General features: G+C 66.7%; 46 protein-coding genes, 1 tRNA gene and 1 rRNA gene (1 of these 48 only partly in view). 25 read left to right on the top strand and 23 right to left on the bottom strand.

What is annotated here, in order from left to right; all coding sequences use genetic code 11:
• A 16S ribosomal RNA gene (locus ACLQ3C_RS12750) occupies positions 1-74 on the bottom strand; the annotation flags it as partial.
• A 789-nt stretch (positions 75-863) separates the two neighbouring features.
• Between ACLQ3C_RS12750 and ACLQ3C_RS12745 the strand changes: the two genes are divergently transcribed.
• Both ACLQ3C_RS12745 and ACLQ3C_RS12740 read left to right on the top strand, forming a co-directional pair.
• Positions 864-1136 carry a GlsB/YeaQ/YmgE family stress response membrane protein gene (locus ACLQ3C_RS12745; protein ID WP_425705429.1) on the top strand — a complete coding sequence of 91 codons (273 nt, stop codon included), beginning with the start codon at positions 864-866 and terminating at the stop codon, positions 1134-1136.
• Between the two features lie 141 nt (positions 1137-1277).
• Entirely contained in the window at positions 1278-2033 is a 756-nt protein-coding gene (locus tag ACLQ3C_RS12740) for a DUF72 domain-containing protein (protein WP_425705428.1), read from the top strand.
• Positions 2034-2043: 10 nt separating this feature from the next.
• Here the strand turns inward: ACLQ3C_RS12740 and ACLQ3C_RS12735 are convergent, their stop codons facing one another.
• Complete coding sequence (locus ACLQ3C_RS12735; protein ID WP_425705427.1) at positions 2044-3420, bottom strand: NAD-dependent succinate-semialdehyde dehydrogenase; 1377 nt, start codon at positions 3418-3420, stop codon at positions 2044-2046.
• A gap of 135 nt (positions 3421-3555) precedes the next feature.
• Between ACLQ3C_RS12735 and ACLQ3C_RS12730 the strand changes: the two genes are divergently transcribed.
• The 8 genes from ACLQ3C_RS12730 (at position 3556) to ACLQ3C_RS12695 (ending at position 11621) form a co-directional block, all read left to right on the top strand.
• The gene (locus ACLQ3C_RS12730; protein WP_425705426.1) at positions 3556-4527 is read left to right on the top strand and encodes a ketopantoate reductase family protein; all 972 of its coding nucleotides are present in this window, start codon (positions 3556-3558) and stop codon (positions 4525-4527) included.
• A 58-nt stretch (positions 4528-4585) separates the two neighbouring features.
• Positions 4586-5701: a protein kinase domain-containing protein gene (locus ACLQ3C_RS12725; protein WP_425705425.1), complete on the top strand. Its 1116-nt coding sequence runs from the start codon at positions 4586-4588 to the stop codon at positions 5699-5701.
• A gap of 108 nt (positions 5702-5809) precedes the next feature.
• Positions 5810-6973, top strand: a complete 1164-nt coding sequence (locus ACLQ3C_RS12720) for a TY-Chap domain-containing protein (protein WP_425705424.1) — start codon at positions 5810-5812, stop codon at positions 6971-6973.
• A 92-nt stretch (positions 6974-7065) separates the two neighbouring features.
• Entirely contained in the window at positions 7066-8076 is a 1011-nt protein-coding gene (locus ACLQ3C_RS12715) for an ERCC4 domain-containing protein (RefSeq protein ID WP_425705423.1), read from the top strand.
• A 123-nt stretch (positions 8077-8199) separates the two neighbouring features.
• Positions 8200-8880, top strand: coding sequence for a hypothetical protein (locus tag ACLQ3C_RS12710; protein WP_425705422.1), 681 nt, complete (start codon positions 8200-8202; stop codon positions 8878-8880).
• A 113-nt stretch (positions 8881-8993) separates the two neighbouring features.
• Complete coding sequence (locus ACLQ3C_RS12705; RefSeq protein WP_425705421.1) at positions 8994-9482, top strand: hypothetical protein; 489 nt, start codon at positions 8994-8996, stop codon at positions 9480-9482.
• A gap of 187 nt (positions 9483-9669) precedes the next feature.
• On the top strand, positions 9670-10542 hold the full coding sequence (locus ACLQ3C_RS12700; RefSeq protein ID WP_425705420.1) for a phosphatase PAP2 family protein: 873 nt from the start codon (positions 9670-9672) through the stop codon (positions 10540-10542).
• A 170-nt stretch (positions 10543-10712) separates the two neighbouring features.
• Positions 10713-11621 (top strand): AurF N-oxygenase family protein, encoded by a 909-nt coding sequence (locus tag ACLQ3C_RS12695; protein WP_425705419.1) that lies wholly within the window; start codon positions 10713-10715, stop codon positions 11619-11621.
• A gap of 25 nt (positions 11622-11646) precedes the next feature.
• Here ACLQ3C_RS12695 and ACLQ3C_RS12690 read toward each other — a convergent pair whose 3' ends face one another.
• The 3 genes from ACLQ3C_RS12690 to ACLQ3C_RS12680 all read right to left on the bottom strand — a co-directional run bounded on the left by ACLQ3C_RS12690 (position 11647) and on the right by ACLQ3C_RS12680 (position 15606).
• On the bottom strand, positions 11647-12888 hold the full coding sequence (locus ACLQ3C_RS12690; protein ID WP_425705418.1) for a fatty acid desaturase family protein: 1242 nt from the start codon (positions 12886-12888) through the stop codon (positions 11647-11649).
• Between the two features lie 93 nt (positions 12889-12981).
• On the bottom strand, positions 12982-14094 hold the full coding sequence (locus ACLQ3C_RS12685) for a ferredoxin reductase (protein ID WP_425705417.1): 1113 nt from the start codon (positions 14092-14094) through the stop codon (positions 12982-12984).
• A 54-nt stretch (positions 14095-14148) separates the two neighbouring features.
• Positions 14149-15606, bottom strand: a complete 1458-nt coding sequence (locus tag ACLQ3C_RS12680; RefSeq protein ID WP_425705416.1) for an alpha-amylase family glycosyl hydrolase — start codon at positions 15604-15606, stop codon at positions 14149-14151.
• Between the two features lie 207 nt (positions 15607-15813).
• Here ACLQ3C_RS12680 and ACLQ3C_RS12675 point away from each other — a divergent pair, with 207 nt between their 5' ends.
• Positions 15814-17085: a DUF222 domain-containing protein gene (locus tag ACLQ3C_RS12675; protein ID WP_425705415.1), complete on the top strand. Its 1272-nt coding sequence runs from the start codon at positions 15814-15816 to the stop codon at positions 17083-17085.
• 136 nt (positions 17086-17221) lie between these two features.
• Here the strand turns inward: ACLQ3C_RS12675 and ACLQ3C_RS12670 are convergent, their stop codons facing one another.
• The 3 genes from ACLQ3C_RS12670 to ACLQ3C_RS12660 all read right to left on the bottom strand — a co-directional run bounded on the left by ACLQ3C_RS12670 (position 17222) and on the right by ACLQ3C_RS12660 (position 22405).
• A complete protein-coding gene (locus ACLQ3C_RS12670) occupies positions 17222-18967 on the bottom strand; it encodes an ABC transporter ATP-binding protein (RefSeq protein ID WP_425705414.1) in 1746 nt (581 codons plus the stop codon).
• The gene (locus tag ACLQ3C_RS12665; protein ID WP_425705413.1) at positions 18964-21633 is read right to left on the bottom strand and encodes an ABC transporter ATP-binding protein/permease; all 2670 of its coding nucleotides are present in this window, start codon (positions 21631-21633) and stop codon (positions 18964-18966) included. The genes ACLQ3C_RS12670 and ACLQ3C_RS12665 overlap by 4 nt, the downstream gene beginning before the upstream one ends.
• 163 nt (positions 21634-21796) lie before the next feature.
• Positions 21797-22405 carry a hypothetical protein gene (locus ACLQ3C_RS12660; RefSeq protein WP_425705412.1) on the bottom strand — a complete coding sequence of 203 codons (609 nt, stop codon included), beginning with the start codon at positions 22403-22405 and terminating at the stop codon, positions 21797-21799.
• A gap of 309 nt (positions 22406-22714) precedes the next feature.
• Here ACLQ3C_RS12660 and ACLQ3C_RS12655 point away from each other — a divergent pair, with 309 nt between their 5' ends.
• A complete protein-coding gene (locus ACLQ3C_RS12655; RefSeq protein WP_425705411.1) occupies positions 22715-24295 on the top strand; it encodes an FMN-binding glutamate synthase family protein in 1581 nt (526 codons plus the stop codon).
• Between the two features lie 35 nt (positions 24296-24330).
• On the opposite strand, the gene ACLQ3C_RS12650 is transcribed toward ACLQ3C_RS12655, so the two are convergent.
• The 6 genes from ACLQ3C_RS12650 to ACLQ3C_RS12625 form a co-directional block, all read right to left on the bottom strand.
• A complete protein-coding gene (locus ACLQ3C_RS12650; protein WP_425705410.1) occupies positions 24331-25629 on the bottom strand; it encodes an amidase family protein in 1299 nt (432 codons plus the stop codon).
• 4 nt (positions 25630-25633) lie between these two features.
• Complete coding sequence (locus ACLQ3C_RS12645; RefSeq protein ID WP_425705409.1) at positions 25634-26437, bottom strand: ABC transporter permease; 804 nt, start codon at positions 26435-26437, stop codon at positions 25634-25636.
• The gene (locus tag ACLQ3C_RS12640) at positions 26434-27267 is read right to left on the bottom strand and encodes an ABC transporter permease (protein ID WP_425705408.1); all 834 of its coding nucleotides are present in this window, start codon (positions 27265-27267) and stop codon (positions 26434-26436) included. The genes ACLQ3C_RS12645 and ACLQ3C_RS12640 overlap by 4 nt, the downstream gene beginning before the upstream one ends.
• Complete coding sequence (locus ACLQ3C_RS12635; RefSeq protein WP_425705407.1) at positions 27260-28099, bottom strand: ABC transporter ATP-binding protein; 840 nt, start codon at positions 28097-28099, stop codon at positions 27260-27262. The genes ACLQ3C_RS12640 and ACLQ3C_RS12635 overlap by 8 nt, the downstream gene beginning before the upstream one ends.
• A gap of 1 nt (position 28100) precedes the next feature.
• On the bottom strand, positions 28101-29198 hold the full coding sequence (locus ACLQ3C_RS12630) for an ABC transporter substrate-binding protein (RefSeq protein ID WP_425705406.1): 1098 nt from the start codon (positions 29196-29198) through the stop codon (positions 28101-28103).
• Positions 29199-29276: 78 nt separating this feature from the next.
• Positions 29277-29900: a hypothetical protein gene (locus ACLQ3C_RS12625; protein WP_425705405.1), complete on the bottom strand. Its 624-nt coding sequence runs from the start codon at positions 29898-29900 to the stop codon at positions 29277-29279.
• A gap of 247 nt (positions 29901-30147) precedes the next feature.
• Between ACLQ3C_RS12625 and ACLQ3C_RS12620 the strand changes: the two genes are divergently transcribed.
• The 3 genes from ACLQ3C_RS12620 (at position 30148) to ACLQ3C_RS12610 (ending at position 34268) form a co-directional block, all read left to right on the top strand.
• The gene (locus ACLQ3C_RS12620) at positions 30148-31152 is read left to right on the top strand and encodes a LacI family DNA-binding transcriptional regulator (protein ID WP_425705404.1); all 1005 of its coding nucleotides are present in this window, start codon (positions 30148-30150) and stop codon (positions 31150-31152) included.
• Positions 31153-31381: 229 nt separating this feature from the next.
• Positions 31382-32752 (top strand): amidohydrolase family protein, encoded by a 1371-nt coding sequence (locus tag ACLQ3C_RS12615; RefSeq protein ID WP_425705403.1) that lies wholly within the window; start codon positions 31382-31384, stop codon positions 32750-32752.
• Positions 32753-32867: 115 nt separating this feature from the next.
• Positions 32868-34268, top strand: coding sequence for an NAD(P)/FAD-dependent oxidoreductase (locus tag ACLQ3C_RS12610; protein ID WP_425705402.1), 1401 nt, complete (start codon positions 32868-32870; stop codon positions 34266-34268).
• Here the strand turns inward: ACLQ3C_RS12610 and ACLQ3C_RS12605 are convergent, their stop codons facing one another.
• A complete protein-coding gene (locus ACLQ3C_RS12605; protein ID WP_425705401.1) occupies positions 34269-35561 on the bottom strand; it encodes a PucR family transcriptional regulator in 1293 nt (430 codons plus the stop codon).
• Positions 35562-35842: 281 nt separating this feature from the next.
• On the opposite strand from ACLQ3C_RS12605, the gene ACLQ3C_RS12600 reads away from it, so the two are divergent.
• Genes ACLQ3C_RS12600 through ACLQ3C_RS12590 form a run of 3 tightly spaced genes read left to right on the top strand, consistent with a single transcriptional unit; the run spans position 35843 to position 40627 of the window.
• Positions 35843-37327: a class I adenylate-forming enzyme family protein gene (locus ACLQ3C_RS12600; RefSeq protein WP_425705400.1), complete on the top strand. Its 1485-nt coding sequence runs from the start codon at positions 35843-35845 to the stop codon at positions 37325-37327.
• A gap of 1 nt (position 37328) precedes the next feature.
• Complete coding sequence (locus ACLQ3C_RS12595) at positions 37329-39197, top strand: DUF3556 domain-containing protein (RefSeq protein ID WP_425705399.1); 1869 nt, start codon at positions 37329-37331, stop codon at positions 39195-39197.
• The gene (locus ACLQ3C_RS12590; protein WP_425705398.1) at positions 39194-40627 is read left to right on the top strand and encodes a phytoene desaturase family protein; all 1434 of its coding nucleotides are present in this window, start codon (positions 39194-39196) and stop codon (positions 40625-40627) included. Before ACLQ3C_RS12595 ends, ACLQ3C_RS12590 begins: the two co-directional genes overlap by 4 nt.
• Positions 40628-40642: 15 nt before the next feature.
• On the opposite strand, the gene ACLQ3C_RS12585 is transcribed toward ACLQ3C_RS12590, so the two are convergent.
• Positions 40643-41992, bottom strand: coding sequence for an MFS transporter (locus ACLQ3C_RS12585; protein ID WP_425705397.1), 1350 nt, complete (start codon positions 41990-41992; stop codon positions 40643-40645).
• A gap of 94 nt (positions 41993-42086) precedes the next feature.
• On the opposite strand from ACLQ3C_RS12585, the gene ACLQ3C_RS12580 reads away from it, so the two are divergent.
• Positions 42087-42743, top strand: coding sequence for a dihydrofolate reductase family protein (locus ACLQ3C_RS12580; RefSeq protein WP_425705396.1), 657 nt, complete (start codon positions 42087-42089; stop codon positions 42741-42743).
• Positions 42744-42779: 36 nt separating this feature from the next.
• Here the strand turns inward: ACLQ3C_RS12580 and ACLQ3C_RS12575 are convergent, their stop codons facing one another.
• The 5 genes from ACLQ3C_RS12575 to ACLQ3C_RS12555 all read right to left on the bottom strand — a co-directional run bounded on the left by ACLQ3C_RS12575 (position 42780) and on the right by ACLQ3C_RS12555 (position 47027).
• Complete coding sequence (locus ACLQ3C_RS12575) at positions 42780-44849, bottom strand: MDR family MFS transporter (protein WP_425705395.1); 2070 nt, start codon at positions 44847-44849, stop codon at positions 42780-42782.
• A 164-nt stretch (positions 44850-45013) separates the two neighbouring features.
• The gene (locus ACLQ3C_RS12570) at positions 45014-45505 is read right to left on the bottom strand and encodes a pyridoxamine 5'-phosphate oxidase family protein (protein ID WP_425705394.1); all 492 of its coding nucleotides are present in this window, start codon (positions 45503-45505) and stop codon (positions 45014-45016) included.
• A gap of 64 nt (positions 45506-45569) precedes the next feature.
• Complete coding sequence (locus tag ACLQ3C_RS12565; protein WP_425705393.1) at positions 45570-46031, bottom strand: SRPBCC domain-containing protein; 462 nt, start codon at positions 46029-46031, stop codon at positions 45570-45572.
• An 8-nt stretch (positions 46032-46039) separates the two neighbouring features.
• A complete protein-coding gene (locus tag ACLQ3C_RS12560; RefSeq protein WP_425705392.1) occupies positions 46040-46687 on the bottom strand; it encodes a dihydrofolate reductase family protein in 648 nt (215 codons plus the stop codon).
• A 1-nt stretch (position 46688) separates the two neighbouring features.
• Entirely contained in the window at positions 46689-47027 is a 339-nt protein-coding gene (locus ACLQ3C_RS12555; RefSeq protein WP_425705391.1) for an ArsR/SmtB family transcription factor, read from the bottom strand.
• Between the two features lie 193 nt (positions 47028-47220).
• Between ACLQ3C_RS12555 and ACLQ3C_RS12550 the strand changes: the two genes are divergently transcribed.
• Positions 47221-47811, top strand: coding sequence for a pentapeptide repeat-containing protein (locus ACLQ3C_RS12550; RefSeq protein ID WP_425705390.1), 591 nt, complete (start codon positions 47221-47223; stop codon positions 47809-47811).
• Between the two features lie 414 nt (positions 47812-48225).
• Positions 48226-48456: a hypothetical protein gene (locus ACLQ3C_RS12545; RefSeq protein WP_425705389.1), complete on the top strand. Its 231-nt coding sequence runs from the start codon at positions 48226-48228 to the stop codon at positions 48454-48456.
• A 27-nt stretch (positions 48457-48483) separates the two neighbouring features.
• On the opposite strand, the gene ACLQ3C_RS12540 is transcribed toward ACLQ3C_RS12545, so the two are convergent.
• Both ACLQ3C_RS12540 and ACLQ3C_RS12535 read right to left on the bottom strand, forming a co-directional pair.
• Positions 48484-49770, bottom strand: a complete 1287-nt coding sequence (locus ACLQ3C_RS12540) for a Swt1 family HEPN domain-containing protein (protein ID WP_425705388.1) — start codon at positions 49768-49770, stop codon at positions 48484-48486.
• Between the two features lie 184 nt (positions 49771-49954).
• Positions 49955-50040 (bottom strand) — tRNA-Leu (locus ACLQ3C_RS12535).
• 338 nt (positions 50041-50378) lie between these two features.
• Between ACLQ3C_RS12535 and ACLQ3C_RS12530 the strand changes: the two genes are divergently transcribed.
• The 4 genes from ACLQ3C_RS12530 to ACLQ3C_RS12515 form a co-directional block, all read left to right on the top strand.
• Positions 50379-51692: a DUF3662 and FHA domain-containing protein gene (locus ACLQ3C_RS12530; protein WP_425705387.1), complete on the top strand. Its 1314-nt coding sequence runs from the start codon at positions 50379-50381 to the stop codon at positions 51690-51692.
• Positions 51693-51917: 225 nt separating this feature from the next.
• Complete coding sequence (locus tag ACLQ3C_RS12525; protein ID WP_425705386.1) at positions 51918-52382, top strand: FHA domain-containing protein FhaB/FipA; 465 nt, start codon at positions 51918-51920, stop codon at positions 52380-52382.
• Entirely contained in the window at positions 52379-53941 is a 1563-nt protein-coding gene (locus tag ACLQ3C_RS12520) for a PP2C family protein-serine/threonine phosphatase (RefSeq protein ID WP_425705385.1), read from the top strand. The genes ACLQ3C_RS12525 and ACLQ3C_RS12520 overlap by 4 nt, the downstream gene beginning before the upstream one ends.
• On the top strand, positions 53942-55311 hold the 5' portion of the coding sequence (locus tag ACLQ3C_RS12515) for an FtsW/RodA/SpoVE family cell cycle protein (RefSeq protein WP_425705384.1). 61 nt of this gene lie beyond the right edge of the window; only the first 1370 of its 1431 coding nucleotides appear in the window; the start codon lies at positions 53942-53944; its stop codon lies beyond the right edge, outside the window. It begins immediately after the preceding gene.

The following is a 55311-nucleotide window of genomic DNA, read 5'->3' as shown; positions in this document are numbered from 1 at the left end:
CCTTTCCGTTCGACTTGCATGTGTTAAGCACGCCGCCAGCGTTCGTCCTGAGCCAGGATCAAACTCTCCATGAAAAAACATCGAAACCCAAAAGTTTCAACACAACCAGGAAAGCAAAACCTGACCAAAAAACAATCCAAAAAACTGGCAAAAAATAACTCCGAACACCACCACCAAAAGTAGCGGCATCCAAAAATCAATGCCATCAAAAAATGGCATCAAACAATCCACCAACACACTATCGAGTTCTCAACGAACACACACCCACCAACACCACCCCACACAGGAGCGAACTTCGGCGAGCTTGTTCTGTTTCGGAATTGTTAACCCCTTGCGGAGCAACTCTTCCAGAGTACCAGCCGCATTTCGCGTCCGCAACCTGGGGTTGTGGTCCCGATTTGGCGTATGGCGTCCGATCCATCTGTGCGAGCACATCACTGTGCCCGGTCGATTTCTCGGGGTCGGTCTGCGTCTGCCCGGTTTCCTCTCCCCGCCGAACTTCTTTCGAAGCCCTCCGGGGCGGCGCCGCGGCGCGCTGACTCGGATTAAGTTACGCACCGAAGGAGTGAACTTCCAAATCGCCTGGTCAACTGGTGCGCAGGGTGGTCGGACATGGCTGCGGGCTCGCCGGTGGGTGGTCACCGAGGTGCTTCCGGACGCATCGGCCGGCCGGGTATTGCGATTGGGTCGCGTTCGGCCCGCGGGCCGCACCGTGCACGCTAGCGTGGAGAGACCAGCGTCCGGTTCAACCGAATGCGCTGGCCGGCCGAGAGCATCGACGCCCCGAGACCGCCGGGCCGCTCTGGGTCCCTACACCGGTCGTGCGTATGCACGGTCGGCCATCCACACGGGAGGTGGAGTTCATGCTCTGGACAATCATCAGCGCAATCATCGTTGGTTTGATCGTGGGTGCTCTGGCACGACTGCTGATGCCGGGCAAGCAGGACATCGGCGTCATCATGACCATCGTGCTCGGCGTGGTCGGGTCCCTGGTCGGATCCTGGTTGACCTACCAGTTCGGCTACAACAACGACAACGGCGGCTGGGAGGTCATCCCGTTCATCGTCGGAATCGTCGTGGCGATCGTGTTGATCGCCGCCTACCTGGCCATCCGAGGCCGCACCGTGCGGCAGTAGCAGCCGAGGCGATGAGTTGACCGCAGGTGACCGCACCGGCCCACAGCCGGCCGGGCGGTCACCTGCGGTGTCCGCCCACCTGTCTGCCCACTTTCTTTGGGCTGCCCACTTCAGTGCGCTGCCCGGCTAGCATCGGCGGTGATGCTTCACATCGGGACGTCGGGCTGGCAGTACCAGGACTGGCGCGGCCAGTTCTATCCGGCGGGGCTCCCACAACGGAAGTGGCTGGGCTACTACGCCACCCACTTCACTACCGTCGAGGTCAACAACACCTTCTACCGGCTCCCGCAACGCTCCACGTTCGAGTCGTGGCGTGACGGCCTCCCACCAGGATTCCGGATGTCGGTGAAGATGAGCCGCTATCTCACCCACGTCAAGCGCCTGAACGAACCCGAAGAACCCGTCGAGCGATTCCTCGGTCGTGCCGACGGTCTGGGCGAGCGCCTCGGTCCGGTACTACTGCAACTGCCACCGAATCTGCAGGCGAAGCCCGAGGCGCTCGATCACGTCCTGGGGCTGATCCCGGCCGGCGTGCGCGTCGTCGTCGAGCCCCGTCACACGTCGTGGTGGTGCGACGAGGTGCGAGAAGTCCTCGAGCGCCGGGAGGCGGCGCTGTGCTGGGCCGACCGTCGCAGTCGTATCCTCACACCACTTTGGACGACAACGGATTTCGGATACCTGCGGCTCCACGAGGGCCGATCGGCGCGGGCCACCGCGTATGGCCGGGGCGCCATCGACGGATGGCTACAACGCATCGCAGGCGCCTTCGATGATCGCCACGACGTGTACGTCTACTTCAACAACGACACCGGCGGGGCCGCGGTCGACAACGCACTGACCATGATCGCCCGGGCGCAGGCCGCGGGATTGTCGGTGGCCGCGCCCGAACCGGCGTGACCGCCGCGCCTCACCTACTCGAGGTCCGGCGCAGCCGGGTGTTGACGAATTCACCCATACCCCAGCGCCCCAACTCGCGTCCGAAGCCGGACCGCTTGACACCACCGAACGGCAGACCGGGCAGCGTCGTGCCGTGCTCGTTGACGTAGGCCATGCCGACGTCGAGTCGGTCGGCGACCTCTTTGGCCTTGTCGAGGTCCGTGCCCCAGACCGATCCGCTCAACCCGAATTGCACGTCGTTGGCCACCTGCACGGCCTCGTCCACCGACCCGTACCGGTACACCATGGCGACCGGGCCGAAGATCTCCTCGGAATAGGCGTCCATCTCGGGCGTGATGTCGGTGAGCACGGCCGGCTGCAGGAATGCGCCGTCGCGATCGAGAGCGGTCCCGCCGGTCCGCAGCGTCGCCCCTTGCTTCACCGCGGTCTGCACCTGCTGGGCCACGGTGTCGCGGGCAGTGACCGACGACAGTGGTCCGACCTTCGTGTCGGCGTCGGTCGGGTCGCCGACGACCGCGTCGTCGAAAGCCTGCACCAGTCCGTCGACGAACTCGTCATACAGCTCGTCGGGCACGATGAAGCGCTTCGGCGAGTTGCAGGCCTGACCCGTATTCGACAGTCGCGCCCGCGAAGCCACCTTGATGAGACGTGACATGTCGGCGGTGTCGAGGACGACGAAGGGATCCGAACCGCCGAGTTCGAGGACCGCCTTCTTGAGGTTCTTCGCCGCGACCTCGGCGACCGCCGCGCCGGCTTTCTCACTACCGGTGAGGGAGACACCGCGGATCGCGTCGTTCTCCAGCAGCGTCGCGATCTGGTCGCTGTTGGCGTAGGCGTTGATATAGGCGTCCTCGGGCACTCCCGCCTCGTGGACGACCTCTGCCATCAGTGCCGAGGACCCTGCGCAGATCGATGCGTGTTTGAGGATGATGCTGTTGCCGAGCATCAGGTTGGGGGCGACGAATCGCGCCACCTGGTAGTAGGGATAATTCCACGGCATCACCCCGACGAGTGGTCCGATCGGCCGGTGCTGCACCAGCGATTCGTCGGCACCCTGTGGATCCAGCGGCTCGTCGACGAGCAGGTCGGGGCCGTGCTCGGCGTACCAGCGGTAGATGCCGGCGGCCAGCTGGACCTCGCCGGCGGCCTCTTTGGTCACCTTGCCCATCTCGGTGGTGATGGCGGCGGCGAGTTCGTCGGCGCGTTTCTCGTAGAGGTCGGCGATGCGCGCGAGCGTGTCTGCGCGTTCGGTGGCCGGCACGGCCCGCCATCGCTCGTATCCGGTGGCCGACCGCTGGGCGAGTCGGTCGATCTCGTCGTCGGAGAGCAAGGCGAACTCGCGTTCGGTGACTCCCGTCGTCGGGTTGGTGGTCACATATGCGCTCATGTCCCGAAACTACGCTCGCCACCGCCCATCCGGTGGGCGCTATGCCGGGTTTGTGGTTCGTGTGACCAAGGTGCCGGATGGGTCGCGCCGTCGGCGTACCGCACCAAGCCCGAGCATTGGCCATAGGGTTGACGAATGCATTTCGTCATCTACGGTGCCGGCGCGATCGGCGGAGTCGTCGGCGCCCACCTGCATGCCTCCGGAATCCCCACCACCCTGGTGGCGCGTGGTGCCCATCTGGCGGCCATGCGCGAGCACGGCCTTGTCCTCGACACGGCCGGCGGCCGGCACGCCCACCGAATTCCGCTGGCGGCCAACGCAAGCGAGGTCGAGTGGACCGAGGACACGGTGGTGTTGCTGACGGTGAAGAGCCAACAGACCGCGGCTGCGCTCGATGACCTGCGCACGTCCGCGCCGCCGAGCACGCCGATCGTGTCGGCGCAGAACGGCGTCGCGAACGAACCGGCCATCCTGCGCCGGTTCGCCCGCACCTATTCGGTGTGCGTGATGCTGCCTGCGCTGCATCTCGAGCCCGGTGTGGTGGTGCAGGGGTCCTCCGCACACCCGGGCATCCTCGACGTCGGACGGTTTCCCGACGGGGTGGACGCCCTGAGCACGTCCCTTGCGTCGTGCTTTGCGGCGGCCGGATTCCCGTCCGAGGCGCGCCCGCAGATCATGGCGTGGAAGTACCGCAAACTGATCATGAACCTGGCCAATGGGATCGACGCCTGCTTCCGCGATGACAGCGCCGCCCACCGGGAGCTCGTGTCCAGGGCGCGCGCCGAAGGCGAGGCCGTGCTGGCCGCGGCCGGTATCGAGGCGGTGAGCAGCGAGACCGATCGGCAACGGCGCGGCGATCTCATCGTGCGACGCCCCACCGGTGAGGACGGCAGCGGCAGCTCCACCTGGCAGAGCGTGGAACGCGGCACCGGTAGCGTCGAAATCGATTATCTGACAGGTGAAATCGTGTTGCTGGGACGGCTACATGGAGTCGGGACACCGGTCAACGAGCTGGTACAGGCCGAGACGATGCGGCTGGTCCGTGACCGGCTCCCGGCCGGCAGCCTGGATCCGGCGGCGGCAGTGACCCGGCTGGCGCAGGCCTGAGCACGACGGTCGCGTCGACGCCGAAACATCGTTGGGGCCCATGCCTTATCGTGGATGCGTGGCATCCGCACGACAGTCGCTGCGCGCCGGACAGCTGATCACCGGCGACACCGGACATCGTTACCGCATCGACAGTCTCCTCGACGGCGGTGGTTTCGGCGTCGTCTACCGGGCGTCCCGGCTGGCCGCGACGAGTGATCGGGTGCTCCGCAAGGTCTGCGTCAAGGTGTGTGCGAGTGCCGCGGACTGGCACGGTGAGGCGCACATGGGCCATCTGCTGGCCGGGCGACGCGAGGTGGTGCAGGTCCTCGACGCCTTCGCGTTCGGCGGGGGCTCGCGCAGGGCCACCCGGTATGTGATCGTCTCGGAGCTGATGCGCGAGGGCACCGTCGGTGACCTGATTCTCGACGGCACCTGGCACGGATGGCGGCCGACGCGGGTTCGGCGGGAGATCCGTGAGTTGTTGGCGGTGCTCAAGTTGATGCATGCCGCCGGTGTCACCCATCGCGACATCAAGCCCGACAACGTCTTTCTTCGCGATGGTCATCTCACGCTCGGGGATTTCGGGATCGCCAAGCACTCGCTGACGCCCTGGCACTCACCGTCGGACCCGTACACACCTGCCTACATGCCGGTCGACGTCGACGACTACCGGCACTGGGCGACCTGGCTCGACATCTACCAAGTCGGGTTGCTTGCCTGCACGTTGCTGACCGGCCGGGACTGGACCAACGATGCGGTGCCACGGATCCGCGACGTGGAGGCACCCGAGGATCTCAAGTGCTGGATCTGGCATGCGATCGCAGGCAAGGGGATGCGGTACGTCGACGGCAATCAGGCACTCGACGCACTCGTCGGTCTGCACAAGATCGACATGTGCCCGGCGCGCGGCCCGTCGACCCTGGCCGGACACCGGGTGGTGATCACCGGCCGGTTCAGTACCGGCACCCAACCGGAGCTTGCACAACTGATCGAGGACGCCGGCGCGGTGGTGCAGTCGACGGTCGGTGACGACACCACGATTCTGGTGCGCGCCCATGACATCGAGGGCGCGGTCGGCGTTCACGAGGGCCGCAAGTTGTTCGGCGCACGTGAGCGCAAGCGACGCGGACAGCCGATCCATGTGATCGACGAGGACCGGCTGTGCCGGCTGATGGGATTGGCTGTGGTGTAGCCGGGGAGTCATATGAATGGGGGGATCTTTCTGCGCAATCGCGCAATCACCGGTATGGGACCGTAACGTCGCAGTCACATGATGTTCCGGCAGATCGGGGAGCTTGGCATGGATGCAGACGACATGCGAGGAGACGTCGACTTCGACACCGCCGTCAACGAAGCGTGGGCACAGTATCGACATCGGCTCGCCGCACTGCTGTCCGATCTCGACGAGGGGCAGGCGCTCGTCGTCGAACAGAACCTCGACATTCCCGAGGGCGCGCACGGCGCTCTCACCTTCACCGCCGGGTCCGACGACCGGATCATGTGCACCATCGTCGAGGCCGACCTGCATCCTCATCCCGACTGGCTCGATGAGAACGGCACCGCACTCGAGAACCTCGGCTGGTTGCGCGACGACGGCGACGGCTCATTCAGCGCCGCGGTGCCCCGCACGCGGGTCGACGAGCTCGCCGCCCTCGCCACCACGACCCTGATCGAGATCTGGAGCGCCGGACATCCGGCGTTTCTCACCGGCACCGACCTGGTCCGTCACGAACCGGCGCTCGACGTGGTCGCACTGCCCGCCCGGCACAGCGATCTGCGGGCGATGGTGCTCGAGGCACTCGAGACGATGGCGGGTCCGGTGATCGTCGACGGCGACGGCGACATCCCGCTGCCGACCGGGGAGGTGAAGTCCTGGCTGCGGGTGATGCCGCACCGTGCGACGCTGGAATTCTTCGGCACCGTCGTCGAAAACGTCTCCGACCTGCCGGCCGCCTACGAGTTCGTGGCCACCCGGACGATGCCGTACACGGGGATCAAACTGGTCGTCCACGGCACCTGCGTCGTGGCGGTACTGACCGTCGAGGCGACCGCCTTCTCGCGGCACAACGTGGCGGCCGGGATCGGGCAGTGGCTGCAGTTCTTCGCGGAGGAGCGCCCGGAGATCGTCGACGCGCTCGACGCGGCCACCGACCCCGCACTTCCCGAAATATTGCAGACCCTGATCGAACTCGATTGTGACGGTGAGTCTCTCGGCGCCGAAGACGTCGCGAAGATCTGCGGATACGACCACGAGACGATCCTCGACTACATCCGGACCGCCGAGGAGCAGCACGTCACGTGGGCCACGTCGGCCGATCAGGCCACCGTCGAGCAGAACGACGCCGAGGCGAGCGCCTGCCGGCACGAGAGCGATGCGTGGGCCGAGACCACCCGGCAGTTGCGCGCGGCGTTGCGCGTCGTCGCCCTCTCTGGGCAGGCCCGGCACCGGCCCACCGCCACCTGAGCGCATTCTCGGCGGCCGGGTGCCGCGGCGACCGAGAAGCCACGTCGTGTCTTGGGTGAACCGTCGCCCGCGATGGGGCACCCTGGACATCGATGCCGGACGACCTGCTCATCGCACACAACCCCGAAGAGGGCACCTCACTGCCCTACCTGCTGCGGCTGCCGCTGGGTCCCGGCGGAATCGTGCTCAAGACGCGCGAGACGTGGCCACGCACGACCAAGGTCTATTGCCAGCGGGTGGCCGAGTGGCCCGACGACGCCGAGATCGTCGAGCGCCTGCCCATCCGCTCGATCAGCCGGCGGGGGGCGGCGATCGACCTGGTGTTGCAGCGGGGCCGGGAGAACCGCTCGCAATTCGTGCTCACCCGCGCCCGCGGGCGCGAGATGGTGTTCTGGCAGTCACGCCGCACCGCCAAGCAGGCCCGCCCCAACGTGACGGTGCCCAGGGCACGCGCCCACGGAAGGGTCGTCGACATCGTCGTCGACACCCGCGAACGCTACGGTTACAAGTTCTCCGCACAGCAGGCCGACGTGATCAAGCGGGGCTTGCCGGTCGGCGACTACGCGGTCTTCGATGGCGACGACCTCGTCGCGACCGCCGAACGCAAGAGCATCGACGACCTCGCGTCGAGCCTCCTGTCGGGCAAACTCACCTACCTTCTCGCCGATCTGGCTGCGCAGCCCCGCGGCGCGGTGATCGTCGACTCCGGCTATGCGGCACTGTTCAAGCTCGAACACGCGCCCGCTGCACGGGTCGCCGACGCGGTGGCCGAGGCGCAGGCCCGCTTCCCGTCGGTGCCCATCGTGTTCTGCGAAACGCGGGCGCTGGCCCAGGAGTGGCTGTATCGGTGGTTCGGCGCCTGCCTGGCCGAACGAGAGCTGCACCGCGCGGGGGAACTGGCCAGAACGCAGCTGAGTGCCGACGACTCGACGACAGCAGACTCTGCCGAGCCGGATCGCGAACCGCCCGCTCCGCGCCCGGCCGGTCCGGCGGAGATCCGTGCGTGGGCGCGGTCGGCGGGGTGGTCGATATCCGATCGCGGCCGGATTCCCGCGGAGGTCGTGGCCGCATTTGCGGCCCGCGCCACTACTTCGGGCGAATGACGTGCCAACCCGGACATTCGAGCCGAAGCGGTCGAGAACATCGCCGTGTGGCGGCAGGCACGCTACATTGACTCCCGCAATAGGGTCGGCCCGATCCCGGCCGTGTCACCAGAACGAGGGGGAATGATGAACGCTCCGAACCCGCCCTATGGGCAACCGCAACCGTATCCGGGCCAGTCGCCGTACGGGCAGCCCCATCCCGGACAGCCGCAGCAGCCGTATCCGCCGCAGCCCGGGCAGGCGTACGGTCAGCCGCCCCAGGGTCCGTCCCCCTACGGGGCACCCGCACCGGGACAGCAGCCGCCCGCACCGGCCTACGGACAACAGCCGCAGCCGGCGCCATACCCGGCGGCCCAGGCGCCGGGCGCTTTTCATCCGGGTGGCGGGCAGGGCGCGCCGCCCGTGCAGGCCGGTCAGCAGCAGGGCGTCGTCATCGATACCAAGTTCTTCCCGCTGGCCTGGATGCTGACCTTTTTCAAGCCGACGATCACCGTCGACGGGTACGACCTGCCCGCCACGACGTGGGGACGAAACCAGATCCCGCTGCCGCCAGGACAACACCACGTGCATGTGCATGTCCCGTATTTCCTGCCGCCGCGCATCGGGCCCGCCGATCTGCCGGTGACGGTTGCCCCGGGACAGTCCGTCGAACTCGAGTACCGCGCGCCCGTGTGGACGTTCAGCCGCGGTTCACTGGGGCCGGGGCCGCAGAGCTACAACGGGGTGGGCGCGTCGATCGCGATTTTCGCCGTCGCGATCCTCCTCATCCTGCTCATCATCTTGCTTCCGGCTCTGGCCGCGTAAGGGGATTCCTCGGCGTCACCCCGTCACGGTGACGCCGGGGCAGACAAGATTTTGACGAAGTCTTGGCGCCACACGGTCTTTCGCGGCGGTCGGCGGGTCGGTAGACCAAGGGAGTGAGTTTGTTCGACTTGCTGCCCTCCCTGAAAGGCGTTCTGGTGTCCCGATCTTTCGATCCCGCTCTCTGGCCGGTTCCCATCCACGCATCCGGTTCGGACATCATCATCGGCACGACCGATGTGTGTGCTGAGGTCCTTCGTCACACATGTGGCTACTACGTCGATTCCGCCGGCGAGCCGGTGTGCCCGGCGGCCGACGACGACGCGCGGCACCCGGTGCTCGTCACGCGGATCGCGGCCGCGCAGGTCGCCGGCGGCCGTGCCGTCGTGCACATCGACGCTGCGCTGCCCCTCAACAGCGCGATCGCCGACCTGGCCTTCGCGGGGCAATGCCTGGCCGGTGCGACCCTCGCCGACATCACCGTCGTCGACGCCGCCGGGCATCGGCGCACGGTCCACGCCGAGCTGCCGGCGAGCATCGTCGCCACCGAGACGATCGTCATCGCGCTGCGGCCGGTCGCCGACCGCGCGCGGATCGCCGTCTGAGCGGTCTTCAGACCGCCGAGTCCGGGAACGCGATCACGATTGTGGGTCGACTCGGAGATTGGGTGTCCTGCGGCACGCACATTCCCGAAGTCGGCCCACAACAGCCGGTCCGATCGAGGCGACCGCTCGCGACGCGCCGGGCCAGCGACCCAGACTTCTCCCAGACTCGTGCCCTAGCCTCGAAAGTATGAGTGTCCTGGCAACGACGCCGCGTCCCGGCGTGACGCCCCGCCGAGAGGTCCGTCGGCCGACGGGCCTCGGCGTGGCCGTTGTCACCGCCGTGATCGCGCTGCTCCTCGCGGCTGCGGTGTACGGCATCGCGGTCCGGACCTCGTGGGGTCAGCTCGTCGACCAGTACGTGCTCGACGCGGTGCGCCGCTCGTCGCCGGTGGCCCACGTCCCGCATCTGTTGACGGTGCAGGCGGTGACCGATCCGCGGATCTGGGTGGTCGCGGCGATGCTCGCCGTCGCCGGGTCGGTGGTCCCGGCCGTCACCGGTCGCGCGCCGGTCGGCGTCGCGATCGCCAAAACTGCAGCGCTGCTTGCCTTTCCGTTGGTCATCGTGTTGCTCGTCCGCTTCTTGCGGGATGGCGTGCTCGTACGCCCGCAGCTGCATTCGTGGATCGCCGAGACATCCAACTCGGCGCCTTCCGGCCATACCGCGGCGGTCACCTCCTGTGTGGTGGTGCTCATCGCGGCCGCACCGAAGTGGTTGCGGCCGGTCGTCGTGGCGCTCGGCGCGACGTGGGCGTCGGTCGTCGCGTTCGGGCTGATCGCCGACGGCTGGCACCGGCCCAGCGATGTGGTGATCTCGGTGCTGATCGTCGTCGGACTCGGCGCACTACTCCCCGATCCGTACGCCGATTCGCCGGCACCGCGTGGATCGGCGGTGCTGCGGGCCGCAGCGGCCTTGGTCCCGGTGGTGGCGACGCCGCTGATCGTCGAGACCTCCTACACCGATCCGCGCCAGATCGTGACCGCGGTCGCCATCGCGGTGGCCATGGGTCTCGCCCTCGCCTGCTACCGGCCGTGCGCCTACCGGTCGTCCCGAACCCTCTGACCCGCGCGTATCGCGTTACGGCGCAGCCATGCGCGGCGTCACGTGGGCCAGTACGCCGGTCAGGTGGAACCGGAACCGTGCGCGATGATCCGGCGTGCATCGATCCTAGAAGAGGAAGCATCACCAATGATGCCATTGACTACTGTCACGGTTGGTGGTGTCATCGGGGGATGACAGTGGAGCAACTCACATCCACCAGCGACTCCGGACCCGACGAGGTGTCTGCCCGCCTGCTCGAGTCCGCCGCGCTCCTCTCCCGCAACGCCATGACCGAGATCGACTGGTCGGCGCCGATGGACCCGGCCAAGTACGGCTGCAGTCCGGAATGGTCGACGCTCTATGGCACCCCGTACTGGGAGGAGATGACCGAGGAGCAGCGGATCCGGCTGACCAGGCACGAGTTCGCGTCGATCATGTGCATCGGCATCTGGTTCGAGATGTTGTTGCAGGGCATCGTGATCCGCGACCAGTACCTCGCCGACTATCACCGTCCCGAGTTCCAGTTCGCGCTCACCGAGGTCGCCGACGAATGCCGGCACTCGATCATGTTCGCCAAGGCGAGCGAGAAGATGGTCGGCACGTCGTACAAGCCACACCCGCGACTCGGCCGCTTCGGCAAGTTCTTCATGGCGACCGTCACCGACGAGGTCGCCTACGCCGGCATCCTCGCCGCCGAGGAGATCCTCGATGTGTTCCAGCGCGGCTGCATGCGCGACGAGCGGGTCCTGCCGTTCATCCGCACCGTCAACGAGATCCACGTCCTCGAGGAATCCCGGCACATGAAGTTCGCGCGTGAAGAGGTGCGCAAGTCGATGCGCGAGGTCGGTTGGCTGCGTCGGCAGTGGAGTGCGTTCTACCTCGCCGTCGCGGCGTCGTACATCTTCATCAGCCTGGTCCGGCCGCAGGCCTACCTCGACGCCGGACTCGACCACCACCGCGCCATCGGCGAGATGCGACGCAACCACCACTTCCAGTCGATGGTGCGCACCGGCTGTGCCCATCTCATGGGGTTCCTCGACGAGGTCGGCCTGCTCACGCCCGCCGCGGCGCGCGTGTACCGCAAGGTACACATGCTCTGAGTGTCGCTGTGGTCCAGTTGCCGAGTCAGACGGCGGGCTGCACCGGCGCGTGCTTCAGCTCACGCAGAGCGGTGCGCAGACCGCGGCGCTTCCCGGTGACCGGGTCGACGCCGAAGTGGTTCGACATGCCACCACGGATGGCGAACCGGAGTTCGGAGGCGGTCTCCGGCGCATCGTCGGACGTCGCCTTCAGCAGGGCGTTGGGCACGGCGAGTTTGAGAATCGTGCGGAACGACTGCGCATACTGATGCAACAGGCTGCCCGTGGTGTAGGGCAGATCGTATTTGTCGCACAGTTCACGGACCCGCACGCCGATCTCCTCGTAACGGTTGCTGGGCAGGTCGGGGAACAGGTGGTGCTCGATCTGGTGACTCAGGTTGCCGCTCATGAACCGCATGAGCGGCCCGGCCCGAAAGTTGGCCGACCCCAACATCTGTCGCAGATACCAGCGCGGCTGATCCTCTTCCTCGTACTCCTTGACGGTGAATTTCTCGGCACCGTCGGGGAAGTGCCCGCAGAAGATCACCATGTACGTCCAGTAGTTGCGGATGAAGTTCGCGGTGACGTTCGCGGTGAGCGTGCTCCGCCAATTCGGTCCCGCGAGCACTGGGAAGATGACGTAATCCTTGGCGGCCTGCTTGCCGACCTTGCGGGCGATGATCTTGAGATCCTTGGCCGCCTGCCGGTAACTCTTCTTCTTCTTGCGGAGCTTCTCGGTCTCCAGATGATGGAGTGCCACACCGTATTCGAAGAAGGTGCCGAGCGTCAGGTTGTAAATCGGGTTGCCGATGTTCCACCACTCCCACCGCTGATCGCGGGTCACGCGCAGAATCCCGTAACCCACGTCGTCGTCCAGACCGACGATGTTGGTGTACTTGTGGTGCACAAAGTTGTGCGAATGCTTCCACTGCACGCTCGGACACGTGGTGTCCCACTCCCACGACGACGAGTGGATCTCGGGATCGTTCATCCAATCCCACTGGCCGTGCATGACGTTGTGGCCGAGCTCCATGTTCTCGATGATCTTGGCCAGCCCGAGCATCGCGGTGCCGGCAAACCAGGCCGGTTTACGATTGCTGAACATCAGCGTCACCCGGCCCGCGGCGGCCAGTCCGCGTTGAAACGCAATGGTGCGCTTGATGTATCGGGCGTCGGCGTCGCCCCGGGACTCCTCGATGTCGCGCCGGATCGCATCGAGTTCGGCTCCCAGCGCCTCGACATCGGCGTCGGTGAGATGGGCGTATTGATCGATGTCGGTGATAGCCATGTGCATCGTCCTCCGGTCGGGTTCTTCGGACTGGTCATCCGGCGGTGACGCCGGAACGGGGTACGGCCGCGGCCTGGACCGGCACCCTGGGCATTACATGTCGAGTGTGCATTCGCCGGAGACCGAGCTGATACAGGTCTGGATGCGCTCCCCCTCGCGTCGTTCGTCTCCGGTGCGCAGATCCCGGGCGTAGCCCTGTGCGAGCGGCACCACGCAGGTCTGGCAGATGCCCATCCGGCAGCCGAAGGGCATCTGAATCCCGAGGTTCTCGCCGGCCTCGAGAAGGGTTGTCGCGCCGTCGATTTCCGCCGTCTTACCGGACTTGGCAAAGGTGACCGTGCCGCCCTGGCCGCCGAAGTCGGTGCGCGCGATGGCGAAGCGTTCGATGTGCAACTGCTCGCGAATCCCGGCTTCGTCGAAGGTGGATTCGATCTCGTCGAGGAATGCCACCGGTCCGCACGCCCAGCACGACCGCTCCCGCCAATCCGGGACCTCGGAGTCGATGTCGTCGAGCGAGAACTTGTCGTCGGAGCGGGTCAGGTGGAGCTGCAGCGAATACGTCGGCACCTGCTCGTCGAGCGACTCGAGCTCGTCGAGAAAGATCGTCTCGTCGCGGGTGGGCGCGGAGTGCACGTGCACCGTGTCGGGGATCTCGCCGTGGGCACTCATCGACCGCAGCATGCCGATGACCGGGGTGATGCCGCTGCCTGCGGTGAGGAACAGGAGGGAATCGGGCAACGGCTCGGGGAGATGGAAGTCGCCTTTGGGGGCGGCGAGCCGGATGACGGTGCCCGGTGCGACGCCGTCGACGAGGTGGGTCGAGAGGAAGCCGTCCGGGTTGGCCTTGACGGTGATGGAGATGGTGTCGTCGATGTTCTCACCGAACGAGGTCAGCGAATACGAGCGCCAGTGCCACCGGCCGCCGACCTGAAGGCCGATGCCGACGTACTGGCCGGCCTTGTAGGTCGACGGGAAACCCCAACCGGTCTTGATGGTGACGGTCGCCGAGACATCGGTCTCCTTCTGCACGCCCAGGATTCGGCCGCGCAGTTCCCGCGCCGACCACAACGGGTTGAGCAGGTGCAGGTAGTCGTCGGGCAACAGCGGTGTGGTGGCCCGTGCGACGAGGCCCCGCACAATGTTGACCTGCGGTTTCTTGGCGTTGACGTCCGCGGCTGGACGCTTGCTCCAGCGCAAAAGATTCATCGGTCTCCCTCCGCCCGCTGTGTGCACGACTGTACACGCGCTCGGTGGCCTACATCACAGATCGATCTGCACGTCCAGCACGTGGGCGCCCCACGCCGGCAGCCGCACGAAGATGTCGGGGTCGGGGACGGCGGGCCGGTCGTACCGATCGCCGGTGACGAGGTCGGTGAGTGACGCGACGGTGCCGTCGAGTTCCGGCCATTCGGTGCGGACGCGTCCGACGGCCTCGTCGCCGTCGAGGTTGACCACGAACAGCGCTCGCCGCTCGGCGTCGGCCCAGGACCAGGCGATCAGACCGGGGCCGCCGGGCCGGTCGGGCCACCCGAGGACCTCGCATGCGGCGAACGTGCCGCCGCGCACCGGACTCTGCTGCAGGACGATCAGCAGTGCGCGGTAGAACAGCCGCAAGTCGGCGTCGAGCGGTTCGTCGGGTTCCCGGCGCAGTTGCACCGGCAGGCGGATGGTACGGCCGTCGGCCTGGCCGTCGTGGATCAGGCGGGCGCCCGGCTGGGAGAGCGCGGTGATGGCCGCGGTCCGATGCCGGTCGCCGAAGACGGCCTGGGCACGGGGTTCGTCATGGTTCTCGATGAATCGGAGCCGGCCCGTCGGGTCGGTGTCGTCGCGGATGAGGCGCGCAACGTCGCGTGGGTGATGTTCGAGGGCGTCGGTGAAGGCCTTGTCGTAGCAGTGGTCGAAGCCCTGCACTCGCAGTTGCGGTTCTGTGCCCCAATAGGATTCGGCGATGAATACGAACTCCGGATGGGTGTGGCGGATCTCCGGGATGACCTGGGTCCAGTAGTCGTCGGTGGGCGCGTCGCCGACTCTTCCGGCCCAGGTGCGCGCGAAGATCTCGGTACTCACCAGCATCGCCATGTCGCACCGGACGCCGTCACATAAGTCGGCGACCCTGCGCAGGGTGTCGATGGCTGCTCGTCGGGTATCGGGGTGGAACACGTCGAGCTGCACCACGTCCCGCCAGGGCGGAAAGTGCGGATCCCGGCCGTTGGCGAGCACGTTGGGCCCGACCCGCACGAACGCGTCCCGGTGCGCGGCAAGGTCGTCGTCACTGCCGCCCACGAACCGCTCGGGATGTTCGGTGGTCCAGGCGTGGTCGGTGGCCAGATGATTGGGCACGAAGTCCAGGATCAGCCCCATTCCGCGGTCGGCCAACGCGGCCCGCGCGGCGGCGAGACCGGCAGCGCCGCCGAGGTGATCGTCGACGGTGTAGTCGCGGATGCAGTACGGCGAGCCGACCACATCGTCGGGGGTGAAATCCGGCAGGGCGGCGCGGAAGGTGTGTACGAGCGGCTCGTCTGCCTGGGCGGTCTCCACGCCTGCGGGGCTGCGCTGCCAGACCCCCATCAACCAGATCGCGTCGACGGGTCCGGGAGCGACGTCGTCCCAGACCTCGTCGGGCACCGTGGCGAGCGTGACCGGCCGACCGAGCTCCCGGCCGATGCGTTGGAGCCACGGCCAAGTGTTGATCTCGTAGATGACGGGATCGGGCTGCACGATCGACACTGTGCCAGATGGGCGCGCTCGGCGTGTGGGAGAGCGCTGTCGGCTGGCCTGCGTGGCTGCTGTCCACCGCTGTGACAACTGTTCACTGGTGGGACGAAACTGGTTGCAGCCCTTGTGGATTGATCGTCGAACACTTGCGCGTCGAACAAATCTTCTGCTAGACTGGACCCATCGCATGATCATCCAGGGGGGGATTCCATGATCGACGTCACCGCACCTTCGGTTTTTCTGTCGGCAGAGCTCTACGCGAACCTCATCGCGCAACTCGACGACCGCACCTACAGTCCAGACCTCACCTCGCGTGAAGCATTCGCGGCGATGCAGCAACTGATCACCTTGCGCAACAAGGTCGATCACCTCGCTGCGACGTTGACCGGCGAATTCGACCGCCTCAAAATGACCGCACCCCAAGGCCGTTCCGTGCGACAACTGTTGATCACCATGGGAATCGCGCCCGCCGTTGCCGGCCGACTTGTTCGCATCGGAACCGCCACGGATATCGACGGTTTGCGCAGACATACCGTCGACGGTGCCATATTCCTCGACCACGCCGACGCCGTCGTCCTCGGACTCGGCCACATCGAGTCCCGCGCCGGCGAGCCCGTCACCCCCGAAGAGCGTCGCGACCACACCCGCGCCCTCGTCTCCCAAGCCTTAGCCGGGATGAGTCCCGCCGAAATCGGTAAGCACGCACGCCAACTCGGCAATCTCCTGGCGGACGACACCGACGGAAAGCCGGCCGCCGAAGACAAGACCGTCAACGAACTCGGCTACCACAAGACCAGCGACGGCCGCCTCGACGTGCGCGCCAACCTCGATGCGGTCGCCGGGGAGAAACTCCACAGCCTCGTCGAGAGTTTGTCCGCGCCAAAGCCGCAGCCCGACGGCTCCCTCGACCCGCGTCCCGCCGATCGTAGACGTGCCGATGCTTTCGAAACGGTCCTCGAACTCGCCGAACGAGGCCTTGCCGACGAGACCGTGTCCTGCAAACCCACCGGCGGGGTATTGCTGACCATCCCCGCCGACACACCGAAGCTGTCTGCGTTGGAGTTCATGGGATCGGTCACGCCCGCCACCGCGAAAGCACTGGGGTGCGATGCGTCGGTCACCGTCGTCATCGTCGACGGCGACCAGGTGCCGTTGAATGTCGGACGCGAGAAGCGTCTGTTCACCCCGGCACAACGAAAAGCATTGCTACTCCGCGACGAATGCTGCATCAAATGTGGTGCGGCCGCCTCGCGCACCCAAGCGCACCACCTCGTGTCGTGGGTCGACGGCGGACCCACCGACCTCGACAACGGCTGCCTCCTGTGCACGGCGTGCCATCACGATGTCCACGACAGAGGCTGGGATGTCGTGATGGGCTTCGACCGGCATCCCTGGCTCATCCCGCCCGCCGGTGTCGACCCTCGACGACGACCCCTACCCGCCTACAACCGACGCACCCTGCACCTCGACGACGCCGCCTGACACCAACAGCCTGAAACAAGGGTTTCCCACACCTACTTTCCGACCCTGCACCCGGCACGCCGGGACCGCAACCGTTCGTTGAGAACTTCATACGGCGCCGCCCCAGCCACGGGGCTTTCACCTGCCGGCACCGGTGCTAGCGGGCGCTGTCGGTGAGCTTCCAGCGGGTCGCGGCGCTCTGGTGCTCCCAGAACTTCGCGAAACGACCACCGGCGGCGAGCAATTCGTCGGGTCGGCCGTCCTCGACGACGGAGCCACGATCGAGCACGATGACGCGATCGGCGCGCCGGATGCCGGCTTGGCGATGGGCGACGATGAGACGGGTACGCGGACGGTCGTCGGCCGACAGGGCATCGACGACCGCCCGCTCGTTCTCATTGTCGAGAGCGCTGGTGGCCTCGTCGATGAGCAGGACCGGGGCCGGCTTGACCAGCGCGCGAGCGATGCTGACGCGCTGGCGTTCGCCACCGGAGAGGACCGAACCCCCTTCACCCACACCGGAATCCGTACCGGAGTGGAGCCGATCGGTGATCTCGTCGACACGTGCGAGGGCGGTGGCCCGCTGCAACCGGCCGGTGTCGGCGGTCGGGTCGCCGGCGGCGACGTTGTCGGCGATGGAACCCTCCATCAGGTACGGCTCCTGGAACACCATGCTGATGAGAGCGCGCCGCGAGGGGTGGTCGAGTTCGGCGACATCGACGTCGTCGAACAGGATACGGCCCGACGTCGGCTGAAGCAGGCCGGCGATGAGGCGCAGGATCGTGGACTTGCCCGAGCCGGACGGGCCGACGATGGCGGTGGCGGAGCCCGGCTCGATAACCAGGTCGAGACCCTCGAGGACCGGTTCGCTCGGATCGCCGTAATGGAAACCGACTCCCTCGAACGTGATCCGCGGCGCGGTCGCCGGCGCCCGCTGTGTGCGCGTCCCCTCCGCGAGAACCGGCGCATCGAGGACGGCGCGGATGCGTCGCAACGTCAGGCGTACCGATTCGAGGCCGCCCGCGAGTTCGCCGAGGGCGGCGAACGGTTCGAGATACCGCACGGCGACCACGATGAGTGCGACGGCCTGCGCGGTCGAGACGTCGCCGCGGACGGTCAGCCAGGCGGCGGTGGCCGCCAGGGCGAAGAGCGAGAGTTGTGCGGCGATCGTGAACAGCAGCTGTCCGGGGACCTGCAACAGCAGCAGCTTGACGATGGTGCCGTGCTGTCGGGCCACGGCGTCACCGGCCAGGCTGCGGGCGGGTTCGGCACGCCGGGCGACCCGTAGCGCCTGCTGGGTGCGCGCGAATTCGACGACGCGCTCGCCGAGTTCGGCGTTCGCCTCGTCGGCGGCCTGATCTGCACGACGACTGATCGCGCCGGTTCCCCACAACGCTCCGAGCAGGAGCGGCACCCCGGCGAGAGCGACGAGTGCGAGTTGCCAGGAGATGGCGAACAAGGCGAGCGCGATGACCGTCGGCAACAGGACCGCACCGACCAGCGGCACCACCAGATAGATGACGACGCCGACCAGGTCCGGTCCGGTGGCGGCGATCGCCTGCCGCGCGGTCGCGGTGTTCTGCGCACCGAACCACGGCAATCGGACGCGCGAAAGACGCTCGGCCACAGCATGTTGCCCAGTGTTGAGCAGGGTGAAGCCGAGGTCGTATGAGACACGCGATCCGGCCCAGTCGGCGGCCCAGCCGAGCACGGTCGCCAGCGTCAGACCACCCAGCCACGCCAGTGCGTCGCCGTGCCGGCCGTCGAGTAGTGCCGATACCAACGGCACCAGCAGTACGACCCCGACGGCGCGCGCGATCACCGAGAGGACGGTGAAGACGACGAACTGACGCAGACGCGGACGTGCCTGCGGCGGCAGCAACGAAATCAGGGTGATGATCATCGCCGGGCTCCTTCGTTCAGGTCCGCGCCGCTCAGGTCTGCCCCGTTCAGGTCTGGGCCGTTCAGGTCCACTGCATCCGGCGAATCGGCAGTCTCCGTCGCGTCCCACAAGCTGCGGTAGCGGCCGCCGGCTTCGAGAAGTTCGGCGTGCGTGCCGGATTCGGCGATCCGGCCGCCGTCGAGGACGACGATCGTATCGGCGTCGGCGATCGTGTGCAGGCGGTGCGCGATCACGAGGACGGTACGTTCGGCCGCCAGGCGACTCAGCGATTGCTGCACAAGGAATTCCGCTTCCGGATCGGCGAAGGCGGTGGCCTCGTCGAGGATCAGGATCGGGGCGTCGGCGAGGAGGGCGCGGGCGATCGTCAACCGTTGTCGCTCACCACCGGAGAGGGCGGCGTCGGGTCCGAGGAGTGTGTCGTAGCCGCTGGGCATCGCACGAATGCGTTCGTCGATGTTGGCGGCACGCGCGGCCTGCTCGATCCGCTCGCGGGGCGCGTCGGGGACGGCGAGAGCGATGTTGTCGGCGACGGTGCCGGTGACCAATTGCGTGTCCTGCAGGACGAATCCGAGGTGACGGTACAGCTCGTCGGACTCCATCGTCCGGATGTCCCGCCCGTCGATGCGGATGGCGCCGGCGTCGACGTCGTGGAAGCGCGCCAGCAGCGCCGCCAACGTCGACTTGCCGGAGCCGGAGGGCCCGACCAGCGCGGTGACGGAACCGGGCGCCAACCGCAGCGAGACGTCCTGCACCACCGGCCCGCCCGGACGGTAACCGAAGGTCACGGCGTCGAAGACGACCTCTCCGGTGGCGGCGGTCGGTGCCGCCGGCGCGGGCGCGGCGCCGAGTTCCTGCTCGTCCAAGGTGTTCTGGATGTCCCGTGCGGCCAACATCCCGGCCTTGAGTCCGCTGACCCCGTAGCTGATGCCCATCAATCGCGCCCCGAAGGTGGTGCCCAACAGGAGGAACGGGATGAGATCGATCGGCGCGACCACTCCCCCGACGACTAAGCAGGTACCCACCGCCGCGATCAGCCACAAGAAGGTGGTCGGGCGGGTGACGAGGTCCATCACGGTCTTGGTCCGCACGAACGGGCGCTGCCACTCCTCGAGGAAGTCGATGTATTCGTCGAGCCGGGCCCGGAAGCGGGAGTCCATCGAACCACCGAACACGCGGATCACCGGCTGTGCCTCGAGATACGCTGCCGCCTCGCCGTTCATTCGTTCGGCCCAGGTCAGCGACACCGGGATCTTGGCGCCGGACGCGATGACCATCCGGTACATGGCCAGCACATAGCCGATGACGGGTACGAGCAGGAACAGGGCGACGGCCCAGTTGACGATGAACAGATAGATCAGCACCGCGATCGGGGCGACGACCGCCGCGACGGCGTCGAGTACGGCATGGGTGACCAGATAGTGCAAGGACAGCGTCGAGTCCTGGACGAGGGACTTGATGCTGCCGGAGTTGCGGGCGCCGAACCAGCTCAGCGGAAGTCGGGCTAGTTTGTGCAGCAATCGGATACGCAGGTCTCGGGAGAACCGCGCGTCGACGCTGTGCAACCACAGCAGCAGGAGCGATTCGAGCAGCGCCCCGGCCCCGAGCAGGATGACGGCAAGGATTCCGACGAACCAGAGTTGACCGGAATCGGCGTCGCCCAGCAGGCGGCGGGACAGTTCTACGAGCAGCACGTACGGTGCGAGCTGCAGCAGGGTGACGACCGCCTGCAGGACTCCCGCGACGGTCAGGATCGGCTTCAACGGGGCGAGGAGCCGGCCCGCGGCGTTGGCGCGCCATTGGCCGCGTGGTGCGGCGCTCGGGTCGTCGGTCGCGGCCGGCGACGACTCGGCGGGTGCCGGCGAGATGGTCTCCACCGCTGCTTCGACGGTCTCGACGGGTGCCGCGCCGTCCGCGCCCTCGGCATCGGGGTCGCGCTCCTTGCCCATGGCCTTGCCCTGCGCCCAGTAGGCCTGCACATGGGTTTCCGACCGGGGGAATCCGAACGTCTTGAGACGTTTGCGAATCTCCTTGAGCGAATTGGATTCCGGCCCGGCCCACGCGTACCAGTCGGACCAGTCACGATCCTCGAGCGCGGCGGCCAGTGCGCTTGCGTCGGTGCGCCGCACCCAGTGCAGCCGTTGCCGCGGATGGCTGTTCAGCGGAATGTCCCGGTCCGCGGGATCGTGTTCTTCCAGGTAGATCTCGATCGGGATGTGGTGCGGCACCGTGGCGACGATCGAGTTGATCGCCGGGATCGAGGCCGAATCCCCGATCACCAGGTATCCCGCGGGCGGATTCTCCGCGGGCACCTCGAACGGCACCGAACTCATGTACATCACTGCGATGGTCTGCCCGGCGTCGGCTTGCCGGGCCCACTGCGACGCTGGGCCGGACGGATCGTGCAGGACGAAGTCGAGGGCGAACGTCCCGGCGTCGGCGTCGGCCTCGGCGAAGGTGTAGCCGCGCTGGTGCTCGCGTCCCTCGCCGTCCGGGAACCAGCCCCGAATCCACGAGGTCGGGCCGGTCAGCGCCTCCTCGAAGAGTGTGTCGGATCGGAATCTGATGCGTACGACGTGTGAGGTGCGTTGCTCGACGCCGGTGACCGCCGCCAGGTGATCACGCGCGCCGAACGCGCGCATGACCGCTCCCCCGAATCCACGGGACATCCGCCAACCCCCATCACTAGTTGCCGTCACATCATCTGTGCGGCCGATCCGAACGCGGCTCGGATCGTCGCACAGCTTAGGGCAGGCTAACAAACGTTGGTCGGTGACGACAGTGCGCACGCGATGGCGCACTCGCACGCTGTCGGGGGGCAGGCGAGCGCTGTCAGCGTCGCTTGATGAGTGCGGCGATCCCGGCCAGCAGCACCACGACCCCGGCAAGCAAGGTGAGCCAGAGTCCGATGCCGACGTGGACACCCTGCGCCGAGAGGTCGCCGACGCGGGAAATGTCGCCGACCGCGAACACCACGATGCAGGCGCCCACCAACGAAGCGAAGAATCGGTTGAGCCGCCGCTGTACCGCCCGTATACCGACCGGGTGCGGCACCAACCGATTGACGAGAAACGCATCGGCCACACCCCTGGCGAATGCGGACACGCCGAACAGTGCGGTCATGACGCCGTCGGAGGCGCCGACATCGGAGTAGCCGACGCCGGTGACCCTCACCGCGCCGCCGGTCCAGGGCAGGAAGGCGGCGACGACGGCGAGCAGGCCGGCGCCTGCGAGTACACCGGCGATGATGCGCGCCGCGCGCGAAACCGGCTCGGCGGGTGGAGGTATTGCGAGGCCGTGGCTTTGCAGGTAACCGGGCGCGGACAGGAACGGGGCACGGTCAGCAGGCCCGTCCGAATCCGGCGGATGGAGGGGCTGGGCGGGTTGAGCCGGATGACTGGTGAAGGCGGGGCGCTGGGCACTGGGATCGGGATGGGTCATGATGTCTCTTGGGTCGGGGTGAACATGTCCCCACGACGGTAGGAGGGTGACAGGCCGCAGCGCACCACTTGTTCATCTGCCGGAACGACGGGGCACCCGTGATCCCGAAAGCGAGTAGTCGACTACGCGTGCGCCGCATACGGCCACGCAAACGGTCACTCCCCGTTCGGGTTTCGGTCGGCGACTGGTGGCAGGGTATCGCGGATGCGGCCGGCCGGCGGTGTTCCGGTGGGTACACTCGGCACAGACCTGCCTGTCAGCCCGAAACTGGTTGGGCTGCAACGCTGTGCCAGGAAAGTGAGGCGTCAGATGGTCCGCTTTGCCGCGGTTGCCGTACTCGTCCTTGTCGCGGTGGCCGCGATCGTCGCTGCGGTTCTCGGGCCGTGGGGATGGATCATCGCCGCGGTGCTCCTGGTTCCGCCGGCCGCCGTGGCCGTCTACGACCTCATCCAGCGTCGTCATTCGATCCTGCGGAACTACCCAGCGCTCGGGCACATGCGGTTCTTGCTCGAGGACGTGCGGCCGGAGATCCAGCAGTACTTCATCGAGCGCAACTTCGACGGCCGGCCGTTCGATCGGGACACCCGCTCGCTGATCTACGAGCGCGCCAAGGGCACGGCCGCCGAACTCTCCTACGGCACCGAACGCGACATCGATCGCGCCGGCTATGAATACCTCGTCCATTCGACGGCACCGGTCGAGAATCCGCCCGAGCCGTTCCGGGTACGCATCGGCGGCCCCGATTGCACACAGCCGTATGACATGGCGCTACTGAACGTGTCGTCGATGAGTTTCGGCGCACTGTCGGGCAATGCGTTGCGCGCCTTGAACAACGGCGCAAAGAAGGGTGGCTTCGCCCACGAGACCGGCGAGGGCGGGCTGACGCCGTATCATCTCGGCGGCGCCGACGTGGTCTGGGAGATCGGGTCCGGATACTTCGGAACACGCACCGACGACGGGCATTTCGATCCCGACCAGTTCGCCGAGAAGACCGCCGACGACCGCGTCAAGGCTGTCAACATCAAACTGAGTCAAGGAGCCAAACCGGGCGTCGGCGGGGTGCTGCCCGCCGCCAAGGTCAGCGCCGAGATCGCCCGGTACCGGGGTGTGCCGCAGGGCGAGAAGTGCGTGAGTCCGGCAGCGCATTCGGCGTTCTCGACGCCGCGCGAGCTGATCCGGTTCGTCGCGCGACTGCGGGAGTTGTCCGGCGGCAAGCCCGTCGGGTTCAAACTCTGCGTCGGGTCCCGCACCGACGTCCTCGCGATCTGCAAGGCCATGCTCGCCGAGCAGCTCACCCCGGACTTCATCGTCGTCGACGGCGCCGAGGGCGGAACAGCCGCTGCCCCACTGGAATACGAGGATCACGTCGGGCTGCCACTGACCGACGGGCTGATGACGGTGCACAACGCCCTCGTCGGTACCGGGCTGCGCGACCGGATCACGATCGGCGCCAGCGGAAAAGTGGCCTCCGGCAACGACATCGTCAAGCGGCTGATCCAGGGTGCCGACTACACCAACGCCGCCCGCGCAATGATGATGGCGGTGGGCTGCATTCAATCGCAGCGCTGCCACACCAACCACTGCCCGGTCGGCGTCGCGACCCAGGATCCGCGGCGGGCCCGCGCACTCGACGTCGGCGACAAGAGCGAGCGGGTGTATCGGTTCCAGGAGGCGACCGTGTCACAGGCGATGCGGATCATGGCCTCCATGGGCGTCGATGACCACTCGCAACTGAACCCGCACATGTTGCGTAAACGGCTGTCGGCCACCGAGCAGAGTTCCTACGCGGAGATCTTCGAGTGGCTCGACAACGGAATTCTGCTATCCGATCCCCCGGCTTCGTGGCGCTCGGACTGGGAGCGCGCCGACGCGGACTCGTTTCGGCCGTAGGCCGGGCGTGGTGCTCGCGGCCGGTCCATGACGCGTCACCTCGTTCGGTCGTCGCCCACCAACCCGTGGAGCTCCCACTCGGCGGCCCCGGCAAGGAGTTCCCGGTCGGCGCCTCGCCGGCCGATGAGCTGCACTCCGATCGGCAGCCCCGTGGTGTCCTCGGCGCCGACCGGTACCGTGACGCTCGGCGCCTGACACAGCGAGGTGACCGTGCACCATGTCAGCATCTCGGTTGCCGGGTATCGCTGTCCGTCGATGTCGATCTCGCGGTCATCGATCGGCACATCCGATACCGGTGGCGCCACCACGGGAGCCACCGGCGCCACGACGACATCGACGTCGTCCAGGAGTCGGCTCCACTCGAGTCGGGCGCGTGCCTGGGCCTCCAGCAGCGCCAGCAACGGGCGCGCGTCGGCCTCGCCGTCGACGCCACCGTGGGCGCGTTCTGCCGCCATCAACCCGTGGTAGGTGGCCAGGGCATCATGTGAGCCGTGGCGCGGGACGACCGGGACTACCTCGATGCCGCTGCGCCGCAACACATCCAGCCACGAGTCGATGGCGATGCGCACCGATTGCCCGGTGCGTGGCGACTCCGGCATCCAGATGCCGATCCGTTGCCACGGCCGTCGCTCCGCCGGCCGTGGCATATGGCCCCGCAGTATCTCGTTCGTCGCGAGCAGCACCTCGGCAGGCAAGCGGAGGTCGGCGACCCGCGGTGCGATCACGCCCACCGTCGACGACGGCGGCGTCACCACGATGTCGGTGGGCCACGGCAGATGCCTGGCCTTCGAGATGATGCCGTGAGTGGGCCGCCAGGCACTCACTCCACAGAACATGGCGGGCACTCGGACGGAGCCGGCCATGTCGCTGCCGAGATCGAAGGCGACCTGGCCGGTGGCCACGGCTGCCGCACCGCCCGAGGACCCACCGCCGGTTCGACTGCTATCCAGCGGATTTCGGGTGTGTCCGAACTCTTCCGAACATGCCTGGTAGTCGTCGAGCAGCCGCGGCACGTTGGTCTTGCCGACGATCACGCACCCGGCCGCACGAAGCGCGGCGACGGCGGGCGCATCGTCGTCGGCGATATGCGACTGCGCCACGATGCCGTGACTGCTCACCATTCCGCGGACGTCGAAGGAATCCTTGATGCTGATCGGGATACCGGCCAGTGGCCCGACCGGTCGTCCGGCGTCTCGCGCGGCGTCGATATCGCGGGCCGATCGGCGGGCGCCGTCGACATCGAGACGAACCACCGAGTTCACGGCCGGACCGGTGTCCGCAAGGGCCGCCAGCGAGCGTTCTACTCGCTCGGTCGCCGAGAGTTGCGATGGCATGCGGCTACTTGCGTCGTCCGGAGTCGGGAATGAAGCGCTCGAGCACGAGCGACTCGACGGCGGTCGTGATCGTGTACGCGAGTACCGAGGAGATGGTGGCGACGACGGTGATCGTCCACATCTTCGGGTAATCCGAGTCCGTCTTCGCCGACACGATGCCGGCGCCCAGCCCGGTGTAGGTGAACAGCCATTCGTACAGCATGGCGGCCATGATCGCGCCCGGCACCGCAATACGAAGCGCCGCAAAGAAGTACGGGAGCGCTGCCGGCAGTGCGGCACGGGTGACCACCGTCCACCGGTTGCCGCCGTTCACGACGATCAGATCGATCAGTTGGGACGAGACGGAGCGGAACCCGAGTGCCATGTTCACCAGGATGGGGAAGAACACGACGACCGCACCGACCAGGGCCGCGGTCACCTTGCCGTTGCCGAACACAATGTAGATCACCGGTGCCATCGCCAACAGCGGCACGGTCCGCAGTAGCATCGCGAGCGGCATGAACATGTACTCGACCGGTTTGGCCAAGGCGAACGCCATGGCCACCAGTACCGCCCCGACGACGCCGGACAGGAGTCCGAGTCCGGCATTTCCCATCGTCACGGCCAGCAGACCACCGATATCCGAGCGGTGGGCACCGGCCTGGGCGCCGCTGAAGAGATAATTCCAGACATCGGTCGGCGTCTTGGCGATGTAGGAGCTCACGTCCTTGGTGTTGAGGACGGCAACCCAGATACCGGCGACGATCGCCAAGGACACGACGGTCTCGACGATGGTGATACCGAGCCGCCGAAGCGCACCGTATGTCACGATCGGCTCCCCTCAGACCACGGGCTCGCGAGCCGCCCGATCAGAGAAATGATCCAATAGCCCAGTCCCGCAACAGCTCCGCCGGTGATCGCCAGCGCCCACAGGTCGAGCGGATTGTTGTTGCTCTGCGCCGACAGGATCTGGATACCCAGGCCGGAATCGACCCCGAGCAGGTAGTACTCACCGAGGACCGCGCCCAGAAAGGATGCGGGCACCGCGATCTTGCACGCCGCGACGATGGCCGGGATCGCAGCGATCAGCCGCACCCGTCGCAGTTGATCCAGTCGGCTGCCACCTGCTGCGGTGACCACTTCCAGCTGTACCGGCGACGCGGCACGCAGCCCGACGATGATGCCGATCACCGAGGTCAGTATCACCGTCATCGCGGCGAGGATGATCGACGGTGCCCGGCTCCCGGGAGCGGAGATGATGGTGATGACCGGGCCCAGCGCGGTCAACGGAATACACGCCGTCACCACGGCCAATTGCGTGATCAAGCCCTCCAGCAGTGGAAGCAGCAATGCAACGATCGCCATTGCGAAAGCAATCAGATTGCCCCAGAGGAATCCCTGGGCCGCCGATCCGACCGTGTCGAACACCGACGTCCAGTACGCACTCGACGAGAAGTCGTCGAGGAGCGTCGTGACCACTCGCCACGGATAGGGAATGGACTGCGACTTGGCGAAGAACACTGCGGATACAAGGGTCCAGATCACCAGGATGGCCACCACACCCAACAGCCCACCCAGCCAACTCGACGACATGTTCAGGCGAGGCCGTGCGAAGCTCACGCGACTTCGGGCGCCGACAGTGACGGTTGCATCAGCCATGGCCGCCTCCATGCCCGTCGAAGAGCAGTGCGGAGAGCTGATCGCAGTAGTCGTGGAATTCGCTGGTGCGCATGATCTCCGGGGTCCGCGGCCGCGGTAGGTCGATTTCGACGAGGGCTGCGATCGCCCCCGGCCGGGGCGTCATCACCGCCACCACATCCGACAGGAATGCCGCCTCGGCGATACCGTGCGTCACCATCAGCGTGGTCGCCGGCCGCTCACCGACGATGCGCTGCAGTTCGACATTCATTCGTTGCCGCGTCATATCGTCGAGCGCGCCGAAGGGTTCGTCGAGCAGCATCACCGACGGCTGCAGGGCCAGGCACCGCGCGATCGACACGCGCTGGCGCATACCGCCGGACAGGTGCGCGGGCTTGGCGGCTTCGAATCCACCCAACCCCACCAGATCGATCAGGCCGTCGATCAGCCCGGGCTCCGGGGTGATGCCCGCGACCTGCAGCGGCAGCCTGATGTTGCTGACCACCGACCGCCAGGGCATCAGCGCCGAATCCTGGAACGCCACCCCGAGCTGATGGCTGCCGCGCACCTCCGCCGGACTCTGACCGTTGATGATCACCGTGCCCGAGGTGGGGGCCTCGAGCCCGGCAAGGATCCGGAAGATGGTGGACTTGCCACATCCCGATGGACCGAGCAGCGACAGGAAACTGTCCTTCTTGGTGCCGAGATCGATGGGCGCGAGTGCATCGACGGCCTTGCGGCCGCCACCGAACCTCTTGGTCAGGTCGCGGAGGTGGATGCCGGTGGCGAGCTGCGGCGACGTGGTGGGGTCCAGGGTCGCCAGCGACGACGACGTGGTCTGTTGCGCTGTCATCTCAGGTCACCGGCAATTGGACGATGAGTTCGGGCTTCTCGGCGAAGATCTCGCGAATGATGCTCATGTCGAAGACCTTCTGCGTGGTCAGCCCCGAAGTCCCCATCAATCCCAGCGAATTGATGTTGGACGCCATCAACGCGTCCGAGAGCCCCAGGAGTCCGTTCTTGTTGGTCTCCTCGGTGACGATCAGCGAGTTGTAGATGTGTGCCTCGTCGGTCATCACCGACAGATCCAGCTTCTGATCCTTGCCGAAGGTGTCGACCGCATACTTCGCAGCTTGCACCGGATCGCGGACCGCGTCGATCCAGCCGCGGACCTCGGCGGTGAGGAACGACTTGATCATGTCGCGCTTGGTGGCCAAGGTGTCCTTGGTGACGATGTAGGCCAGGTTGACGAACGGCAGGCCGTGATCGGCCAGACCGATGGTCACGGGCGTGAAGCCGGCGTGCCGCACGAGCACCGGCTGGTTCGGCTTGTAACAGATGAGAGCGTCGAACTTGCCCTGTTCCAACGGCTCTGGCGAGAACTGGGTGCTCACGGTCTCGACGTCGGACTCGGCGATCCCGTTCGCCTTGAGGAATCCCTTCCATGTCGGCATGTCGCCGTTCTGCACGCCGACCCGCTTGCCCTTCAGCTCCGCGACGGTGTTGACCGGAGTCTTCTCCTTCAACGACAGCACGCAGTACGGGTTCTTCTGCAGCACCGCACCCAGGACGACCAGCGGAGCTCCCTTGGCGATCGCGGGCGCGGTGGACGCGATCGACGACAGACCGATCTGCGCCTTGCCCGACAGGAGTACTTCCTCCGGGGTGGTCGAGCCCGGGTTGGCGAGGAGGTTTGCCGCCGTCATTCCGGTCAGGCCGGCCTCGCGGTAATAACCCTTCTCCACCGCAAAGTAGCTGCCGGCGAATTCGACGTCTTTGATCCAGGACAGCTGGAAATTCAGTGCCTTGGTGTCGCCGGCGCCGGCGCTGCTGTCACCGCTGCTGCCGCACGCCGCAAGAAGTGATGCGCCGCCGATCGACACGGCGGCCGCGCCGCCGAGGCGAAACAGTCCACGGCGACTGATGGTCCATGGTGGGTTCGGTTCGGTCATAGGGGATCTCCAACAAACGGGGAGTGGATGGGTGGGTGGGGCCGAAATGGGTTGGTGGGGCAGAAACGGGTCGGCGGGTCAGACCTGCCAGGGGAAATGCACGAAGGGGCGCTCGGCCTGTGTCTCCGGGGGATTCTCGGCGTACTCGAGCAGTTTCTGCCGTGCTTGTTCGTAGCCGTATACATCCGGCTCGAGTTGCGGGCTCACCCGGGAACCGTCTTCGAGGAAGTCGATGATGTTCATGCCCGCGGCCTGACCGGACCGGGTGTGCTTGTCCTTGGCGTAGTCGGGCACGACCGGCTTGCGACCGGCGGCGAACTCCGTCATCAGGATGCTCTTGATGCAGTCACTGGAGCGCTCCTTGGTGCACCGGCACAGATACCGGATCGCCTGGACGAAGAAGATGGCCCGGTCACCGTCGCCGTAAGGGAAGTGCAGCCGGATCTGCGCATACGTGTGGACCAGTTGGGCCGCCTGCACGTCGCCGAATCCGATGTCCTCGACGCTGATCACCATCAGCCGTCGCCACAGCTTCTCCTCGAATTGCAAACTCGTGTGGTACATCTCGTACGCAGCGTCGAGCGCGTCGGATTCGATGCCGCGGCGGATCGACTTCTGGAGCATCGACACCAACTCGTCGCCGGGAATCCCGTTGCGCGACTTCACGTCGGACCATGTGTCGTAGTACTCGTCCTTCTTCACCACTTGACTCCCTATCTCGCCGCGGTGGCCCCGCGTCCGTGTCGGTAGTCATCGTGCGTGGTGTCCGCGCGGTTCGCACGTCGAGTTGCGCAAATATCGCACAACTTTTCACGCTCGTAACAAACCCGGTCGGTTCTGCCACCTCGCGGAGGCGCGCAACGGGTTACAGTGTGCCCAGTAGTCGGCCCCGCGGCGCAGGTCACCGCGCGGTGCTGAGAAAGAGTGCAGTGCAGAGAAAGGGAGTCCCGTGGATCGCCCCCGTCTACGCGATATTGCAGATCATGCCCAGGTGTCGGTGTCGACGGTGTCGCGATACCTGCGCGGACAGATCGTCCTGCGACCGGAGACCGAAGCCCGGATCAAGACCGCGGTCGCCGAACTCGGTCTCGCGCCGGCCGTGGTCGGCGCCCGTGCACCGATCGGTGTTGTCTTTCCGGCACTTTCGACGTTTCCGTGGGCCAACATCGCCGACGAGGTCACCCGGGTCTCGTTCAGCCGGGACGCCTCGACGCTGATCGCCACCGCCCTCGAGAGTCCGGAACGCCATGCGCAACTGCTGAGTTCGCTTGCCGACGGCCTGGTCAGCGGAATCATCACGACGAGCTACCACCTCTCGGCCAAGCTGTTGCGTGACATCTCGAACGCCGGAGTGCCCGTCGTCCTGGTCGATACCGACGCGGTGACGGGTCTCGATTCGGTTGTGGTGGACAACCATTCCGGCGCCTTCCAGGCAGTGTCGCTGTTGACCGCGCAAGGACATCGCAACATCGCCATGGTGGCCGGATACGGGGATCTGACGCCGACCGTCGAGCGGCGACACGGCTGGGCAGATGCGCTGTCGCTGGCCGGCATCGATCCCGACGATCAATTGACGTTCTTCGGGGACTTCACCGAGGAGTTCGGCATGGCCGTGTTGTCGCACCTGCGCATGGCGTCGACGCCGCCCACCGCGGTTTTCGCGGGCAGCGACGTGATCGCGACGGGACTGATGACCGCAGCCCGGCAGCAGGGCATGAGCCTGCCCGACGAGTTGTCGATCGCCAGCTTCGACGGTTCCCCCTTGTGCGACAAGCTCACTCCCCCACTCACCAGCATCCAGGTGCCGCATGCGGCCATCGCGGCGGCCGCCGTCCGGCTCGTCATGGCCCGCTGGGCAGAGCCGGACCGGCCCGCCGAGACCGTGGTCGTGCCGGTCGCGCTACGTCACGGCGCATCGGTGGCCCCGTGCCGTGCGCGCAGCGACGTCTCCTGAGCAATGCAACGTTTGCGTTAATTGCGCAACAGTTTTCTAGGATGTTCGCTAGGGTCGAGGGCAGTGCCGCAATTCTCGGCACCCGCGTTGTGCGCTGTCGACGTTCGTCACGGTTGTTCCCGCTGAGCCATGCCACCGTCTTCGGTTCGGGCAGTCAGCGTCTCGTGCAGTATCCGATTACCGGTCGACAGCACATCATTGCCCCGCGCAGAATTCGAGGAGTCCAACGGTGAGCGCACCAACCCAGAGCATCGACACTTTGATCACACACGCCGACGTCATCACCTTCGATGACGAGGGTTCCCTGTTCGACGACGGTGCGATCGCCATCGACAACGGTTCGATCGTCGAGATCGGGCCGACAGCCGCTCTCACAGCAAAGTTCTCGGCCATCGAGACCGTCGATGCCGCCGGGATGATCGCGATGCCCGGACTCATCGACGCCCACCTGCACACGGCACAGACCATGATGCGTGGGCTCTTCCCGGAGGTCATCCATCACGGCAATCTCGAGCAGCCCATGTGGCGAAAGTACTTGATACCGTTCGAGTCCAACCTCACCGACGACGACATGGAACTGTCCGGCCGGCTCGCCTACTCTTCGCTGTTGCTCACCGGGACAACGACATTCTTCGACGCCGGGGGCCCGCACCCGGACGCCGCCGCGCGCGCCGCGGTCGACACCGGCATTCGGGGCATCATCACCCGCTCGACGGTCGACGACTCGTTCGACATCCCCGAATCGATGCGGCTGACCACCGATCAGGCGATCGAGGAGAACATCGGACTCGTCGAACGCTGGCCTGCCGGCGGACGCGTCACCGGGGCAATGGCGTTGCGCCAGATCATGAACTGCAGTCCGGAACTCATCACCGCGATCCACCGCGAGGCCACGGCGCGCGGGGTCAAGGTCCACACCCACCTGCTCGAGGGCAGCGACGAGATCGCCTTCTCCGTCGTCCGTTACGGGAAGCGCCCCGTCGAATTCCTCACCGAACTCGAGGTCTTCGACTCCACCCTGCACTGCGCGCATTCGGTGTTCGCCAGCCCGTGGGATGTGGCCGCCTATGCCCGGTCCGGCGCGAGCGTCGCCCACTGCGCCAACAACTACATGTTCGGAGTCCCTCGCGCACTGGAGTATTGGCGGTCGGGAGTGGCGATCGGCCTGGGCACAGATGGTGCGGCCACCTCGCCGGGCACCCTCGACATGTTCCGGATCACCGAGGCGGTCGGCCGCGGACAGCAACATATCTACGGTGTTCCGGTCCACGAACACTTCCTGCTCGAACCGGACGAACCGCTGCGGATGGCCACCCGTGGTGGCGCGCGAGCACTGAACATGTCGGAAAAGATCGGCCGACTCGAGGCCGGCCTGGCGGCCGATATCGTTCTGCTCCGCACCGATGGCCCGGACGGCGTCGCCGTCTCGCCGCTCGCATTCCTCGTCGACGGCGCGACCGGACGTGACGTCGACACCGTATTCGTCGACGGTCGACGGGTCGTCGAGGGCGGTGAACTCACCACCATCGATGTGGCGGAGACCCGCGCCCGCGGCGTCGCGCGTCAGAAGGATCTCGTCGCAGCGTTCCAGAACGTCTGACTTGGGCCCCCGACTTGGGGCCTTGGCGCCGACCGAGACTCGTTTAGGCCGCAGACGAAAAGGGTATGCGCGGCGAGTATCGGAGAACGTCGGTCGTCGAGTCAAGGAGGCTGCTGTGGGATTGTTCGGGCGAGAGCGTGATGAGCGGGTCGCCGGCCGGTGGGCCGATCCCGACCTGCCCAAGGTGGTGGTCGTGGGCGGCGGCTTCGGGGGTTTCTATGCGCTGCGACGACTCGAACGGTCGCTTCCGGCGGAACAGGCGAACCTGATGCTCGTCGCGCCCAACGACTATCTGCTGTACAGCCCACTGCTGCCGGAGGTGGCGACGGGCGTGCTCGATCCGCGCGACATCGCCGTCCCGCTGCGCCAGACCCTGCGCCGCACCCGGCCCGAGTTCGGCCACGTCACCGGCGTCGACTTCGACGCGCGCACCGTGACCGTCCTCGGCCGCGACGGGCAGGACACCGTCCGCGACTGGGACCGTCTCCTGCTGGCCCCCGGATCGATCACCCGCCAGTTCGGGATCCCGGGTCTCGCGGAGAACGCCCGCGGGATGAAGACTCTCGAAGAGGCGATCTTCCTGCGCAATCACCTACTGGCGCAACTCGATCTGGCCGACACCATCCCCGACACCCCCGAGGGTCACCTGGAGCGCAAGGAACGGTTGACCGTGGTGGCGGTGGGCGCCGGGTACACCGGTACCGAGTTCGTCGCGCAGATGCAGAAGTGGATCCACGACGTCGCCGACCGCTGGGACAGCTTCGGCCCCGGCGATATTCGCTGGCTGCTCCTCGACATGGCGCCGAACGTGCTGCCCGAGCTGGGACCGCGACTCGGCGCGGACGCGCTGACGGTGCTGAAGGACCGTGGTGTCGAAGTGCGCCTGAAGACCAGCGTCGCGTCGGCGACCCCGACGTCGGTGACCCTGACCGACGACGATGTCATCCCCACCCGCACGCTGGTGTGGAGCGCGGGTGTCGCCCCGAGCCCGCTGATCGCCTCGCTCGGGCTGCCGACCGCCAAGGGCCGCCTCGTCGTGAACGACGATCTGAGTGTTCCGGGACTCGAGAACGTGTGGGCGATCGGGGACGCGGCGGCCGTCCCGGACCTCACCAAACCCGCCGGCGACGACGGTGAGCGTCCTGTTGCCGCGCCGACCGCGCAGAACGCCCAACGCCAGGGCGTCGCGGCCGCACGCAACATCGCGGCGAGCTTCGGGGTGGGCCAGGCGAAACCGTACAGTCACCGGGACCTCGGTCTGGTCGCCGATCTGGGCGGTCCGGAGGCGGTGGCCAAGCCGCTCGGCGTCTCGCTGTCCGGGCGGCCCGCCAAGGCGGTGACCCGCGCCTATCACCTGTACGCCCTGCCGAGCGGGGCGGCCAAGCTCCGCGCCGCGACCGAGTGGTTCCTGGATGCGGTACTGCCCAGTCGCGTCGTCGAGCTCGACGACGTCAAGCCCGAGGATGCGCGGATGTCGGCGGCGCAGAAGACCGATATCTACAAGTCCGACAAGTGATCAGTCTGCATCACCGAGCACAGCACGGCCGAGCTGTTCGCAGGCACGGAGTGCGAGCTCGACGTTGAACCGATCGTCGTCGAGTGGGCGTCCGCGGAGTTCGGCGGCGCGATCGATCCGGTACTTGACCGTGTTCCGGTGCAGCCGGAGTCGGCGCCCGACCGCCTGATAGCTTCCCCCTTCATCGAGGAAGACCAGGAGCGTCTCGCGTAACCGCTGCGCCGGCTCGTCATCGGCGGCGAGCGGACCGAGCACCGACGACACCATCGCCCGTGCGGCCGGGATGTCCCCGGCCAGCAGTGCGGCGGTCCGGATACCGGGTTCGGCATAGGACGTGACCTGCGCGGCCCGGTCGGCGGCGACGGTGGCCACCGAGTGCGCCTTCACCGCTTCCTGATGGGAGGTGCGGAACCCGGTGATCGACGCCCCGACGGTACCGAGTGCGATGCGGACATCGCTCGACTCGGCGGCCGCGCGTCGTCGCACCGCTTCCAGGTCGACGTGGGTCTGGTTGCCGCCGAGCGGGATCCACGCCCAGCCCAGCGATCGGTCCTGGGGGATGAACAGCGGTTGACCGTTGCTGCCGACGGCGTCGCCGATCGCACCCGCCACCGATTCCAGCCGCCGTAACGTCGTCGTGGTGTCGCTCGTGGTCGCCGCCCACAGCACCACGCCGAGATGATGCCGGCGCAGTCGATACCCCAGCGCGTTCTCCGCCGTCGACACCTCCAGGTCGGTACCGGCCAGCAGCGAGGCAAGGGTGTTGGCGCGCAGGGTGTTCCGATTGGCCAGCCACCGTTCACGCTCGGACTCGTAGGCCACGACGACCAACTCCGAGACCCGGTCGACATACCGGAAACCGAGTTCGTGCATCAATCTCATTGCGGCGTAGGCGACCTCGGGATCACGCTCGGCACGCGAGATCTCGCGGAACGCATGATCGAGGATGCGGCGCTGGCCGACCCGATAGGCGCGGATCAGCGCCACCGATGACGTGCCGCGCTGCGCGAGACGCTGGGCATAGGCTGTGGCCGCCGCGGGCGCCGCGACGTCACCGATCGGCAGCGAATGCTGTGCGAGGTGGACGAAGGTCTCGATGTTGCTCTCGGCGCTGGCCCGCAGAAGCTCGAGCACCATCGGATCGCCGCGCAACTCGGGAATCGCCTCCACGAGCTCGAGGTGCAGCGCCGTCGCGGTCTCGGTGATGTGCGCCCCCAGGCTTCTCGCCACCTCGCTGACACGCCGCGCCGCGCTCTCGGCGACATCGCGCGGTATGTCGTCGAACTGCGTCATGACGAGCGCCTCCTGAGGTGATCGACGTGCCCGAGGCCGTGGGCAACCGGAGTCGATCATCGCACCGGGCCGGGCGCTCCCGCACCGACACCGCGCGACTGGTCAGCGAGGTGATGTGTCAGCGGGTGAACAACGTCCGACGTCATTTTCGTGCGCCCAGCACAGTGCCTTCGGGCACGTCGGTTCCTAGCGTGGTCAGTGACCCAGAGCACATATATCAGAAGGAACGTCATGCCGCACATTGTCAGGCCCACCGCGACCCCCGCCACTGCTCTCCGAGGATGACCACCACCATGCCGACCGGCTACCTTCCCTGGACGCGCCCCGCCGAATGGGGTCCTCGGATCTGTGTGCGCGACGACCGCGAGGAGCTCACCTACGACGGGTTCGCCGCGCGCGTCGACGCCGCGGCCGAGCAGTTCACCGACCTCGGCATCCGGCGCGGCAGCGTCGTGGCGGTGATGCTGCCCAACCGGATCGAGCTGCTCACCTCGATCGTCGCGGCATGGCGCCTCGGCGCCGTCGCGACACCGATCAACCCGGTGTTCACCGCGACCGAGGCCGCGTACCAGATCGGCGACTCCGGTGCCGACCTCGTGGTCGTCGCAGACCCGGAGGCTCCGACCGCCGGCCGCACCCGTCTGCTGGCCGACGACCTCCGGACCGTCGCGCAGCGGCCGCTGCCCGCCCCGATCACCGACGAGGGCGCCCTCGCGCTGCTGATCTACACCAGTGGTTCGACGGGGAAACCCAAGGGTGTCATGCTCACCCACGGCAACGTCGCCGCGATGTCGTCGATGATGGACGAATCGCTGGGGCTGAGCGCGACCGACCATTGCCTGCTCGTGCTGCCGCTGTTCCACGTGAACGCCATCTGTGTCAGCTTTCTGGCGACGATGCGCAGCGGCGGTCGACTCTCGATCCTCGGCCGCTTCCACCCGGCCGAGTTCATGCGGGCGGTGGAGGAGCTGCGGCCGACGTATTTCTCCGCGGTCCCCACCATCTATACGCACCTGCTGGCGTTGCCGTCGGCGCTCGACTTCGACACGTCGTCGGTCCGCTTCGCGATCTGTGGTGCGGCACCCGCATCCGAGGAACTGCTCCGTGGCGTCGAGGACCGGTACGGCTTCCCGCTCATCGAGGGCTACGGCCTCACCGAATGCACCTGTGCGGCAAGCGCCAACCCGATCGACGGGCCGCGCAAGCCGGGCACCGTCGGTGTCGCGCTGCCAGGACAGACCGTCGGCGTCATGGACGCCGACGGCTCTCTGCTGCCTGCCGGGGAACGCGGCGAGGTCGTGATCCGGGGTGCCAATGTGATGCGCGGCTACCTCAACCGGCCCGAGGCGACGGCCGACACGCTGACCGACGGCTGGCTGCACACCGGTGATATCGGAATCCTCGACGAGGACGGATACCTGCAGTTGGTCGATCGCATCAAGGACATGATCATCCGGGGCGGAGAGAACCTGTACCCCAAGGAGATCGAGACCGTCATCGCCCATGACCCGGCCGTCATCGAGGTCGCCGTCATCGGCCGGCCCGATCCCGTATACGGCGAGGTGCCGGTGGCGTTCGTCGCCGTTCACCCGGAGCGGACGACGACCGCGGCGGCCTTGCACGATCTGTGCACCGAGCACCTGACGAAGGTCAAGGTGCCGGTCGAGATCACGATCGTCGATGCGCTGCCGAAGAATCCGGTCGGCAAACCCGACAAGCCGGCGCTGCGCACCCGAACCGCAACCACCACTGCCATCGGAGCCTGACATGGGTTTCTTCACCCCCGCTCCCGAGCCGATGCCCGCGGCCGAGCTGCTGGCGCTGCCGCTGCGCGACCGGCTCCGCGTCCTCACCACCACCTGGGTGACCGAGGGATTCAACACCCCGCGCATGCTGCACGTGGTCTACGTGCTCAAGATGTTCGGTCTGTATTTCGCTGTCGGCCTTGCGATCACGTCGTGGACGTCGTCGACCGTGGCGTTCACCGACCCGGCGACGTGGTTCACCCACATCATCACCTACCAGAAACTCGCCGTGTGGCTGATGCTCCTCGAGGTCATCGGTCTGGCGGGCGCGTTCGGCCCGCTCTGCGGGCATTTCGTCCCGATGCTCGGCAACATCCGCTACTGGATCCGCCCGGGAACCATCCGGATGGCGCCGTGGGCGCGGAAGGTTCCGCTCACCGGCGGCGACGAGCGCACCGTGTTCGACGTCGTGCTCTTCCTCGCGGTGCTCGCCGCCCTGGTGTTCCCGCTGGTGGTCGACGCCGCCCCGGTTCCGCATGTTCCGGTCGGCACCACCGCCCAGGAACTGATCCCGGCCTACGCGTTCATCCCGATCCTGGTCGTGATGCCGCTGATGGGGTTGCGCGACAAGGTGATCTTCCTGGCCGCCCGGTCCGAGCAATACCTGCCGATCATGCTGTGGTCGGCGATCCTGGGCGCCGTCGTCCTCCGTGGCGGTTCCACCGCGGCCGATTTCGTGGATCTGGTGATCGTCTTCAAGATCATCATCGTCGTGGTGTGGGTCGGGGCCGGGGTGTCGAAGCTCGGTGAGCACTTCATCAACGTGATCCCGCCGATGATCTCCAACAGCCCCGGACAACCGGATTTCCTCAAGAAGGCGCATTACCGGGACGCGCCGACCGATCTGCGTCCGAGTCGCCTGGCATGGTTCATGGCGCACGTCGCGGGCACGACCGTCGAGATCGTGATCCCGCTGGTGCTCCTCCTGGTCACCAACAGCGCCGTGGCGATGATCGGCGCCGTGGTGATACTCGCCTTCCACATCTTCATCACCTCGACATTCCCGCTCGCGGTCCCGCTGGAATGGAATGTCTATTTCGGCTATATCGCGATCGTGCTCTGGGGCGGATTCGGGGACGGCTTCGATGCCTCGACGTACGGCATCTGGAATTTCCACCATGGGTGGATTCTGGTCCCGGTGTTCGCGCTCGCCCTGTTCGGTCCGATCCTGGGCAATCTCCGGCCCGATCTGGTCTCGTTCCTGCCGTCGATGCGCCAATACGCGGGCAACTGGGCGTCGGCGGTGTGGGCGATGCGCCCCGGCATCGAGGAGCGTCTCAACGAACTGCCCCTCGTCGAGAACCAGATCGACCAGCTGCAGCGCATGGCTCCCACGCCCTATTCGCGCGACGACGCCGAGATGATGCTGCAGAAGGCGGTCTGCTGGCGATCGATGCACAGCCAGGGCCGCGGGCTGCTCTCCGCGATGTACGAGCACCTCGACGACATCGAGAGCCGGACGATGCGCGAAGGTGAGTTCATGTGCAACACCATCCTCGGCTGGAACTTCGGCGATGGGCACATGCACGACGAACGGCTCATCGCCGCCATCCAGAACCGACTCGGTCTCGAACCGGGAGACCTCGTCGTCGCCTACTGTGAATCGCAGGCGACTCCGTGGAAGGTGAGCACTCCGCAGCGCTACCGGGTCATCGACGCGGCACTCGGCGTCGTCGAGCGCGGAACGTGGCAGGTGTCCGACTGCGTCGGCGAGCAGCCGTGGCTGCCCAATGGACCTGTCCCGCTGGATGTTTCGTGGAACGCGCCCGGGTTCGTCCGCCAGCACACCCTCACCGGCCGCACGGTCGACGATCGGATGATGGAGAGATGACAACAGCTGTCGTGGTCGGGAGCGGACCCAACGGACTCGCCGCTGCCGTGCGCCTCGCGCAGTCCGGGATCGACGTCACCGTCGTCGAGGCCGGTTCTCGGCCCGGCGGCGGCACCCGGACCGGCGAACTCACCGTTCCGGGTCTGCTGCACGACGAATGTGCAGCCTTCCATCCGACAGGCGTGGCATCGCCGTATCTGGCGTCGCTGGATCTCGAGCGGTACGGACTGCGCTGGCTCTGGCCCGAGATCGATCTCGCGCACCCGCTCGACGACGGGCGGGCCGGGCTCGCCGGCCGCGACCGGGCGCTCACGCCGGCATCCCTCGGTGCGGATGCGACGCGGTGGTCGCGGATGTTCGATGCGGCCGTCGATCGGTTCGACGACCTGATCGACGAGGTGTTCCGGCCGATCCTGCACGTCCCCCGACACCCGCTCACCCTCGGCAGGTTCGGTGTGCGCGCCGCGATGCCCGCGACGGTGGCGGTCCGGTACTTCCGCGACGAGCCCGCGAAAGCGCTGTTCATGGGTGTCGCGGCGCACGCCTTCCATCGGCTGGACGGTCCGCTGTCCAGTTCGGTCGGCATGATGCTCACCGCGGCGGCCCACGCGGTCGGCTGGCCGGTTGCCGAAGGCGGCAGCGAGGCGATCGCCCGCGCACTGCTGGCGAAGCTGTCCGAGTCGGGCGGCACGGTGATCACCGATGTCCGGGTGACCTCGCCGGCCATGCTCGCCGATCTGATCGGCTCGAAACCCGACCTCGTCCTGCTCGACACCGCGCCCGCCGGAGTACTGCAGATCGTCGGCGACGCACTACCGGCCCACGTACGGCGGTCGTTGACCCGCTACTCCTACGGCCCGGCGGCGTTCAAGGTCGATTTCGCGATCGACGGCGACATCCCCTGGACCAACGACGACTGCCGCCGTGCGGGCACTGTGCACCTCGGTGGCTCCGCGGAGCAGATCGCGCACACCGAACTCGGCACCGTGCGTGGCCGGATGGCCGAGCAACCGTTCGTGCTCCTCGGACAGCAGTATGTGATCGACCCGAGCCGTTCGAGCCCTACCGCCAATCCGATCTACGCGTACGCCCATGTGCCACATGGCTACTCGGGAGATGCGACGGAGGCGGTGACCCGGCAGATCGAACGGTTCGCCCCCGGATTCCGCGACCGGATCCTTGCGGTCTCGACGCGAGGGCCCGCAGCGCTCGAGGCGGACAACGCCAACTACGTCGGGGGTGACATCAGCGCCGGCGCGAACACCATGCGTCAGGTCGTCATGCGTCCCCGAATCGCCGTCGACCCGTATGCCCTGGGCGTCCCCGGTGTGTACCTGTGCTCGGCGGCAACGCCTCCCGGGGCCGGCGTGCACGGAATGGGCGGGTTCCACGCGGCGGAGTCCGCGCTGGCGGACCTGGAACGCCGGTGAACCGGAACGGTTCGGTCAGAAGTACAGGTCCTTTTCGCGGACGAGCGCGGTCGCGACGACGCTGATCGCGGCGGTGAGCACCAGATAACCGGCCGCGAGCCAGGGGGAACCGTGGTTCGCGCCGATCAGCGCGGTCAGGATGAGCGGCGTCAGGCCCGATGCGTAGATACCCGAGAACTGGTAGACGACCGACAGCCCGGTGTAGCGCACGCGAGTGGGATAGAGACTCGCGAAGAACGTGCCCTGCGCACCGTAGAACAGGGCGTGGACGATCCCGAATACCAGGACGAGCCCGAGCGTGAACCACAGCAGATCGGCGGTGCCGAACAGCGCGAAGACGGGATAGATCGAGACTCCGTAGGCGACCATGCCCGCCAGGTAGATCTGTCGGGGACGGTAGCGGTCGGTGAGCATCCCCGACACCGGCAGCAGCACGGCCATCACGACCGAGGCGATACTGACGGCCACCAGCACCGCGACCTTGTTCATGTGCAGGGACGACGTGGCGTAGGCGATCGCGAAGACGCCCCAGGTGTTGAACGCCGATCCCTCGCCCCACCGCGCCAGCAGGCCGAGGATCGTATTACGGGTGTTGGGCTGCAGTACAACGTCTTTGATCGGCACCGACGACTTCTCGGCGAGCTCGTCGACCTCGGTGAAGGCGGGGGTCTCCTCGACCTTGAGCCGCACCACGAATCCGACGACCACCAGCACGATGCTCACCAGGAAGGCGATGCGCCAGCCGTAGGCGAGGAACTGACTGTCGTCGAAGGCGACCTGCAGCAGTGCGAAGACGGCGGTGCCGAGTGCGAGCCCGATCGCGAGTCCGATCTGCGGGATGCTGCCGAAGATTCCGCGCCGGCGCGCCGGGCTGTGTTCCACCGCGAGCAGCACCGCACCCGCCCATTCGCCGCCCAGCGCGAAGCCCTGCAGTATTCGCATCAGCAACAGCAGGACGGGTGCGGCGACCCCGACCTGCGCGGCGGTCGGCAGCACGCCCATGAGTGCGGTCGCGACGCCCATCAGCACCATCGTCAGCGCGAGGGTGCGTTTCCGTCCGATCCGGTCGCCGATGTGCCCGAAGACGACGCCACCGATCGGGCGGACGACGAAGCCCACCGCGAAGGTCGCGAACGCCAGCAGCGTGCCGGTGAACGAACTCTGGTCGGGGAAGAAGATCTTGTTGAAGACGAGGCTCGCGGCGGTGGCGTAGAGAAAGAAGTCGTACCATTCGATCGTGGTGCCGAGCAGGCTCGCGGCCACCACCGTGCGCAGCCGTTTGCGGCGCTCATCATCGGTTTCCGACGCGGTGCCGGCACGGGCCGGCGACGACGAGACCGCCGGAGTGGTCAAGGAAGTCGACATGGGTGTCGGACGCTATCGCCCTGGTCGTCGGGTGCACAGGTTAGGAATCTCGGTGAGTCAAACCCCGGCCCGAAGTACCGGTTCGACGAGCCCGATGACTTTCGGCACGTATCCCGGTCTATCCCAGTGTTCGCTGTTGACGGTCGTCGAAGGAGTGGTTCGGGTGCGGGATCTCGTGTTGAAGATGTCGATGTCGTTGGACGGGTTCGTCGCCGGCCCCGGCGGCGAACTCGACTGGCAGTTCCGTTCGCGCAGCGAGGACTCGACGGACTGGGTGCTCCAGACGCTCTCGCAGGCAGGTCTGCACGCCATGGGCCGGCGCACCTACGACGGTATGATCGACTACTGGCCGACCGCGTCGGGCCCGATGGCAGCGGCGATGAACGAGAGCCCGAAGGTGGTGTTCACCCGCCAGGAGACACTGCACCATCGGGACGTAACACCCTCGGCCGCCGAGGGTTTCGGCTGGGATTCGCCGCGGCTCGCGAATGGCGAACTCGCCGAGGAGATTCGGCGACTGAAGGAAGAACCCGGCGACTACGTTCTCGCCCACGGCGGATCCCTGTTCGCCCGCAGCCTCATCCGGTCGGGTCTTGTCGACGAGTACCGGCTGCTCATACATCCGGTCGCGCTCGGCCGCGGCCTCGCACTGTTCGCCGATCTCGGCGAGCCCGCCGATCTGAGGCTGGTCGACGCGACCGCGTTCAGCGGCGGTGTGGTGGCCCATGTGTACCGGCCGGCCGGCACCTGAGAGATCCGAGCTCTGCGTCGTCGGCTCGCATGAGAATCACGACGTGCCGGCACTACTGGCCAGTGCGTGCTTGCCGGTCGGCATCTGCTCTTCTTCGAGGGCTCGATGGGCGATCCGATTCAGTGCGGCGGTGACGTCGGCGGTGAGTTGGGCGTGGTCCCCGTCATCCGAGAGCCAGTCGTGGACCTGGCCGACGAGCCAGTCCCGCCAGGCGGCGGTGATCGCGTCGACCTGGGTGCGGCCGTCCGCTGTCGGCTGCAGGCGTTCGCCGTCCCGGCTGAGGTATCCGGCGTCGACGATGCCGTCGTAGAAGGAGTCGAGGACGCCGACGGGTATGCCGATCCGTTGTTCGATGTCGGCTTGGCGGGGCTGGACGTCGAGGAACTTCGCGGGCAAGCCGACGGTGAGCAGACCCCATGCGGTGGGGACGTCGAGCGGGCTGTGCGCGGCCTGCAATGCTTGCGCGAGAACCGATCCGCGGTCTCGGCGATGCAGAATGCGTCCGATGATGGTTTCGAGCGTGACCTCCGAGCGGCTGTTCTCCGGCATGGCGAAACCTTCCGACGGACCGCGGGCGGCCTCTTTCGCACTGTCGCGCAAGGGAACCTGAGGCAAGAAGAACGCCAGCACGAACGCCAGGAGTGCTCCCGGCACCACCCAGAAGAAGATGAACTGCGTGGACTGGGCGTAGGCGTGCACGATCGGGGCGCGCTGGGCGGAGTCGAGTGCATGCAGGAGCGCGGGTTGCGTGGCCGCCGCCGGGTTGGTGAGTCGTGCCTGCGCGATCGCGGCAGGTAGTTCGGTGCCGAGCTTGTTGGAGTAGAGGGTGCCCATCACGGCGGTCCCGAACGACATGCCCAGGGTGCGGAAGAAGGTGACCGCCGAGGTGGACGTGCCCAGATCGTGGTAGCTGGACGTGTTCTGCACGACCATCGTCAGCACCTGCATGATCAGGCCGATCCCGGCGCCGAGGATGAAGATGAAGATCGACGTGATCAGGATCGAGGTGTGCTCGTCCATCCGGGACAGCAGATAGAGCCCGATCGCGATGACCGCCGACCCGGCGATCGGGAAGATGCGGTACTTGCCGGTGCGGCCGACGACACGACCGGAGTAGATCGCGGTGATCAGCAACCCGACCATCATCGGCAGTGTGCGCAAACCCGATTCGGTGGCCGAGGTACCCTGGACGTACTGCAGGAAGGTGGGCAGGTAGGTCATCGCACCGAGCATCACGAATCCCACGACGAACGACAGGATCGCCGCGACGGTGAACACCCGCCTCCGGAACAGATGCATCGGCAGGATCGGTTCGGTCGCATGGAGTTCGACGAACACGAAGATGACAAAGGCGATCACCGCACCGATGAACAGCCCGATGATGGTCGCCGACCCCCACGCGTATTGCGATCCGCCCCAGGACAATCCGAGGGTCAATCCGACCGATCCGAGAGTCACGAAGACCACACCGAGATAGTCGATCTTGCTGCGGATCTTCTCGGCGGCGCCGGGGATGAACGCGATCGACATCCCGACCACGATGATCGCCACCGGCACGTTGACGTAGAACGCCCACCGCCACGACAGGTGGTCGGTGAACAGCCCGCCGAGCAGGGGGCCGATCACCGTCGTCACGCCGAACACCGCTCCGAGCGCGCCCTGGTAGGCGCCGCGCTGGCGGAGCGGGATGACGTCGGCGATGAGGGCGGTGGCGGTCACGGTGATGGCGCCACCGCCGATGCCCTGCACCGCGCGCGAGATGATCAGCATGGCCATGCCGCCGGAGAGTCCGCAGAAGAACGATCCGACGATGAACACCACGACCGCGCCGATCATCATGTTCTTGCGTCCGAAGAGATCGCCGAGCTTGCCTGCCAGGACCGTCGACACCGTTTCGGCGAGCATGTACGCAGTGATGACCCAGCTCATGTGGCCGCCGCCCCCGAGGTCACTGACAATCGTCGGAAGCGCGGTGGCCACGATGGTCTGGTCGAGCGCGGCCAGCAGCATCCCGACTGCGATGGACGCGAAGATCAGGTTCCGCCGGGTGGGCGTGAGCGCTGGTCGTGCCGCCTCGGTCGCCATCGCCGTCGTGGATGTGGCCATCGACTCCTCCGATCCGACCGGGCACGCGATGGACCGGCCGACGCTGATACCGCCGGGTTGTCAGTGGCCCACGCTACCGGCCGGGGTGGCCGCGGGTCGGCTGTCTGCGGGATCGTCCGGATAATCGGTAGCGCGACGCCCGATCGCCGCAATTGTCCACCGTCTCAATGCTTGCGGTGCACCTGCTCGACTCCACCCGCACGCCACGTCGTGATGTCGAGGTGTCCGTCGTCGATCTCGACGGCCGCCGCGCCGACGACATCCGTGGCGAAGAAGTGGTCGAAGGCGCGTCCGCGCAGGTCGAAACCGGTGTCGTCGTAGAGATCCGCCGCGAAGCGCTGATGCAGTGCCGTGTCCCGGACATCCTCGACGGTGCCCCACACCTTCGCGTCGCCGTCGGTGACCTGGGTGTCGACCGTCGCGGTGTGCAGTGTGAAGCGTGGGTCTCGGGCGAGGTCGGCGAACTTCGCGGTGTCGGGCATGCCGACGAGCCACAGCTGCCCTTCGAAGAAACGGGGCTCCATCGGGCTGATCCGTGGAAAGCCGTCCGCACGAAGTGTGCCCAGCATGCAGAGGTTGCCGGTCGCGGTGTGACGCCGACGGAACACGGCTGCGATTCGTGGTGCGGTGTGCTCGAATTCGTCCCAGGTGGCCATGTGTTCACGATAGGACCGGCGGGTGCGGCGCGGGCCCGTCCGGCGAACGCCGTGCTCTCTCGGTCTAGGCGAGGTAGGTGCCGAGGGCGTCGAGGAGACCGCGTGTGCCTTCCTCGCGGCCCGTACCACCGTCCCAGAACCGGTCGAAGAAGACGCCGTGCTCGGCGTGGGTGAACCGGGTGCCCTCGTCGATCGGGTCGAACTCCAGCGATGCCACCGACGTCGACATGTGGATACCGTCGATCCACATGTCGTAGCTGGTGACGATGCGGTTGTGCTCGACGATGTCGGTGTAGGTGGCCTCGTACCGGGAGACCCAGCCGTGGTGGAAGATGCCCTCGGAGACGTCGCGGCCGCCGACTCGGAAGTCGAAGGCCCATTCGCCGGGCTCGATGTCGTCGCCTGCACCCCACCAGGCCAGCTTCTGTTGTTCGTCGGCGAAGGCGTCCCAGACACGTCCGATCGGGGCGGCGTATTCGCGGGTCAGGGTGAATCCGGAACGGGCGAGGCGGCGTTCGACGGTCATCGGGTCTCCTATCGGGTGAACGTGACGTGGGTGGTGCCGCTCTCGGCCGTTTCCGTCGTCACCTTGTGGGTGGATTCGAGGCCGCGCAGGTCGTCCCACAGCCGGTCACCTCGCCCGAGGACGACCGGGGCGACCATGAGATGCACGTGGTCGACGAGTCCGGCACGCAGGAATTCGCGTGCGGTCCGCGCACCGCCGCCGACGCGCACATCCGCTCCGCCGGCCGACTCGGTGGCCTCGGCGAGCACCTCTTCGATTGCGCCACTGCGGAAGTGGAATGTCGTCCCCCCCTGCATCGGGATCGCCGGACGCGGCGCGGTGTGGGTGAGCACGTAGACCGGGGTGCCGAACGGTGGTTCGTCACCCCACCAGCCCTGCCATTCCGGATTGTCGGGGAAGGCGTGCAGACCGAACATGGCCGCACCCATGATCTCGGCGCCGACACCCTCGAAGAATGCGGCGGCGTAGGTGTCGTCGACGCCGGTGGTGCCGGCGCCACTGGTGTCACCGAAGATGCGTTGCCGGAACGTGCGGGTGGCGACGTAGGCGGCCGTGAGGCGTTCCCAGTCGTCACCCATCGGGTTGTCGGCGGCCTCATCGGCCACCGAGGTGTAGCCGTCGAGCGAGACGAACATGTCAAGACGTACGCGGGTCATGTCAGGTTCCCTTCGGGGTGGAGCGGGTCAGGTGGATGCCGAGCCGGTCGGCGTGGCGTTCGGCGGGGGTTCGTTGCTCGTCGAGCCACAGGTGCACGACGTCGAGGGCCCCGGGGCGCAGGCTCACGGTGCGGACGCGGCCCTGTTTCTCCGACGTGATCAGGCCTGCATCCTCGAGCACGCGCAAGTGCTGCATGAGCGAGGGCAATGCCATCGAGAACGGTGCCGCGAGGTCGGACACGACCGCCGGCGACTTCGCCAGGCGTTCGACAACGGCCCGCCGCGTCGGATCCGCGAGAGCCCGCAGGACCGCGTCGAGCTCGGCGTGATACTTAGGCACATGCCTAAGTATCGGCGATAAGGGACGAGGCGTCAAGGGGCCCCGGCTGTTCCGCACCGACAGCGCCACACGGGCCATCAGCGACGCGGCGCCCGCGGCCCGCCGCACCACCGTTGGTCACGCTGCGGTTGGGTTCTCGGCGAAGCGATATCCTGACCCGATTCGTGGCGGTCGATCGTATGAGGCAGGTGCAGTGACCGAATACCAGACCGATCCCGCCGCTGTGCGGCGGTGGCCCGTTGACCCGGCTGCCCGCGCCGCGCTGGAGGACTACTTCCGGCGAGCCGCCCGCCAAGAGTCGATACCCGCTCTCGCTGGAAGCGACCGCGACTTCCGAGGTGCAGATCTCCGCGGCCTGAATCTCGGTGGCGCCTGGTTTTCCGACGCGGATCTTCGGGGTGTCATCCTTCGTGGCAGCCGGCTCAACGGGGCCTGCTTGTCCGCGGCAGATGCGCGTGGTGCCGACCTCACCGACGCTCACCTTCGGAAGGCCGATCTGTCCGATTGCAATGCCGCACAAGCGGTTCTGCGAGGTGCCTGCCTGCAACGGTGTGACCTCGACACGGCGATCCTGCGCGAGGCCGACCTCACCGGCGCGGATTGCCGCAACGCGTTCATGCCCGATGTCGATCTGCACGGCGCGACCCTGGATGCCGTTCTGTTCGACTCCGGCGAGGGTCCACCGACCTCGGCGGCAGCCGGCTGTTCGGGGCGACGCTGCACGGTGCCACGGGCCGCATCTCCGGAGCGATCGATGTGGGTGACGAAGCACCCGACGTCCTGAGTGGACCGCACCTGCAGTCATGGCTGGCCACCCGCGGAGCCCGGATTCAGGTCGTCTGACAGGGGCGCCGCTAGCCTTGCCCTGATGCCAGCGGATGACGGAGCAGTCGGAGGTGCGGATGAGCAGCCAGGCGCGGTCGACCGGGCAACCCGGCCTGTGGTCCTGCGTCGGGTGGCGGCTGCGGCCTTCACGACGAACTCTGGCGACGGTCCTCGGTGGCAGCATCGTGGCCGCGGCGGCGATCGTGATCGTTGCGGCCCTCTCGGCCCGCGCTCGTACCGGTTGCACCGACGACCCCTCAGCCCCAACTACGGGTGAATCCTGCACCTTCGGTCGCGCACGGCACCCACGGTCGGTGTCGTCACCGAGATTCCGGCACACCCCGAGTACCTGCTCATCGGCGTCGTGCTGGCGGTGGCCGTTGTCGCCGGGATCGCGGCTTACTTGTTCTGGCCGCGACGCGTCACCCCTTCGGAATGGGCCGAGTTCGAGCGCCGCGCTGCCGCGATGCGGTCGGCGGTTCAGGAGCTCGCCCAACACGATCCGACACCGCGCGCGGCACAGCGGCTGCACGAACTCGACAAGGAATATGCGCAGATCCAGACGCGCTACGCGCCGAGTTCCAGCCCACTCTCGACCGGATGATCACGACGGCAGCGGCCACGTAGACCTCTACGGCTTGACGCTCAGCAGGCTCCGCACCTTGTCGAGATGCGCCGCGAATTGCTTCGTTCTGCGCTTGCGGCCGAAGGTTTGGAGGGTGGCCGTATCCAGGTCGGCCTCGCTGATCCCGGGATTGTTCTCCTTCAGGAAGCGCATGGCATTGGCGACCTCCACCGGACTGATCTCGGTGAACTGCCGATCGACAGTGCTGTCGTTGGGACGGAACTCCGTCCATGCCTTCGGGTCGAGATCGGTTGGCCAGACCGTCTTGTCGTCGTCGACCACCAGTCCGGTCTGCTTGATCTGGTAGATCAATTTCTTTTCTCGTGCCGACCAAAGACGTTGAACTCCAAAGGAAGCCGCGGTGAGCGCAGCCAGCCGATTGATGTGAATCGGACCCTCGAAATCGGCGATCTCCACAGCGACCGCTCGGACTTTATCTTTTGCCACCTTCTTGGGCAGGTCGTCGAGGACAGCAACATCACCGACCACCACGACCGCCCACGGCTCGAATTCGGAACGGCCCGAACCGATCGTCGGCGTCTCCGTGGAATCGGATCGCGTCAACACCGATGGATCCGGCCGGACCACTTCAGCTTCCGGCTGCGCTTCACCTTCTGGCTGCGCATCTGGATCGGATTTCGAGGGCTCTGCCGGCTGCGTGGGCGCTGGGACGACGTGCTCGGCGATCCCACGTTCCACGGCCAAGCTGTCGAATGCCGCATCACGGAGCTTCCGTGCGTCCACGGCTCCGGGCTCGTCGCCGAAATGCTCGAGGAGTCGCACTGCGAAATCGTGTGCGCGCCAAGCATCGAGCGTCGTCAGGTCGTCGTGGTGCGCCCAGCGGTTTCGCACGATTCGGAGCTCGTTGCCGAGCGTGCTCACCACACGGGTGTGGTCATCGAACGGATATCCGAGGTTGCCGACGCGTTCGGTGATGACCCTGAGCTGCGATTGCAGATCGGTCGCAGAGTAGAACTTGGGCGTTTTGCCCTTCATCTTGTCGAGCTCACTGAGTACGGTCGGCCACGGTAGGTCACCGAGGTTCGGCGCGAGCTTTGTGCCGATGATCGGATCGAGTCGATTCGCAAGGTGATGGAGACCGTCATCGACGGAGTGGCGTGGATCGAAAGTCATTGGGCTGCCTCCTCGAGTACCCATTTGCCTTTCACGGCCAGAAAGGTCGCACGGCCGCCTTCGTGCTCCTGGCGCAGGGCAGTGAAAGACCCGCGATCGTCGGCTCTCGAACGCACGGCAGTTCTCCCTCCAGTTCGGCTCGGCAATGGAGCCGCCCATGTGCAACCCCGGTGAGGGACCCTATCGGCAACCGGTGACAAAAACTGCGAATGTCCTACAGCGTGCGACGTCTCGCCCAGGCGGCGAAGGACCGTCCGAGATGTGCGGCCGCCGCACAATAACGAAAGGCCAGGCCGCATCCCGCGACCTGACCTGTGTGTTCCGATTTGAGCTGAACCGCTCGTGGTGGGCGAAGGGGGACTTGAACCCCCACGTCCCGAAGGACACTGGCACCTGAAGCCAGCGCGTCTGCCATTCCGCCACTCGCCCGTGGCCGCCGACTGATCGGCGGGCATGACCGTGATCGTTGGGTTCGATCAACAGCCTGCACGACGATAGCACCGCGCGGCCCGTAGTAGAAAATCGGGCAGCCCGGCCCTGCGCTGGACGTGGTCGTCATTCGAGCGGTCGAAGACCGGCAACTGGACGTGAATCCGCTGGTCAGACACCATGGAGTCAGGTGGTGCGTCGCACCTGACGGTGCTGATACGTATGTTGCAGACGGTACGACAGTTGCTTCACGGCAGCCTTGGCCGTCAGTATCGGTATCATCTAGAAAGGCTATACGCACGGCGACACGCCATATAAGCCGCGAAGGGAGGTCGGCGGTGGGTATTCTGCAGCGGATCGAACGCAAGCTCGAGGGCGCGGTCGACGACGGTTTCGCCCGGGTATTCGGTGGCGAGGTCGCCCCGCAGGAGATCGAGAACGGCCTGCAGCGAGAAGCCGAGGGCTCGTTGGAAGACCTCGGAGACGGTACAATCCTGGCCGCGAACAGCTACACGTTGCTGTTCAGCCCGACCGACCACGAGCACGTTGCGGCCGAGTACGAGTTGAACCGCAAGCGGTTCTCCAAACACCTGGAGAACTTCATCAAGGACAACGGGTGGCAGACATACGGTCAGGTCGTCGTCGAATTCGACCAGTCTCCGTCCCTGCATACAGGTATGTTCCGTGCGCGCGGCGCGGTCAATCCGGACGTCGAGCCGCGCGCGGTGCGTAACGGAGACGCACGCCGACCACGTTCACAGCCGCATCCAGAAGGTGTGGCCAAACAAGTAGTAGGAGCCCCAGACATGACGCAGAACCCCGGATATGACCAGCGCAGGGGCCCGGAACCTGCGTACGACCAGGGCCACGGCCAGCAGGGCGGCTACGACTACCAGCAGGGCTACGGACAGCCCGGCTATGGACAGCAGGGCTACGACCAAGGCGGCTACGGGCAGCCGGCGCCCGATCAGGGCGGCTACGGCCAGCAGCCCGGTCAAGACCAGGGCTACGGTCAACCGGGCCAAGACCAGGGCGGGTATGGCCAGCAAGGCTACGACCAGGGCTATGGACAGCAGGGCTACGCACAGCCCGCCCAGGGATACGACCAGGGCTACGGTCAGCCGGGGTACGACCAGGCGGGCTACGACCAGCAGGGGTACGCCCAGCCAGGCCAGGGATACGACCAGGGCTACGGCCAGCCCGGCCAGGGATACGACCAGGGCGGCTACGGCCAGCAGGGCTACGACCAGGGTTACGGCCAGCAGGGTGGCTACAGCCAGCCGGGTTACGACCAGGGCGGCTACGGCCAGCAGGGCGGCTACGACTACCAGCAGGGCTACGGGCGGCCGGCCGCCGGCTACGCGCCGACCGCCATCACGCTGGTCCTCGAGGACGGCAGCAACCGCACCTTCGCGTTGCGCGAGGGCTCGAATGTCATCGGCCGCGGCCAGGATGCGCAGTTCCGGCTCCCCGACACCGGCGTCTCGCGTCGTCATCTCGAGATCCGCTGGGATGGCAGCACGGCGATGCTCACCGACCTCAACTCCACCAACGGCTCGACCGTCAACGACGTCCAGGTGAACAGCTGGGAGCTCGCCGACGGTGATCGGATCCGGGTGGGGCATTCTGACATCACAGTCCGGTTCCAGTAGCGGCGAAAGTCACCGGCGCGTCTGTCCGCTGTCTGCGCGGCCCTCGTCGGACGCAATCTGTTGATGCAGAACTGACACATCTGAATGACGGGCCCGCCGGATTGAGCCCATAAGATGCAGTCGGGTCTGTCGATGCAGACCCGTCTCGGGTCGTGTCATCCGTATCCTCGGAGACCGACTCTTTCGATCGACGACCGTTGAGATGCGCTGGAGGTGGATGACGACATGCAGGGGTTGGTGCTGCAGCTGACCCGATTGGGGTTCCTGCTGCTGCTCTGGCTGTTCGTCTATGCCGTGATCCGTACCGTGCGCGCCGACATCGTCACCGCCTCGGGATCCCGGTTGCCCCGCTTCCGCGGAAGCGCCGAGAAGGGCCGGGCGAAGCCGAGTGTCAAGGGTTCGGCGCGCTATCTGGTGGTGACCGCGGGGGCGCTGGCGAATACACGCATCACATTGGGTGAGCAGCCGGTTCTGATCGGACGCGCCGATGATTCCACGTTGGTCCTCACCGACGACTACGCCTCCGAACGTCACGCACGACTAGCTCGTCGCGGCGACGACTGGTACGTCGAGGACCTCGGTTCCACCAACGGCACCTACCTCGACCGCTCCAAGGTGACCACGGCGGTGCGGGTGCCGCTGTCGACGCCGATCCGCATCGGCAAGACCGTGATCGAGCTTCGCCCGTGACCCTCGTATTGCGCTATATCGCGCGAAGCGACCAGGGTCTCGTCCGGTCCAACAACGAGGATTCGGCCTACGCCGGGCCCCGGCTGCTCGCGCTCGCCGACGGCATGGGTGGCCACGCGGCCGGTGAGGTGGCCAGCCGCCTCGTCATCGAATCCATGCGCTCCCTCGACGACGACGACGCCACCGGCGATCTGCTCGCCGCCCTCAATCGCGCCACGCAGGCCGGCAATCATGCCATCGCCGATCAAGTGGAGGAGAAGCCCGAACTCGACGGCATGGGCACCACGCTCACCGCAATCTTGTTTGCCGGCAGCCGAATCGGCTTGTGCCACATCGGCGATTCCCGCGGATACCTGTATCGCGACGGTGAGCTCACCCAGATCACCCGGGACGACACCTTTGTGCAGAGCCTCGTCGACGAGGGCCGGATCACCCCCGAGCAGGCGCACACCCACCCGCAACGTTCCCTGATCATGCGCGCGTTGACCGGCGCCGAGGTCGATCCGACGCTGATCGTGCGTGAGGCCCGCGCCGGCGATCGGTACCTGCTGTGCAGCGACGGGCTCTCCGACGTGGTCAGCGAGGAAACCCTCGCCGAGACGCTGGGCACGGTCACCGACTACCGCGAATGCGCGGATCGGCTCATCGAGTTGGCGTTGCGTGGCGGCGGTCCCGACAACGTGACCGTGGTGCTCGCCGACGTCGTCGACACCGATTATGGCGATTCCCGTCCCATCGTCGGTGGTGCCGCCGGTACCGGTGAGGACGCCTACACTCCCGACCCCAAGACGGCGGCCGGCCGCGCGGCCGCACTGCGGCCACCGCTGGAACTGCCGCAGCAGCCGACGATCCTGCCCGACGACGACGAGCCGGTACACCGCAGCCACAAAGGCCGCTGGTTCACCGTGGCGTTCATCGTCCTGGTGATCGCCGCGCTCGTGGCCGGATTCTTCGTACTGCGCGGCTATATGCATCGCACCTATTACATCGGCCAGCAGGACTCGAAGGTCGTGGTGTTCCAGGGTTCGCCGGATGCGGTGCTGTTCTATTCGGTCAGCAACCTCACCCAGAAGGGCTGCATCGTCGACCCGGACAAGGATTCGGCCTCCATCACCTTCGTCCCGGTCGGCGACACCAACTGTCATGAGCTGAATGTGGCTGACCTGCAGCCGTTCTCGCAGTCGGCGGTCCGCGACCACCGGATCTCGGGCAAACCGCTCTCGGAGATCCTGGGCACCACCTCCGAGCTCGAGCTGCTGCCGTTGTGCAAGCCGCCGATGCCCGACGTCCACGACCGGTCCACGCCAGCGCAACCGGCCCCGTCACCGGCACCGAGTGCGGCGCCTGCCCCCAATCCCGCACCGGCCCAACCGGTGCCCGCGACCTACCGGGCCGTCCCGGCGACGATCCACGTGGCGCCCGTGACCGAACAGCCCACACCGTCTGGGACGCCTCCTGCTCCCGGTGCCACCACCGGGCACCCGTCGACCCCGCACCCGTCGACGTCGCCGACGTCCCCCTCGGCTGATCAGCCCGGAACGAACTGCCGGGAACCGTAGATGACCCAAGCCGCTGCCACGCCGCACGCCCGGCCGACCCGGCCCCCCCACACCGGACGCAACGCCGAGATGGCGTTGCTCGGGTGTGCCATCGGGGTGGTCACCGTTGCCCTGCTGATCGTGCAGAGCGCCCAGAATCAGTCCCTGACCGTGGATCTGCTGAAGTATGTCGCCGCCTATGTGGTGCTGTTCGGTATCGGTCATCTCGTGGTGCGCCGCTTTGCGCCGCACGCCGACCCGGTGTTCCTGCCCATCGTGGCGATGCTCAACGGCCTGGGCCTGGTGCTCATCCACCGGCTCGACCTCGGGTCGGGCAACACCGGCGAGTCGATCAATCCGACGACCAAGACCAACAACGCCGACCAGCAACTGCTGTGGGCGTTTCTCGGCATGGCCGCATTCGCGGCGATCCTGATCCTCATCCGCGATCATCGGACGTTGTCGCGCTATGCATACACGCTGGGCCTGGGCGGGCTGATCTTCCTCGCGATCCCGGCGATCCTGCCCGCGTCGTTGTCGGAGATCAACGGGTCCAAGAACTGGATCCGCACGCCGCTGTTCAACATCCAGCCCGGCGAGTTCTCCAAGATCCTGCTGATCATCTTCACCGCGGCGCTGCTGGTGTCCAAACGCGACCTGTTCACCACGGCCGGCAAACACTTCCTCGGGATGGATCTGCCGCGCGCCCGCGACCTGGGGCCGTTGCTGATCGCGTGGGTGGTGGCGATCGGGATCTTCGCCCTCGAGAACGACCTCGGTGGCCCGCTGCTCATCTTCACGACGATCCTGACGATGCTCTACGTCGCCACCGAACGCGTCGGCTGGGTGATCATCGGCCTGACCCTGTTCGTCGTCGGAGCGATACTGGCGTACCAGTTCTTCCCGCACCTGCAGGTTCGCGTCTCGGTGTGGCTCGACCCGTTCGGGGACTTCTACGACACCGGCTATCAGATCGGGCAGAGCCTGTTCGGGCTCGCCACGGGCGGATTGTTCGGCACCGGACTGGGCTCGGGACGGCCCAACGCGGTGCCCTTCGCCAACACCGACTTCATCATCGCGACCATCGGCGAGGAACTCGGCCTGTTCGGCCTCGCCGCGGTCCTGATGTTGTACCTGCTGTTCGTGGTGCGTGGGCTGCGGACCGCGGTCACCGTTCGCGACAGCTTCGGCAAATTGCTGGCCACCGGGCTGTCGGTGACCATGGCGGTGCAGGTCTTCGTCGTCGTCGGCGGTGTCACCAAACTGATCCCGCTGACCGGTCTGACCACACCGTTCGTCTCCTACGGCGGGTCGTCGCTGCTGGCCAACTATGTGCTGGTGGCGCTGTTGATCCGGGTGTCCAACGCTGCACGTGAACCCGATCCGACCAA

This window comes from Gordonia sp. DT30 (assembly GCF_049844915.1).
Classification (GTDB): Bacteria; Actinomycetota; Actinomycetes; order Mycobacteriales; family Mycobacteriaceae; genus Gordonia.
The sequence above is the reverse complement of the archived record's forward strand: the minus strand, read 5'-3'. Positions and strand labels throughout refer to the sequence as shown.

Coding starts and splice junctions, on each gene's coding strand:
- ACLQ3C_RS12745 (WP_425705429.1), top strand. CDS start 864: ATGCTCTGGACAATCATCAGCGCAATCATCGTTGGTTTGATCGTGGGT.
- ACLQ3C_RS12740 (WP_425705428.1), top strand. CDS start 1,278: ATGCTTCACATCGGGACGTCGGGCTGGCAGTACCAGGACTGGCGCGGC.
- ACLQ3C_RS12735 (WP_425705427.1), bottom strand. CDS start 3,420: ATGAGCGCATATGTGACCACCAACCCGACGACGGGAGTCACCGAACGC.
- ACLQ3C_RS12730 (WP_425705426.1), top strand. CDS start 3,556: ATGCATTTCGTCATCTACGGTGCCGGCGCGATCGGCGGAGTCGTCGGC.
- ACLQ3C_RS12720 (WP_425705424.1), top strand. CDS start 5,810: ATGGATGCAGACGACATGCGAGGAGACGTCGACTTCGACACCGCCGTC.
- ACLQ3C_RS12715 (WP_425705423.1), top strand. CDS start 7,066: ATGCCGGACGACCTGCTCATCGCACACAACCCCGAAGAGGGCACCTCA.
- ACLQ3C_RS12710 (WP_425705422.1), top strand. CDS start 8,200: ATGATGAACGCTCCGAACCCGCCCTATGGGCAACCGCAACCGTATCCG.
- ACLQ3C_RS12700 (WP_425705420.1), top strand. CDS start 9,670: ATGAGTGTCCTGGCAACGACGCCGCGTCCCGGCGTGACGCCCCGCCGA.
- ACLQ3C_RS12695 (WP_425705419.1), top strand. CDS start 10,713: ATGACAGTGGAGCAACTCACATCCACCAGCGACTCCGGACCCGACGAG.
- ACLQ3C_RS12690 (WP_425705418.1), bottom strand. CDS start 12,888: ATGGCTATCACCGACATCGATCAATACGCCCATCTCACCGACGCCGAT.
- ACLQ3C_RS12685 (WP_425705417.1), bottom strand. CDS start 14,094: ATGAATCTTTTGCGCTGGAGCAAGCGTCCAGCCGCGGACGTCAACGCC.
- ACLQ3C_RS12675 (WP_425705415.1), top strand. CDS start 15,814: ATGATCGACGTCACCGCACCTTCGGTTTTTCTGTCGGCAGAGCTCTAC.
- ACLQ3C_RS12670 (WP_425705414.1), bottom strand. CDS start 18,967: ATGATCATCACCCTGATTTCGTTGCTGCCGCCGCAGGCACGTCCGCGT.
- ACLQ3C_RS12665 (WP_425705413.1), bottom strand. CDS start 21,633: ATGTCCCGTGGATTCGGGGGAGCGGTCATGCGCGCGTTCGGCGCGCGT.
- ACLQ3C_RS12660 (WP_425705412.1), bottom strand. CDS start 22,405: ATGACCCATCCCGATCCCAGTGCCCAGCGCCCCGCCTTCACCAGTCAT.
- ACLQ3C_RS12655 (WP_425705411.1), top strand. CDS start 22,715: ATGGTCCGCTTTGCCGCGGTTGCCGTACTCGTCCTTGTCGCGGTGGCC.
- ACLQ3C_RS12650 (WP_425705410.1), bottom strand. CDS start 25,629: ATGCCATCGCAACTCTCGGCGACCGAGCGAGTAGAACGCTCGCTGGCG.
- ACLQ3C_RS12640 (WP_425705408.1), bottom strand. CDS start 27,267: ATGGCTGATGCAACCGTCACTGTCGGCGCCCGAAGTCGCGTGAGCTTC.
- ACLQ3C_RS12635 (WP_425705407.1), bottom strand. CDS start 28,099: ATGACAGCGCAACAGACCACGTCGTCGTCGCTGGCGACCCTGGACCCC.
- ACLQ3C_RS12630 (WP_425705406.1), bottom strand. CDS start 29,198: ATGACCGAACCGAACCCACCATGGACCATCAGTCGCCGTGGACTGTTT.
- ACLQ3C_RS12605 (WP_425705401.1), bottom strand. CDS start 35,561: ATGACGCAGTTCGACGACATACCGCGCGATGTCGCCGAGAGCGCGGCG.
- ACLQ3C_RS12600 (WP_425705400.1), top strand. CDS start 35,843: ATGACCACCACCATGCCGACCGGCTACCTTCCCTGGACGCGCCCCGCC.
- ACLQ3C_RS12595 (WP_425705399.1), top strand. CDS start 37,329: ATGGGTTTCTTCACCCCCGCTCCCGAGCCGATGCCCGCGGCCGAGCTG.
- ACLQ3C_RS12590 (WP_425705398.1), top strand. CDS start 39,194: ATGACAACAGCTGTCGTGGTCGGGAGCGGACCCAACGGACTCGCCGCT.
- ACLQ3C_RS12585 (WP_425705397.1), bottom strand. CDS start 41,992: ATGTCGACTTCCTTGACCACTCCGGCGGTCTCGTCGTCGCCGGCCCGT.
- ACLQ3C_RS12580 (WP_425705396.1), top strand. CDS start 42,087: ATGACTTTCGGCACGTATCCCGGTCTATCCCAGTGTTCGCTGTTGACG.
- ACLQ3C_RS12575 (WP_425705395.1), bottom strand. CDS start 44,849: ATGGCCACATCCACGACGGCGATGGCGACCGAGGCGGCACGACCAGCG.
- ACLQ3C_RS12570 (WP_425705394.1), bottom strand. CDS start 45,505: ATGGCCACCTGGGACGAATTCGAGCACACCGCACCACGAATCGCAGCC.
- ACLQ3C_RS12565 (WP_425705393.1), bottom strand. CDS start 46,031: ATGACCGTCGAACGCCGCCTCGCCCGTTCCGGATTCACCCTGACCCGC.
- ACLQ3C_RS12560 (WP_425705392.1), bottom strand. CDS start 46,687: ATGACCCGCGTACGTCTTGACATGTTCGTCTCGCTCGACGGCTACACC.
- ACLQ3C_RS12540 (WP_425705388.1), bottom strand. CDS start 49,770: ATGGGCGGCTCCATTGCCGAGCCGAACTGGAGGGAGAACTGCCGTGCG.
- ACLQ3C_RS12525 (WP_425705386.1), top strand. CDS start 51,918: ATGCAGGGGTTGGTGCTGCAGCTGACCCGATTGGGGTTCCTGCTGCTG.